The organism is Scandinavium sp. NPDC088450 (assembly GCF_044900545.1).
In the GTDB taxonomy this organism is placed as follows: Bacteria; Pseudomonadota; Gammaproteobacteria; order Enterobacterales; family Enterobacteriaceae; genus Scandinavium.
Map to the genome: position 1 here is coordinate 1 of NZ_JBJDNI010000033.1, position 48731 is coordinate 48731.

A 48731-nucleotide genomic window follows, 5' to 3' on the forward strand; every position below is an offset into this window, starting at 1 on the left:
TCTCTTCTGTTTTGTTAGCGCAACCAGTAGATCACACTTCATCGTGCTTTTCACTTTTGTGGGGATACCTCAGCCCACAGGGAGAGGGAGCAAACCGTAAAGGCCTTCTCTAAAGAAGGCCTTGTTGTTTATTACGCATCAATAAACACAATCTTCAGCACAAACAGCAGCGCTACAACAATCACGCAAGGGCTGAGATCGCGGAAACGACCGGTACCGATTTTCATCACGCAGTAAGAGATGAAGCCCAGCGCGATACCTTCGGTGATAGAGAAGCTGAACGGCATCATCACCGCGGTGATAAAGGCAGGTACTGCTTCTGTCAGGTCATCCCACTTCACGCGAGACAGGCTGGACGTCATCAGCACGCCAACGTAGATAAGCGCGCCAGCAGCGGCATACGGAGGCACCATGCCCGCCAGCGGCGACAGGAAAATCACCAGCAGGAACAGAATACCGACAACCACTGCCGTCAGGCCGGTACGGCCACCAACGGACACACCGGAAGAGGATTCGATGTACGCAGTAACGGAAGACGTACCGATGAAAGAACCGGCTACGGAAGAGATACTGTCGACATACAGTGCCTGCTTCATGCGCGGGAACTTGCCTTTCTCGTCGGTCAGGCCTGCTTTATCCGTTACGCCAATCAGGGTGCCGGAAGAGTCAAACAAGTTGACCAGCATGAAGGAGAAAATCACCCCTGCCAGGCCCAGATTGAAGGAACCCGCCAGATCAACATGACCAATGATGGAGGTGACATCCGGCGGCGTAGACACGATACCGGAATAGTGAACATCGCCCAGCATCCAGCCCAGCAGTGTGGTTACCACAATAGACACCAGCACCGCAGCGTGAATATTGCGAGAAGCCAGAATCGCAATGATAAAGAAGCCCAGCACACCCAGCAGCACGCTGTGGGAGGTCAGGTTACCGATAGCCACCAGCGTCTCTTTGTTGGCAACAATCACCCCGGCATTCTTCAGGCCCATCATGCCGATGAACAGCCCAATACCGCTGGTGATGCCGACGCGCAGGCTGACCGGAATGTTGGCAATCATCCAGTAACGCACACGGAAAATGGTCAGCAGCAGCAGACCCACGGCGCCCCAGAAAATCGCGCCCATGCCCACTTGCCATGGCAGACCCATCGCTTGCACAACCACGAACGCGAAGAAGGCGTTGAGGCCCATCGCAGGGGCCAGAGCAACCGGCAGGTTAGCAAACAGACCCATCATGATGCTGCCAAGAGCGGCAATCAGACAGGTGGTGACGAAGACGGCGCTGGTATCCATGCCAGCCACGCCCAGAATTTGCGGGTTCACAAAAACGATGTAAACCATCGTCAGGAAGGTGGTAAAACCGGCGATAACCTCGGTGCGTGCCGAAGTTCCATGCTCACGCAGTTTAAACACGCGCTCAAGCAGACCCTGACCCGACGTCTGGGTTGATTGTTGTTGGCTCATCTTCTGGTTCCAAACAAAGGAGGGGAAAATTCGTCGCTATCCTATACCAAAATGCGACAATAGGCAGGTGTAAGACACACTTTTTTTCATTGATTTTGCTTATACGGCAACGATTGCGTCGGGCAAAAATGATTACGTAAACGTTAAACTTGTTATGACAGGAAACGGCATGTCCAGTATTGAGGCGATTTTTTTCGACTGCGATGGCACCCTGGTCGACAGTGAAGTGATTTGTTCCCGGGCCTATGTTCACATGTTCCAGGAATTTGGCATCACCCTTGAGCTTGAGGAGATTTTCAAGCGCTTCAAAGGCGTGAAGCTGTACGAGATTATCGACACCATCAATGTGGAGTACGGTGTTGATTTGCCGAAAGAGAAGCTTGAGCCGGTCTATCGCGCAGAAGTGGCTCGTTTGTTTGATACCGAACTGGAAGTGATTGCAGGCGCGAATGCCCTGCTGGACTCAGTTACCGTACCGATGTGCGTGGTCTCAAACGGCCCGGTCAGTAAGATGCAGCATTCGCTCGGTAAAACCGGCATGTTGCACCACTTCCCGGAAAAGCTGTTCAGTGGCTACGATATCCAGCGCTGGAAACCCGATCCGGCACTGATGTATCACGCCGCAAAAGCGATGAATGTCGCCCCGGAAAACTGCGTGCTGGTGGATGATTCCAACGCTGGAGCCATGTCCGGCGTGGCGGCGGGAATGGAAGTCTTTTACTTCTGTGCCGATCCGCACAACCAGCCGATCGACCACCCAAAAGTGACAACCTTTACGTCATTGGATGAACTTCCAGCGCTGTGGAAAGCTCGCGGCTGGCAGGTCACACAATAACAAAACAGCCCGGTATTCAGCCGGGCTTTGTCACTTATACGATGGTGTAACCGCCATCAATTACCAGGTTTTCACCGGTAATCATCGCGGCCTTATCGCTGGCCAGATAAGCCACTGCCGCCGCAATTTCATCCGGCATAGCAAAGCGCCCGGCTGGAATTTTGGCTTTCATGTCAGTGGCCCTTTCCCCTTGCCAGTAGCGTTTACCCAACTCGGTTTCCACCACGGTCGGCGAAATGGTATTCACGGTGATGCCATGTTTTCCCCATTCTGCGGCCATCACTTTCGACGCAATCACCAGACCGGCTTTACTGGTGCAATACGCTGCATGGTTTTCCAGGGCAATCACGCTGGCCTGTGATGCGATGCTGATAATACGGCCACTGCCCTGAGCAATCATGTAGTGCCCTGCGGCCTGTGCCAGGAAGTACGGGGCGGTAAGATTGACCAGCAGTGTCGCATCCCAGCTTTCTTTCTTCACCTCTGAGGCCGCTTCCAGAATGCCAATCCCGGCGTTATTCACCAGCACATCGATGCGCCCGAAGCGATCCACAACCTGTTTGACTAACGACGGGATCGCATCGATATCAGCGAGATCGGCCGAAATACCGAACGTTTCCCCGGCCATCGCTTTTGCCTGCTCTACCACCTGCGGGTTTTTATCGACCATCACCACGGTTGCGCCGAATTCACGCATCAGTTCGGTAATGGCGAGCCCAATGCCTGCCGACGCACCCGTCACCATGACCACTTTCCCGTTAATGCCAAAGAATTCATTCATGTTCATTTTTCGTCCTTAAGAGAGCGTGCAGTGAGTTGAGGGTTACGAATAAACCAGGTGAGAACACCGCCGAGAAAATAAAGAGCGGAGTAACAAATCACCACGGTTTTGATGTCAAAAGAAGCGCTAAACAGCAGGGTCGCAATGGCTGGGCCGATGAAGTTGCCGATACCTCCGCCCAGGTTTTGCACGGAGATTGCCGCCCCTTTGTGGTCGGGTGCGAGCATCGGGAAAATGGCCCCCATCGGCACAAATGAGGTGATTGTAAAAGCCAGCAGCAAGGCAAAAAAGATAGCCATTCCCAGATTGGCCGGGAAATAGAGCGGCATAAAATAAAACAGCAGTGTGGTCACCGTACAGCCGAAGAACCCGACCCAGCGCATCTGGAATAGCCAGCCAATCCTGTCGCCAATAATGCCCCACAACACGTTAGTGACGGGCTGCACGAGGAAGAAGATTCCCCAGATTCGCATCCACTGTTCTGAGGTAAACCCCACCCCTGCCGAGGTGTAATGCAGCGGCATGAAAATTGGGAAACCAAACAACGCCAGGTTACAAAGAATACGAATGACTAACGCCAGGAACATGCTTCGGTCCTGAAAAATAAGCGTGACGCCACGGCTAATTTCCAGCAGCTTTTCGGCCATCGGAATGGCTGATTTATTTTTCGAAGGCAATTCTTTAAGCGTAAATAACGCCACAAGCCCACCAACAATAACCCACGCGAGCGACATCCAGAGTGTGGCAATAAATCCCATCAGCGGAATGGTGACGCTGGGTAAAAAGGAAGCCACAATCCCGTAGCCAATCGTGAACATCGACCAGATCCAGCCGGTGGCAGAAGCCAGACGATGCGAAGGGGTGCGCTGCACCACCAGCACATAAAACGCATAAAAGAACAGCGGATAAGCAAAACCACGCAGTGCGTAGAAAACGAGAATAAGCGGATAGTTTTTAGCCGCGAGGCCAAAGTGGATAAACAACACGTGGAAAACAGCCCACCAGACCACGCCCAATGCCATAATCTTCTTAGGACCGTAAATTTCACTGATCCCACCGGACAGCCAGCTAGCGATCGCCGCGGTGACGGCGTACACCGTGAAAATCATGGCGCTTTGAGAAACATCAAAACCGATATCAATGATGTATTTAGAGAGGAAAGCTAACTCGACACCATCACCTGTCATAAAAATGGCGATGGCAATATAACCCCAGAAAAGTTTAACCGGCATCCCAAAAACAACCTTTGAGAGCTCGGACGACGACTCCGTGACGATGGATGATTGTATTGTCATTTCCGTTGATTCCTGATCGTAAGAACGACTGAGAAGGAGTAACGCAAATGCAGTATAAAAAACAGACAGCGTAAAACCTTTAATTTACTGCCAATGAAGCGTAAAACCTGGCAGCTATAAAGTATTACTTAAGGGAGTGTTCACAGATTGACGATTTTCACTTTGTTACCTGTGACTTTTATAATTCACCTAACAAATAAAAAAATATAATTTAGATATAAAATGTATATTATCAAGCAGGCCAATACAATTGGCCTGCCTGCCTTCTTTTATTTAAATATCTTCTGCACAAAGCTGGCATAGGCTGGACGCCAGACATCCATTTCGTGATTAAGCCCCGGATATTCAACGTAATCAAACCGGATGTGTTTTTGCTCCAACTCAGCTTTCAGACCAGCAATATCTTTGCCAGTCACCTCATCCTTTTCGCCCACCACTACGGTGAAATTACGAAGCTGCTGGTTGATGGCCTGCGGATTGTTAAACTGTGCCGCCACCCCGTTATCCTGAACCGTGGTGGTCGTTACACCACTAAAGGTGGCTAACCAGCCGAAGCTCTCAAGATGATTCATCCCTGAAACCAGCGCCTGATAGCCGCCCTGTGACAGACCCGCTAACGCCCGCCCATCAGCATCTTTTCGCACAGTAAATTTTTTATTGATCAAAGGGATAATGTCATTCATCAATTCCCGATCCACCGCTTTAGCATTCAGCGCATAAAACGCTTTTCGACGGTCTTTCGGCACAAAATTTTCGGGGATTGCTTCCGGAATATCGGCCTCGGTATCAGGCACGACGACCAGCATCGGTTTGATTTTTCCTTCAGCCAGTAAGTTGTCCATTACTTGAGGGATACGCCCTTGATCGATAGCAGAGCGCCCGGTATCACCAAAGCCATGATAGAAATAGAGCACCGGCAAGGCTTCAGATTTCGAGGTATATCCCGGCGGTGTCCAGACGAATATCTGACGTTCAGAGGCCAATGCTTTTGAGTGGTACGTGAGGGTAATCAAATCACCATGAGGCACGGCGCGGGTATCAAGAATGCTTCCCGGCACCAGAACCATACTGGTGTTCACCTGGCGCTGCGGCTTGGTCATCGCCGTGCCGGTATCAATACTCCGCACGCCATCGACATTAAAATAGTATTCATAGAGATTGGGCTTCAAGACCGGACCACGCCAGCTCCAGACTCCAGATGCGTCTTTGGTCATTGTGTGAACGGCTTCAGGCACAGGAATGGAGCCCGTCACGACCGAAACGTTTTTGGCCTCGGGCGCAAAGAAACGGTAAGTCACGCTATTGTCTTCATTCACCCGTGAAACATACTGGCTCACAGGCACGGAGGGATCGGGGCTGGCGGGTAATGCCGCCGCCAACGCATTTTGCCCCATAAAAACACTGGCTATAAACAGAGACAGGTAAGCAGTTTTACGATTCATCGTTAAGTCCTTTTTAAAATTATCAGTGGGTTACCACCAGATCTCAGCTTGCGCACCAATCGCAAACTGATCGTCTTTTTCATCTTCAAAGGCAAACTGATCTAATTCATTTTCCAGCGCTTTAATGTAGGTGGCATAGAATCGAATTTCCGGGCGCGACGTCAACATACTGGTATTGACTTTAAAGGTGTGGAATAACGTCGTTTTAAATCCGGATTCGTTGTATTTATCCCCCTTCACATCTTTATTTTGTTGGGTAAAGTAGCCCAGTTCGACGCCCGTCTGGTTGTATTTATCCCAGATATAGGCCGGACGAACCACTGCACGAATAGATTCAAAGTCTGAATGCGAACCGGTTTCATAGCTGTAAATGTCGTTCCCAAAGGAATAAACCAGCGCGTTCGCCACGATAAAGTGGTCCCCAACATACGCTTCCCCCTGAGAGGTTAAGCGTACAGCCTTGCCATCAGTATGATCGCCATAATAACGCCCATTAAATGTCGTGAATGGGCTGGCACCGGCATATCGGCCAAAGTTACTGGCAATCGAGTTGTTGGCCATCAGGAAGGAAAACTCGTTGAATCCGCCCGCATCAAATTTCTGCGTCAGCGCGGTACCCACCATCCAGGTATCTTTCCATTGATAATAACCATTGTTATCCTGGTTATATTTTTCAGATGAACTTTCATTACCGGCGACATAACGCCCGGAGACCATCAGCGACGCGTTATCCCACAATGGGATATCTTTGTAGCGAACATCAAGGGTGTTGGTATTAATTTGCTGTTTGTTTTCCAGACTGCGGTCGTAGTCATCGATGTCTTCCCGCACCAGGGCGATATCAATTTTACCCGGCCCCACTTTCCAGTTTTCGATGCCCACGCCCGCCGCGGCATCGGTACGCTGCGTTTTCCAGTCCAGCATCTGGATTTCAATTTTTGGTGCACCATGTTTACCAACCCAGAAATCTGCATCGGGTGCGAAAGGTAAGAATCCCTTCGTGGTGACATAGAGATCAGAGAACTGCATGTAGTTCTCGTTATTCGCATTATCGCCAAACCACCCCGTGGAATACTGCTGCCCAACGTTACCATCCAGCATGACGACAGCATCAACACGTTTTTCGCCATCGTCATACACACGTTGTTTGAACTGTAAATCGAACCAGCCCGAATACTCATTCCCCATACGGCCAAGCGAACCGATGGCCCAGGATTTGGGCGCTCCATGAGAGGCTGTTCCCCAACCTGAGCGATAATAGCCGCTGTAGCTAAAGCCGATTTCATCTTTGATAAACTTGCTGATATCTTTCAGGGTCATTGAGGAATAGACCGCTTCATTACCGTTAGCACTTTTTTCTGTATTCTTTACGACAAGCGCTTCTGGTTTCTGTGAGGCTTTTGGTTGGCTGGCAGCCTCCATTGCGTTGGTTTTCGTTGAAACTTGTGCTGACGCATCGTGAACCCAGAGCGACCTTCTTTTACTCTCTTCTTCTTTATATTTTTTAAGTTCCAGTTGAGTTTGCCTGAGTTCTTTTTCCAGCAATTCAAATCGCTGCTCCACCGTCATGGGCTCAGCATTCACAGAAAAAGAAAACGGCACCATCAAAAACAGGGCAGAGGTTATGATATTTTTTCTGAACATAATATCCCTATAGCATTTAAAAGATAAAGGAAATCCGACCGCATAAATCAGCGCTTATGCGGTTTTGTAAAGTAATCAGGATTGGTTTTTATTATTTCAGTTGTTGTAGTGACAACCCCCTTGTGCGAATCACTTCGGCATACCAGTAAAAACTGTCTTTACGAATACGGGATAAAGAACCGTGGCCATCATCATCACGATCGACATAAATATAACCATAACGTTTAGACATTTGCGCGTGAGAGGCACTGACGAGATCAATGGGACCCCAGCTCGTATAGCCGAGAATATCAACGCCATCTTCAATCGCTTCACGGACTTGTACCAGATGATCGTTCAAATAGTGAATTCGATAATCGTCATGAATTTTGCCATTCGCATCAACACGGTCTTTTGCGCCCAATCCATTTTCCACAATGAACAGCGGTTTTTGATAACGATCCCATAGCTCATTAAGCAGGATTCGTAATCCCGTTGGATCAATTTGCCAGCCCCATTCAGAACTCTCCAGATGAGGATTTGGCAGCATATTGAGAATATTGCCCTGAATTTTATTATTGATGGTTTCATCATGCGAAACGCATCCCGTCAGGTAATAGCTAAAAGAAATAAAATCGACAGTGTGCGATAAATCCTTTTGGTCCTGATCGGTCATATCAATCTGAATATTATGCTCGCGGAAAAAACGCAGCATATAACCAGGATACGAACCACGCGCCTGAACATCACCAAAAAACAACCAGCTGCGATTTTCCTGCATAGCCTGCAATATATCGCCAGGATGGCAGCTCAGCGGGTAAACCAGGCCCCCTAACAACATATTGCCGATTCTGGCATCCGGGATTATCTCGTGACAGGCCGCAACCGCTCGCGCGCTTGCCACCAACTGGTGATGGATCGCCTGATAAATGTCAGCTTTTTCACTCTGTTCAGGCAGGCCGACGCCAGTATATGGGGCGTGCAGGGACATATTGATTTCGTTGAACGTCAGCCACAATTTGACCTTGTGCTGATAACGCGTAAACACCGTCTTCGCGTAATGCTCAAAGTGCTCAATAACCTTTCGGCTTCCCCATCCGCCGTAGCGTTTCACCAGGTCATAGGGCATTTCGTAGTGGGAGAGCGTCACCAGCGGCTGAATATTGGCTGCGGCCAGCTCATCAAACAACCGATCGTAAAACGCTAAACCCGATTCGTTTGCCTCGCGTTCATCACCCGAAGGAAAGATTCGTGTCCACGCAATCGAGACGCGCAGGCAGGTAAATCCCATTTCAGCAAACAGCGCTATGTCGTCGGGGTAGCGATGATAAAAATCAATCGCGGTATCTTTTAGATTTTCTTTGCCAGGAATACGCTCCTCCATTTTCCCCATAACACCGTTGGGCTGAACGTCAGAGGTTGAAATCCCCTTATTATCGCTCTGCCACCCCCCTTCAATTTGGTTAGCGGCGGTTGCTCCGCCCCATAGAAATGCTTCAGGAAATGCTTTCATCATGGTCTGCCTCATCTGATTTACGGGATAATGGTTAACACTCGGTCTGTGGCTTTTACGGGCTCGTAGCCCACCACCAACACATCCGTGAACTCGTCGCTGTTGCTGACCAACACGGGCGTCGTTAAATCAAAGCCTGCGGCGGTAATGGCTGGGATATCAAAAGTCAGCAGGAGAGCACCGACGTCGACCTGATCACCGACCTGGACATGTGCCTGAAAATATTGACCTTTGAGTTTGATCGTATCGATGCCCACATGGATGAGAACTTCAATACCTTCGTCTGACTGAATACCGATGGCATGCCGGGTTTCAAACAAAGACGCGATTCGGCCCTTTACAGGCGAAAGCACTTTTCCTTCGGTCGGTAAAATGGCAATCCCTTTGCCCAGTAAGCCACTGGCAAACGTCGCATCTGCTGTTTCTGATAAGGGTTTGAGGGTCCCGGTGATGGGGGCATATACCGAGATTTCTTTGAGCCCCTGGTTTCCAGCTAAAGAGATGGCCGGCGTGGCCGCAGCCTCAGGCTCTTTCTTGAAATAATGAAATGCCATCGTTCCTGTGAACGAGAAACCCACCGCAATGGCACATCCGATCACGCTGGCCCACACCGTAGAGTCGATCCCGGCGGGAGGAATGGTTTGCATAAATGTGAAAATACTCGGCATGCCAAAGGAGTACATTTTGGTCTGCGCTAGCCCGGTTAGGACGCCCCCCACAGCCCCACTCAGACAAGCGATGGCAAAAGGATATTTACGCGGCAAATTGACGCCATAAACGGCCGGTTCGGTAATGCCAAAAAGCCCTGTCAGTGCCGCGGAACCTGCCACCACTCTTTTCTGTGCATCGCGCTCACAGAGAAATACCCCCATTGCAGCACCCGCCTGCGCAAGTACGGCAGGCAGTAAGAGCGGCATCATGGTGTCGTAGCCCAATACACTGAAATTATTGATGATTAAAGGCACCAATCCCCAATGAAGGCCAAACATCACGAAAATCTGCCACATCCCTCCCATGACGCCGCCAGCAAGCCAGGGAGAAGCGCTGTACAGATATTGATAAGCCAGCGCCAGCAACTCGCTTAGCCCCATCGATAAAGGCCCAACCGCCAGAAAAGTGAGTGGAGTGATGATCACCAGGCAAAGTAAGGGCGTAAGGAAATTTTTAATCGCTGCGGGTAGCCAGGCGTTGAGTTTTTTCTCCAGGAAACAGCAGACCCAGGCAGAAAAAATGACAGGGATAACCGAGGAGGTGTAGTTGATGAAGGTTATCGGAATACCGAGAAAATGCAGCACCGCCGCATCCGGATTTTGTGCATGTTCAAAGGCACGTAAAACCAGCGGGTGTGTCAATGCACCGCCAATCACCATGGTGATGAAAGGATTACCGCCAAATTTTTTGCCCGCGGTATAGCCTAAAATGATCGGGAAAAAGTAAAACAGCGCATCGCTGGCGCTGAACAGCAGCAGATAGGTTCCACTGTTTTCTGTTGTCCACTGACACGTTAGCGCCAACGCCAGCATGCCCTTTAAGATCCCTGTAGCAGCCATCAGCCCGATAAAAGGGGTAAAGATCCCTGAGATGGTATCGATAAATTGATTAAAGAAGTTATCTTTCGTTTTTCCCTGTTGCGTCTCGCTTTGTCTTCCCCCGGTAATCGACTTCACCGCGGAGAAAACATCCGCCACATGGTTTCCAATCACCACCTGAAACTGACCACCACTTTCCACAACCATGATAATGCCAGCGGTGCTTTTTAACGTTTCCGCCTGCGCCTTGTCCTGATCCTTGAGTTTAAAACGCAGCCGCGTGGCACAGTGAACTAAGCTAATGATATTGTCCTGCCCACCCACACCAGCCACAATTTTTCTGGCTAATTCCTTCATACTTTTTCCTCAACCGTTCCACGGCTATGACCAAAAAAAAACCTGAAGGAAATTGCCTGGGTCTAAGACAATTTCCTTCAGGTTTTGCCCGCGTCATGCGGTAACAATCCTTTATGATGAATGCTTCACTAAACGACTAATATGGCTTAGCGATCCTTTCTGACACGTTCAATATTGATAGCCAGGAACATAATTTCTTCAGTAGTAACTTTTCGGTTGTGGTGCAAACCAATAAAAATAGCTACGCGCTCTGCACATTGCCATGCATCAAAATAGCGGCTTTTCACAGCCTGCTGCAAAATAACATCATCGTTGGCAATAGCATTAAACTCGAGAATGCGATAAGAAAAAAATTTAAGGTGTGTCACTAGCCGTTGATAGCTCAAACTGCTTTCATCATATTCAAGTTTAAAGTGAAATTTAATGAACTGTAATATATCGCGCATAAGCTGTGAGATCCCGGTAACAACGTCCATACTCCCGGACATTTGTGCACTCACAAAATGCATCGCAATAAAACCCACTTCATCTTTTGGCAGCCGAACACCTAATCGTCCTTCAATAATATCTAACGCCTCCTCCCCCAACTGAAACTCTTTAGGGTACAGCCGTTGGATATCCCAGATCAATGCATTGGACAGCGCGATATCCTTAGCATGGCGCTCAAGGGCAAACTGGCAGTGATCGGTAAGCGAGATATAGATGCTGTCCTGGAGTTTCCCCAGTCGGGTTTTCGCCAGTGAGATAATTTTGTCGCAGGTGGTTATTACGTCAAGAGGAATTCGACTAAGCAGTTCACCCAACTTCCCTGTCAGTTCATGGCTGCTTAACACATATTCTTTTTCAATTTTCCCGGAATCAATATAGCCGCCAGACTGTTTTTGAAAACCCAGACCTCGCCCCATCACGACTTTTTCACAGTGATTGTTATCCACAATCACCAGCACATTATTGTTTAATACCTTTGTGATTAACATCATGATGAGCAGGACCTCTTTTGAAAGCAAATAATCCGGTTGCGCCAGATACCGACTGACTCAACCAGGTTTTGCCTGCAAAAGCAGTAACAATCCGGTCATTAAACGGTGAGAGTAAAAGTAAACTATGGGGAGTGTATGCATACAGAAGGGGAAATCAATGAGGGAATTTAAGGAGTGTGATTATCTTCGCTTTTATGCTTTTTGGTGACTATTTTCAGAATAGTGCTGAAATATACATAACCCCAATGATTTATTAATTGGGGTTATGTTTTATCAATCACTCTTTCGGGTCTTTCCCGGCCAGCAGTTTGTCCAGCTCATCACCACCGACGTGACGGAAATCCTGCCCTTTCACGAAGTAGAAGATGTATTCGCAGATATTCTGGCAACGGTCGCCGATACGCTCGATAGAACGGGCGCAGAACAGCGCGGTCAGCACGCTTGGAATGGTGCGGGAGTCTTCCATCATGTAGGTCATCAGCTGACGGACGATGCCTTCATACTCCTGATCCACTTTCTTGTCTTCGCGGTAAATACGCACCGCTTCGTCAAGATCCATACGCGCAAACGCATCCAGTACGTCATGCAGCATCTGTACGGTGTGGCGGCCCAGCGATTCCAGGCTAACCAGTAACGGCTGGTGCTGCTGAGAGAATTTCTCCAGCGCGGTGCGGCAGATTTTGTCTGCGACGTCACCAATACGTTCCAGCTCAGCGATAGTTTTGATGATGGCCATTACCAGACGCAAATCGCTCGCGGTTGGCTGACGTTTTGCGATGATGCGCACACAGGCTTCATCAATCGCCACTTCCATCATGTTGACCTGCTTGTCACCGTCGATAACTCGCTTCGCCAGTTCCTGATCCTGGTTGTGCATAGCGGTGATCGCATCAGAAAGCTGCTGCTCCACCAGCCCGCCCATGGTCATCACCTGAGTGCGGATGTGCTCCAGCTCTGCGTTGAACTGGCCGGAAATGTGTTTGTTGAGGTTAAGATTATCCATGGTTAACTCCGATCAACCGTAGCGGCCAGTAATGTAGTCTTCAGTTTGTTTCTTCGCAGGCTTGGTGAACAGATCGTCCGTGCTGCTGAACTCGATAAGCTCACCGAGATACATAAACGCGGTATGGTCGGAGCAACGCGCCGCCTGCTGCATGTTGTGGGTCACGATAACCACGGTGTAATCCTGTTTCAGCTCAGTGATCAGCTCTTCAATGCGACCCGTGGAAATCGGGTCCAGCGCTGAACAGGGCTCATCCAGCAGCAACACTTCCGGGCGAATCGCAATTCCACGCGCGATGCACAGACGCTGCTGCTGACCGCCAGAGAGAGAATACCCGCTCTGATGCAGCTTATCTTTGGTTTCATTCCATAATGCGGCCTTGGTCAATGCCCACTGCACGCGCTCGTCCATGTCCGCACGGGACAGCTTTTCAAACAGACGCACGCCAAAAGCGATGTTGTCGTAAATCGACATCGGGAACGGCGTCGGCTTCTGGAACACCATCCCGACTTTGGCACGCAGCAGGGCGATATCCTGAGTGTTGGTCAGAATGTTATCGCCATCCAGCAGAATTTCACCTTCCGCACGCTGATCCGGGTACAGCTCAAACATTTTGTTGAACGTACGCAGCAGCGTGGATTTACCACACCCCGACGGACCGATAAACGCCGTCACCTGGTTCTTAGCGATATCCAGGTTGATGTTCTTCAGGGCATGGAACTTGCCGTAGTAGAAGTTCAAATCGCGAACTGAAAGCTTACCCGGGGTCGTCTCAACCATACTCATCTCAATCTCTTCCTCATTCAGCGCCGCATCCGCCACGCTGTAAAAATGAATCATTCATCATGCCTGATGGCGCTACGCTTATCAGGCCTACGGTGTTGCAGGCCGGATAAGGCAGTGATGCCGCCATCCGGCAGTTTTTAACCGTGTTTCTGCTTCGCGAAAATGACGCGTGCCAGAATGTTCAGCAACAATACGCACAGGGTAATGATCAGCACCCCGGCCCAGGCCAGCTGTTGCCATTCGGCAAACGGGCTCATGGCAAATTTGAAAATGGTCACCGGCAGGTTAGCAATCGGCTGCATCATGTCGGTGCTCCAGAACTGGTTGGAGAGCGCGGTAAACAGCAGCGGAGCCGTTTCACCGGCGATACGTGCCACGGCCAACAGCACACCGGTCATGATCCCGGAAATGGACGCTTTCAGCGTGATAGCGGAAATCATCTTCCACTTCGGAGTCCCCAGGGCATAGGCCGCTTCACGCAGATTGTCCGGCACCAGCTTCAGCATGTTCTCAGTGGTACGGATAACAATCGGCACTTGCAGCAGCGCCAGCGCAATCACGCCAGCCCAGCCGGAGAAGTGCTGCATCTGCGCAACAACAATGGTGTAAACGAACAGGCCAACCACAATGGACGGCGCAGAAAGCAGGATATCGTTGATGAAACGAATCACTTCCGCGACCCAGGATTTACGGCCGTATTCCGCCAGATAAATCCCTGCCATGATGCCCAGTGGGGTACCAAATACGGTGGACCACAGAATCAACAAGCCGCTACCGGCCAGGGCATTCGCCAGACCACCACCCGCAGTATTTGGCGGGGGAGTCATTTCGGTGAACAGGGCAATCGACATTCCATCAATGCCGCGAGTCACCGTCGAGAACAAAATCCACACCAGCCAGAACAGGCCAAACGCCATGGTCGCCATCGACAACGTCAGGGCGATACGGTTTTTGAAGCGGCGACGCGCCTGCATTTTGCGGCGGGATTCGATCAGCTCAGGAGTGGTTTGCATTTCAAGCGTAGCCATTAGCGTGCCCCCTCGTTTTTCGCGAGGCGTTTAATCATCAGCTTGGAGATAGCCAGAACGATAAAGGTGATCACGAACAGGATCAGACCCAGTTCCATCAGCGCCGCTACGTGCAGGCCCGACTCGGCTTCTGCAAACTCGTTCGCCAACGCGGAGGTGATGCTGTTGCCCGGCATATACAGCGAAGCGCTGTCGAGCTGGTAGGTGTTACCGATGATAAAGGTCACCGCCATGGTTTCACCCAGCGCACGACCCAGGCCCAGCATGACGCCGCCAATCACCCCATTTTTGGTGAATGGCAGAACGATACGCCAGATAACTTCCCAGGTGGTGCAGCCGATACCGTAGGCCGACTCTTTCATCATCACCGGGGTTTGTTCAAACACATCGCGCATAACCGCGGCGATGTAAGGAATAATCATGATAGCGAGGATAACGCCTGCCGCCAGCAGACCGATACCAAACGCCGGGCCGGAGAAAAGGGCTCCGACAAACGGAATAGCGGAGAGCACGTTGCCCACCGGTTCCTGGAAGTAAGTCGCAAATAACGGCGCGAAAATGAACAAACCCCACATCCCGTACACGATACTCGGGATAGCAGCCAGCAGTTCAATCGCAATACCCAGCGGACGCTTCAGCCAGTTCGGTGCCAGTTCCGTCAGGAACAGGGCAATACCAAAACTGACAGGAACCGCAATCAGCAGAGCAATAATGGAGGTGACGAGCGTGCCATAAATCGGGACAAGGGCACCGTAGATATCATTCGGCGCATCCCACTCTTTGGTCCAGAGGAAGGAAAAACCAAACTTCTGAATGCTCGGCCAGGAGGAAACAATCAGGGAAACGATGATGCCACCCAGCATCAATAGCACAATCAGCGCAGCCAGTTTTACCAGCGCGCCGAAAATGAGGTCACCCTTTTTACCCGGTGGGTTAAATGCAGGCTTGGTTGCAGCCATAAATTACTCTTCAGTTAAGTTACGAATTTGCCCGGTGGCGCTTCCGCTTACCGGGCCTACGGTGTTGGCCGTAGGGCGGGTAAGCGTAAGCGCCACCCGCCATCTTCGTTAAAAATATCCTGTTAGTACAGCGCTTTACCGCTGCTGTCTTTCACGCTGGTCTTCCATGCAGCACGAACCTGCTCAACCACGCTGTCTGGCAGCGAAGCGTAATCCAGTGCGTTCGCTTCTTTGGCACCGTTTTTATAGGCCCAGTCGAAGAACTTCAGCACTTCGGTACCCTGCTCAGGCTTAGCCTGCTCTTTGTGGACCAGGATGAAGGTGGTGGAAGTGATTGGCCACACGTCATCGCCTTTCTGGTTAGTCAGGTCCTGAGCGAAAGATTTGCTCCAGTCCGCACCTTTCGCCGCGTTAGCGAAGCTTTCTTCCGTTGGGCTAACGGCTTTGCCGTCGGCAGAAACCAGCCTGGTGTAAGCCAGATTGTTCTGCTTAGCGTAAGCGTATTCAACATAACCGATGGAACCCGGCAGACGCTGAACGAAGGCCGCGATGCCATCGTTACCTTTACCGCCCAGACCGGTCGGCCAGTTCACAGTAGAGCCCGCGCCGATTTTGGATTTCCACTCATCGTTGACTTTAGCCAGGTAGCTGGTGAACACGAAGGAAGTACCGGAACCATCAGCACGACGCACAACGGCGATGTTCTGAGAAGGCAGTTTCTTGCCTGGGTTCAGCTTAGCAATCGCTTCGTCGTCCCACTTTTTGATTTTGCCCAGATAGATGTCACCCAGGGTTTTACCGTCCAGCACCAGCTCACCGGATTTGAAGCCCGGCAGGTTAACCGCCAGTACGACACCGCCGATGACAGTTGGGAACTGGAACAGACCTTCCTGAACCAGCTTGTCGTCAGACAGCGGGGCATCAGAAGCGCCGAAATCCACAGTTTTAGCGGTAATCTGCTTAACACCGCCGGAAGAGCCGATACCCTGATAGTTGACCTTGTTACCGGTCTCTTTCTGGTAGGTATCTGCCCATTTGGCATACACCGGCGCAGGGAAGGTTGCACCAGCGCCAGTCAGGCTTGCTGCTGCGAATGCAGAGAAAGCGCTCATCGATAAGGTCGCGGCGACAACAGTTGCGACAGTGGTACGCATAACTTTCATAATGTCTCCTGCAGGATTTCGTAAATCGTTGTTTAAGTGGCTACGTTGAGCAAAATAGGACAAACAGGTGACAGTTAAATGTACGAATTATGACAGTTTTATGACATGGAAAGTTTGGGTTAAATAAAATCGAAATAACCAAGTGATATCATCACGTTACAAAACATTATGACGCTAAGTTTTCAGTTAAATTTTCTTTTTGTGACACTGCAAACGTTAGCTGAAAATGACAGTTTGTCATCTTTATGATGGTGAAAAAATCGGCTTTAGTTTCTGGTGAAACCTCCGATGTTGTTAGTAAAACCACAACATTTAAGGGAAGAAACTCGTGCTAAAAAACATTCGCGTCGTGACTGGGATCGTTATCGTGCTGACTCTGTTCTGCACACTGCAGCTCGTCACTGGCGGTCTTTTCTATTCTGCCGTTGATGATGACAGACAAAATTTCCAGAAATCTGACATCCTCAATTCACAGCTGGAAAACCTGAGCGACAGCGTAAGCACGCTGATTAAAACCCGTGTCACGGTCACGCGCGTCGCCATTCGTTTTCTGAAAGAACAGCGCGACCCTGATTCCCTGCGTGCTATTGATGAATTACTCAAAAGCGCATCCGCTTCTCTTACTACTGCTGACACCATGTTCAGCCGGTACAAAAGCCTGCCGCTGGTTGATGGACAAAAACAGCAGCTCGCCACCGAGATGGAAAAAACCTATCGTCAAATGGCCGAGCTGTTAAAACTCTCCATCACTTACCTGCAGCAAAATAACTATGCGGCTTATGGCAATCTGGATGCGCAGCAGGCGCAAGATGCCATTGAAGCGAGCTACCATCACTGGCGAACGGAAAACACCTCACTGCTGCATGCCGCCACAGAACTGAACCTCAAAGCCTTTAGCCAGATGCAGTGGACGCTGGCGGCAATTTTACTGACCGTGCTGGCGACGCTCGTCTTCGTCTGGGCAGGCTTACGAAATCTGCTGCTTGAACCGCTAAAAGCGGTGGTAGAACACATTCGTATCATCGCCAGCGGCGATCTCTCCCACCCAAACACCGCCCAGGGCTGCCTTGAGATTAATCATCTGGTGGAAAACCTGAATCATATGCAGCAATCACTGACCCAAACGGTCACCACTGTACGTAACGGTTCAGACACGATTTATATTGGCGCCAGCGAAATCGCTTCAGGTAATAACAACCTGTCATCCCGTACCGAAGAACAAGCCGCCTCGCTGGAACAGACTGCCGCCAGCATGGAGCAGCTCACCGCGACCGTAAAACAGAATACCGATAATGCTCGCCAGGCCGCTCAGCTTGCGGGAAATGCTTCAGAAACGGCTGCGCTTGGCGGGCAGGCAGTTGATAACGTCGTAGGCACCATGCAGAAAATTGCCGAAAGCTCTCAGCAAATCGCACATATCACCAGCGTTATCGACGGCATCGCCTTCCAGACCAATATTCTGGCGCTGAATGCTGCCGTTGAAGCTGCACGAGCGGGCGAACAAGGGCGTGGGTTTGCGGTTGTCGCGGGTGAAGTTCGTACGCTGGCAAGCCGCAGCGCACATGCCGCAAAAGAGATTAAGGGCTTGATTGAAACATCCGTCAGCCAGGTCAGCACGGGCTCACAACAAGTGTCTGATGCCGGCGAAACCATGAAAGAGATTGTCAGCGCCGTTTCGCGAGTCACGGACATCATGGGGGAAATTACGACGGCGTCTGAAGAACAAAGCCGCGGTATCGAACAGGTTAGCCTTGCGGTGACGCAGATGGAAAGCGTGACGCAGCAAAACGCCCAGCTGGTGGAACAGTCGGCGACAGCTTCGGCTTCTCTGGAGGAACAAGCGGAACAACTGCGGCTGGCAGTCGCTACATTCCGTATCTAAGAAGAGATCGGGCTCTGCATTATGCAGAGCCCGTGAGGATTACTCGACAGTCACCGATTTTGCCAGGTTGCGCGGCTGGTCTACGTCAGTGCCTTTAATCAGCGCGACGTGATAGGCCAGCAATTGCAGTGGCACGGTGTAGAAGATTGGGGCGATAACTTCTTCAACATGCGGCATCTCGATGATGTGCATGTTGTCGCTGCTGGTAAAACCGGCATCCTGATCAGCGAAGACATACAGCACGCCGCCACGGGCGCGGACTTCTTCAATGTTGGATTTCAGTTTTTCTAACAGCTCGTTATTTGGCGCCACCACAATCACCGGCATGTCGGCATCAATCAACGCCAGTGGACCGTGTTTGAGTTCACCTGCGGCATACGCTTCCGCGTGAATGTAGGAGATCTCTTTGAGCTTCAGCGCGCCTTCAAGGGCAATCGGGTACTGATCGCCACGGCCAAGGAACAGCGCGTGATGCTTGTCGGAGAAATCCTCCGCCAGCGCTTCAATGCGCTTATCCTGCGAGAGCATCTGCTCGATACGGCTTGGCAGGGCCTGCAGACCGTGAACGATGTCCTGCTCAATCGAGGCATCCTGACCTTTCAGATTGGCCAGTTTCGCCACCAGCATCAGCAACACGGTTAATTGTGTGGTGAACGCTTTGGTTGAGGCGACACCGATTTCAGTGCCTGCTTTGGTCATCAGCGCCAGATCGGATTCACGCACCAGCGAGGAGCCCGGCACGTTACAAATCGCCAGTGATCCAAGGTATCCGAGCTCTTTAGACAAACGCAGAGCCGCCAGCGTATCTGCCGTTTCGCCAGACTGCGAAAGGGTGATCATCAGGCTGTTGCGACGCACGGCAGATTTGCGGTAGCGGAATTCGGATGCGATTTCGACATCGCACGGCACGCCAGCCAAAGATTCGAACCAGTAACGGGAAACCATCCCTGAATTGTAGGACGTCCCGCAGGCAACAATCTGAATATGCTCAACTTTTGAAAGCATTTCATTGGCGTTCGCGCCAAGCTCGCTGAGATCGACCAGGCCGTGGCTGATACGCCCGCTCAGGGTGTTTTTGATCGCATTCGGCTGTTCGTAGATCTCTTTCTGCATGTAGTGACGGTAGATGCCTTTGTCGCCCGCGTCATACTGCAGATTCGATTCGATGTCCGGGCGTTTTACCTGTTCGCCGGATTTGGCAAACACGGTCACGCTGCGGCGAGTCACTTCAGCAATATCGCCTTCTTCCAGGAAGATAAAGCGACGAGTGACGGGCAACAATGCCAGCTGATCGGAAGCGATAAAGTTCTCACCCATCCCTAAACCAATCACCAGCGGGCTGCCTGAACGAGCGGCCAGCAGGGTATCCGGATGGCGGGTGTCCATCACCACGGTTCCGTAAGCGCCACGCAGTTGTGGGATCGCGCGCAGTACAGCTTCACGCAATGTTCCACCCTGCTCCAGCTCCCAGTGAACCAGGTGAGCAATCACTTCGGTGTCAGTTTCGGAGGCAAACACGTAGCCACGGGACTGCAGCAGTTCGCGCAGCGGTTCGTGGTTTTCGATGATGCCGTTATGCACCACAACAATGTGGTCGGAAACATGAGGATGGGCGTTGCCTTCAGACGGCTCGCCATGGGTTGCCCAGCGCGTGTGCGCAATACCGGTGCCGCCGTGGAGAGGCTGTTCCTCTGCCGCTGCGGACAGCATTTGTACTTTACCGAGGCGACGCAGACGGGTCATGTGCCCTTCGTTGTCGACCACTGCCAGACCGGCAGAGTCATAACCACGGTATTCCAGACGACGAAGCCCTTCGAGAAGGATTTCAGCAATATCACGCTGCGCGACTGCGCCAACAATTCCACACATAGTTAGATTTCCTGAATTGGCATAATGCCATGCGTTGTCGCTGACCTGTGTTTTCCGGTTTTTCCGGAGCCCCGAGCCTTGTAGAGAGTGGGGTTATTTTTATGGGTAGTGCTATTTGGGCGGAGGATTATGTTATCCCCTCACCCTGTTTGCCCGATGGCGGCTACGCCTTATCAGGCCTACAAATCTGTGGGGCGGGTCAGCGAAGCGCCACCCGCCACTTTTTTACTTCTTCTTCACCGGACGCTGCCAGCCCTGCTTATGAACCTGCGGCACACGGCTTAAAACCAGTTCATTATCCGCAACGTTGCGTGTCACCGTTGTGCCCGCAGCAATGGTTACGCCTTTACCGATGGTGACCGGAGCCACCAGCTGTGAATCCGAGCCAACAAACACATCATCGCCGATGATGGTTTTGAATTTGTTCGCGCCATCGTAGTTGCAGGTAATAGTGCCTGCGCCGATATTCACGTTATCGCCAATTTCCGCATCACCGAGATAGCTCAAATGGCCGGCTTTAGAGCCTTTGCCGAGACGCGCTTTTTTCATCTCAACGAAGTTGCCGACGTGCGCGCCTTCCAGCAGTTCAGCGCCAGGACGCAGACGAGCAAACGGTCCAATCGTACAGGCTGCTTCGAGATGAGCATCTTCCACCACGGAATACGGGCTGATTTCGCAGTCATCGCCAATCACGCTGTTTTTAATCACACAGCCAGTACCAATTTTCACGCGGTGACCGAGTGTGACGTTACCTTCAACGATAACGTTAGTATCAATTTCGACGTCACGCCCGTGTGTCAGGCTGCCACGCAAATCAAAACGCGCCGGGTCGCGCAGCATTACGCCCGCCAACAGCAGTTTGTCTGCTTGCTCGCTCTGATACACACGCTCCAGACGGGAAAGTTGAAGACGGTTGTTCACACCTTCAACTTCACTCAGACGATCCGGATGAACGGCGGCAATTTCACGCCCTTCCTGGTACGCCATCGCGATGATGTCTGTAATATAGAATTCGCCCTGCGCGTTGTTGTTATCGAGCTTGCCGAGCCAGCGCTTCAGGTCTGCTCCACCTGCAATCAGGATACCGGTGTTGATTTCCTGAATCTGGCGCTGTTCGTCAGTCGCATCTTTATGCTCAACGATGCCCGTCACTTTGCCGTTTTCACGGGTGATGCGGCCATATCCGCTAGGATCATCCAGTTTGACCGTTAGCAAACCGATGCCGCCCTGCGGCCTGGCTGCACGCAGACGTTCGAGCGTTTCAACGGAGATCAGCGGTACGTCGCCGTACAGCATCATGATGTCTTCATCGTCGGCGAAGAACGGAGCTGCTTGCTGCATTGCATGGCCCGTACCGAGCTGTTCAGCCTGAAGGACCCAATTCAGGTTGCCTTCTGTCAGGGTCTGCTTCAGTAAATCGCCGCCGTGACCATAAACCAGGTGAACCTGCGAAGCGCCTAAATCATCAGCTGCATCAATAACATGTTGCACCATCGGCTTGCCTGCCAACGTGTGCAGCACTTTTGGGAGATCGGAATACATGCGAGTACCTTTGCCAGCGGCAAGGATTACTACGCTCATCGCACTGTTTGACATACGCATCCTGACAGTAGTTTGAGTGGGAAGTTAAAACCTTTCGCATTGAAATTTCTACATATTTTTCATCATGAAACGGAATGCAGAGAAAACCGTCAATACGAAAGTGAAACACGGATTTATTGCGCTATTTTCGATGATCGTAGCGCCCTTTGTCTCGAAAAAAAGACCCATAATCCGAAGTTTAGCCGCTATGTCTCTGCTTTCGTTGTTCTTTCGAAGCCTGAATCAAGCTGGCGGATGGGAGCCAAAAAACAAAAAGGCCGCCTTTCGGCGACCTTCTCTTATTCATTTTGTCGAGCAATACAGAGACTTAGAAGCTCAGGTTGCTGAACAGCGCGATGATTTTATGAAAGCGTTTCATTATTATTCCTGCATAGCACAATTGATTTGTGATTTAGCTCACAAAAAAGAGTCTACGCCGGGTTTTCGTACAGATCAACATCTATGTGACATAACTCACACTTAATGGTTACATCCAATAAAAAAGCCAGCCTGGAAACCAGACTGGCCTTTGTGCTTTCAAGCCGGTGTTACATCGCTTTTTTGGTCAACTCGATAACGCGCAGTTTGGCGATCGCTTTGGCCAGTTCCGCGGACGCCTGAGCGTAATCCACGTCGCCGTGTGAGCTCTTGATGTGCTCTTCCGCTTTACGTTTCGCTTCCAGGGCTCGCGCTTCGTCGAGATCCTGACCGCGAATCGCGGTATCAGCCAGTACGGTGACCGTACCTGGCTGCACTTCAAGAACGCCGCCGGACAGGTAGATAAACTCTTCGTGTCCGTGCTGCTTCACGATGCGAATCATACCAGGCTTAATGGCGGTGAGCAGCGGGGCGTGACCCGGGTAAATCCCCAGTTCACCTTCGCTACCCGTTACCTGAATTTTCTCGACCAGACCAGAGAACATTTGTTGCTCTGCGCTGACGACATCCAGGTGGTAAGTCATTGCCATATCACCCTCCGATTAAGGCGTTAAAGTTTTTTGGCTTTCTCAACAGCTTCGTCGATGGTGCCAACCATATAGAACGCCTGCTCCGGCAGGTGGTCGTATTCGCCGTCCATGATGCCTTTAAAGCCACGGATGGTGTCTTTCAGCGAAACGAATTTACCTGGGGAACCGGTAAAGACTTCTGCTACGAAGAATGGCTGGGACAGGAAGCGCTGAATTTTACGCGCACGTGCTACCACCAGTTTGTCTTCTTCGGACAGTTCGTCCATACCCAGGATCGCGATGATGTCTTTTAGTTCCTGGTAACGCTGCAGGATGGACTGAACGCCACGCGCAGTGTCGTAGTGTTCCTGACCAACCACCAGTGGATCCAGCTGACGGCTGGTGGAATCCAGCGGGTCAACGGCCGGGTAGATACCCAGAGACGCGATCTGACGGCTCAGTACCACGGTTGCATCTAAGTGAGCAAAGGTGGTGGCTGGGGATGGGTCAGTCAAGTCATCCGCTGGTACGTATACCGCCTGAACGGAGGTGATAGAACCGGTTTTGGTGGAGGTGATACGTTCCTGCAGAACACCCATCTCTTCCGCCAGGGTCGGCTGATAACCTACCGCTGAAGGCATACGGCCCAGCAGTGCGGAGACTTCAGTACCGGCCAGGGTATAACGGTAGATGTTGTCGACGAACAGCAGTACGTCACGACCTTCATCACGGAATTTCTCAGCCATGGTCAGGCCGGTCAGCGCTACGCGCAGACGGTTTCCTGGTGGCTCGTTCATCTGGCCATAAACCAGGGATACTTTATCCAGAACGTTGGAGTCGGTCATTTCGTGGTAGAAGTCGTTACCCTCACGAGTACGTTCACCCACGCCCGCAAACACAGAGTAACCGGAGTGCTCGATCGCGATGTTACGGATAAGCTCCATCATGTTTACGGTTTTACCTACACCCGCACCACCGAACAGACCGACTTTACCACCCTTAGCGAACGGGCAAATCAGGTCCATTACTTTGATACCGGTTTCCAGCAGTTCCTGAGAGCTTGAAAGCTCTTCGTAGGAAGGTGCCGCGCGGTGGATAGCCCAACGCTCTTCTTCACCGATGTCGCCTTTCATGTCGATAGGCTGGCCCAGGACGTTCATGATACGACCGAGCGTTGCTTTACCTACCGGGACTTCGATCGGGTGAGCGAGGTCTTTCACTTCCAGACCACGACGCAGACCGTCGGAAGAACCCATTGCGATGGTACGAACGATACCACCACCGAGCTGCTGCTGAACTTCCAGCACCAGGCTCTCGTTACCATTTTGTACCTCAAGCGCATCATATACGCGTGGTACAGCGTCCTGAGGGAACTCGACGTCCACCACGGCGCCGATTACCTGGACAATCTTTCCAGTAGCCATCTTGAATCCTCTACGTAATTCGTAAACCTGGTTAAACCGCGGCGGCCCCCGAGACGATCTCGGTGAGTTCCTGAGTAATGCTGGCCTGACGAGCTTTGTTGTATACCAACTGCAGCTCTTTAATCAGGCTGCCGCCATTATCGGTCGCGGCTTTCATCGCCACCATACGTGCGGCCTGCTCGCTGGCCAGGTTTTCTACAACGCCCTGATAAACCTGAGATTCGACATAACGACGCAGCAGGGTGTCGAGCAGCGCCTTCGGATCAGGTTCGTACAGGTAGTCCCAGGATTTACGCTTCAGTTCCTCGTCTTCTGATGCCGGCAGCGGCAGCAGCTGAGTGATGGTCGGAACCTGAGACATGGTGTTAATAAATTTGTTGCTGACAACGTAAAGCTTGTCCAGACGGCCTTCATCATAGGCCTGCAACATCACTTTTACCGGGCCGATCAGTTCGGACAGGGAAGGGTTATCCCCCATGCCTGTGACCTGAGCAACCACGTTACCGCCAACGGAATTAAAGAAAGACACGCCCTTGGAGCCGATCATCGCGAGTTCGCTCTGAACGCCTTTATCGGACCATGCTTTCATATCTGCCAGCACTTTTTTGAACAGGTTAATGTTCAAACCGCCGCACAGACCACGGTCAGTGGACACCACCAGGTAGCCCACGCGCTTAACGTCGCGTTCTTCCAGGTATGGGTGCTTATATTCCAGATTACCGGTGGCAAGGTGACCAATCACTTTGCGCATGGTATCAGCATAAGGACGGCTGGCTGCCATGCGTTCCTGCGATTTACGCATTTTGGACGCGGCGACCATTTCCATCGCTTTAGTGATCTTCTGCGTGTTCTGGACGCTTGCGATCTTACTACGTATCTCTTTTGCGCCGGCCATGAGCTTCTCCTCAATGCCTTGCGGCCTGCCCTAAGACAAGCCGCCAGACGTTACCAGGACTGGGTTGCTTTGAAGGAATCGAGGATGCCTTTCAGCTTGCCTTCGATTTCGTCGTTATAGTTACCAGTCTGGTTGATTTCTTGCATCAGCGGAGCATGGTCACGGTCGACGTAAGCCAGCAGAGCGGCTTCGAAGCTACCGATTTTCGCCAGTTCCACATCTTCGAGGTAACCGCGTTCAGCCGCGAACAGAACCAGACCCTGCTGTGCTACAGACATAGGAGCATACTGTTTCTGCTTCAGAAGCTCGGTCACTTTCTGACCGTGGCTCAGCTGTTTACGGGTTGCTTCGTCCAGATCGGATGCAAACTGAGAGAATGCCGCCAGTTCACGATACTGTGCCAGCGCGGTACGAATACCACCGGACAGTTTCTTGATGATTTTGGTCTGAGCAGCACCACCCACACGGGATACGGAGATACCCGGGTTAACCGCCGGACGAATACCGGAGTTGAACAGGTTGGTTTCCAGGAAGATCTGACCATCGGTAATGGAAATTACGTTGGTCGGAACGAACGCGGAAACGTCGCCTGCCTGCGTTTCGATAATCGGCAGCGCAGTCAGGGAGCCGGTTTTACCTTTCACTTCACCTTTGGTGAAGTTCTCAACGTATTCCGCGTTAACGCGGGATGCGCGCTCCAGCAGACGGGAGTGGAGGTAGAACACGTCGCCCGGGAATGCTTCACGTCCTGGTGGACGACGGAGCAGCAGGGAAACCTGACGGTAAGCAACAGCCTGTTTGGACAGGTCATCGTAAACGATCAGCGCATCTTCACCGCGGTCACGGAAGTATTCACCCATTGCACAACCGGCATATGGCGCCAGGTATTGCAGTGCAGCAGATTCAGAAGCGGTTGCCACAACAACGATGGTGTTAGCCAGGGCGTTGTGCTCTTCCAGTTTACGAACCACGTTGGAAATGGTGGACGCTTTCTGGCCGATAGCCACGTACACACATTTGATGCCGGAGTCGCGCTGGTTGATGATCGCATCGATTGCCATCGCGGTTTTACCGGTCTGACGGTCACCGATGATCAGCTCACGCTGGCCACGGCCAATTGGGATCATGGCATCAACAGACTTATAACCGGTCTGAACAGGCTGGTCTACGGACTGACGATCGATTACGCCCGGTGCAATCACTTCGATTGGCGAGAAGCCATCGTGTTCAACCGGACCTTTACCGTCGATTGGCGCACCCAGGGTGTTCACCACGCGGCCCAGCAGGCCACGGCCAACTGGCACTTCAAGAATACGACCAGTACACTTAACTTTCATGCCTTCGGCAAGGTCAGCGTACGGGCCCATCACAACAGCACCTACGGAGTCGCGCTCCAGGTTCAGTGCGATAGCGTAACGGTTACCCGGAAGGGAAATCATTTCACCCTGCATACAGTCGGCCAGGCCGTGGATGCGGATAACACCGTCACTTACAGAAACAATAGTACCTTCGTTGTGAGCTTCACTCACAACATTGAACTGAGCAATGCGCTGCTTGATCAGTTCGCTGATTTCGGTGGAATTCAGTTGCATGCTCCAGTCCCCTTAAGACTGCAAGACGTCTGCAAGGCGATCAAGACGGCCGCGTACGCTACCATCAATCACTGTATCACCCGAACGGATGATGACACCTGCCATTACAGACTTATCGATTTTGCAATTCAGCTTAACTTTGCGTGACAGACGTTTTTCCATCGCGGCAGTGATTTTCGCAAGCTGTTCGTCACTGAGGGCGGAGGCAGAAGTCACTTCGACTTCCGCGGTAGCTTCACTCAGCGCGCGTAAATGCGCGAACTGCTCAAGAACATCAGGGAGCGCTTTCAGACGACCGTTTTCCGCCATCACCCGAATCAGGTTCTGGCCGTTAGCGTCGAGCTGCTCACCGCAAATTGCGATAAACGCATCTGCGAGCGTTTCCGGCGCCAGAGCGCCAGAAAGTAACTCCGCGATTTGGTCGTTTTTCGTGACCTCGGCGGCAAACCCCAGCATATTCTGCCAGCTGTCTACGCTTTGGTTTTCGACCGCAAAGTCAAAAGCTGCTTTGGCGTAGGGGCGAGCTACCGTTACAAATTCAGACATCAGCCCCTCCCTCCTTACAGTTCAGCGACAAGTTTATCCACGATGTCGCTGTTAGCAGCTTCATCCACGGAACGTTCGATGATCTTCTCGGCACCAGCAACAGCCAGAATCGCGACCTGCTTGCGAAGTTCTTCGCGAGCACGTTTGCGCTCGGCGTCGATCTCAGCCTGCGCCTGGGCAACGATTTTGCTACGTTCCTGTTCTGCTTCAGCTTTCGCTTCGTCCATGATCTGAGAACGGCGTTTGTTAGCCTGTTCAATAATCACCTGGGCTTCTGCTTTCGCTTTTTTCAGCTGGTCGGTCGCGTTGGCCTGTGCAAGGTCCAAATCTTTCTTAGCGCGTTCTGCGGAAGCCAGACCGTCGGAAATTTCTTTCTGACGTTTTTCGATGGCTGCCATTAATGGCGGCCATACGTACTTCATGCAGAACCAGACAAAGAGAATAAACGCGATGGCCTGGCCGAGGATTGTTGCGTTCATGTTCACAGCACAATACCTCTTAAAAAATTAACGGCGACTTACTACGCGACAGCAAACATCACGTACAGACCCAGACCTACCGCGATCATTGGGATAGCATCCACCAGACCCATAACGATAAAGAACTGAGTACGCAGCAGAGGAATCAGATCCGGCTGACGCGCTGCGCCTTCCAGGAATTTACCCCCGAGGATGCCGATACCGATCGCAGCACCGATTGCCGCCAGACCCATCATCACAGCGGCAGCCATGTACAGCAGATCCATATTCAGGTTTTCCATGACAGTCTCCAGTTTGTTTCAGTTAAAACGTAGTAGTGTTGGTAAAAAATCAGTGCTCTTCAGATGCCATCGACAGATAGACGATCGTCAGAACCATGAAGATAAAGGCTTGCAGCGTGATAATCAGGATGTGGAAAATGGCCCAAGGCACATTAAGAAGCCACTGTGACCACCACGGCAGAAGGCCCGCGATCAGAATGAAAATCAGCTCACCTGCGTACATGTTGCCGAACAGTCGCAGACCAAGAGAAACCGGTTTGGACAGCAGGCTGACGCCTTCCAGGATCAGGTTGACCGGAATGAACGCCCAGTGATTGAACGGCTGCAGGGTAAGCTCTTTAACAAAGCCGCCAACGCCTTTCATTTTGATGCTGTAGAAAATAATCAGGATAAATACGCCCAGCGCCATAGAGAGGGTGATGTTCACGTCCGCAGACGGCACCACGCGCAGAGCAGGCAAGCCAAAGATATGTTCGCCGATGTACGGAATCAGGTCGATTGGCAGCAAGTCCATCAGGTTCATCAGGAAGACCCAGACGAAGACGGTCAGTGCCAGTGGTGCAATCAGCTTGCTCTTGCCATGGTACATGTCCTTGACACTGCCATGGACGAATCCGATGACCATTTCGATAGCCGTCTGGAATTTCCCTGGTACGCCGCTGGTCGCTTTTTTCGCAACGCTGCGGAACATGGCAAGGAACAACAGACCCAGCACCACCGAGAAGAACATGGAGTCAATGTTGATCGTCCAGAAGGTGGCCGGGGGGTTATGCGGATCCACCAGCGAGAAAGTACGCAGGTCCAGCTGAAGGTTATTCAGATGGTGACCTATGTATTCCTGCGGCGTCATATTTTCTGAAGCCATGATGCCTTTTACCCTTTGTTGTTGATTACAGCTGGAGCCAGAATTTGTACCACCAGCACCAAAACCCACGTCACTATCAGCGGCAAAAATACCACCTTAAAGACCGCCAGCGCCACCACCAGGAGGGCAAAGGTCAGCAACACCTTGAACACTTCGCCGAAGGCGAAAGACCAGGCCACGCGGCCTTTGGCAGGTGTATGCGCCTGATGACGCCAGGCAAAAATCATAAACAATGCGTTTGGCACGACAACCGCCAAACCTCCGCATACGGCGGAGATGCCCCAGAAGGGGTCTTTGAGGCTAAACAGCAATCCACTTGCCATTACTGCCAGAAGCTGAATGAACAGAAGCTTACGAGCAACGTTTCTACTCAAGAGCGACACAGACATCACGTTTTTACTCCTGCTCCCTTCGAGGTATGCCGCGTGTCGTATAAAACGTCCTTTGAGGCTCTGAGTCAAGCTTCAAAAAGCGGACAAATTATACGGTGACGCCCCGTGAATTCAAACAATAAGTAGCGAAAAGGTGAATAAATGTTTAAATTTTTTTCGACGCGGCTATTTTTCAATTTTTCATTAAACGGTGAACAATCGATTAAAACTGCAAATGACGCGAAAAACCTCACATCAAAGCGTGCATTCGATCACAAAAAAAACATTTTCACCGTTATAGAAAATGCGCACAGAAAAAATTCCTGGAAGTCATCTTTCTGAAATACATAACAAATTATTCTGACTCTTTTTAAAACAGCCCTATACAGACCGAAAACCTTTCATTGACATTCATAATAAAAATTTAACATGAGCCAACGATTCAGTTCCCCGACTTTTAGCAGCCTGATATTTTCGGGGTTGACTATTTTTAGGGTTAACCAAACACTCCACGGTTAACAGAAAGCAAAAAAGCAGTGACCGACTCGTTAAATGTAACTGAACGTATCACTGCTTTCCCCGTACAAATTTAACACTTACCTGTACGATTAAAGTTCACATTTTTTGATAAAAATTAAATTTTAGTTGGCTTAATCGTAACCAAATGACGTTCGCCATCAAGCTGTGGAACCTGAAGTTTTACTATATCTTCTACCGTAAAACCTGCCGGCAACTGACCGATTTCGTCATCAGGCACCAACCCTTTCAACGCATAAAAACGACCTTGCTCACCCGGTAAGTGATGACACCAGCTCACCATATCATTCAGCGAAGCAAACGCGCGGCTGATCACCCCGTCAAACGGCGGCTCAGCCGGAAATTCTTCAACGCGACTCTGCACTGGCTCGACGTTATCGAGTTTCAGCTCATGCTGAACCTGACGCAGGAAACGTACGCGCTTACCAAGGCTGTCCAGCAGCGTGAAATGCGCCTCCGGCAGAACGATGGCCAGCGGAATACCTGGCAGGCCTGGGCCTGTGCCCACATCAATAAAGCGACTGCCCTTCAGATGAGGAGCAACGATGATACTGTCGAGAATATGACGCACCAACATCTCGTTCGGATCGCGTACAGAAGTCAGGTTGTACGCTTTGTTCCATTTGTGGAGCAGTTCGACGTAGGCCACCAGCTGTTGCTGCTGGTTTGCGGACAACGAAATGCCTGCTTCAGCGAGCAGACGAGAAAGTTTGTTAAGCACTGAGAGATCCCTGTTGAGCGACTTGTGGCGGGTGGCGCTTCGCTGACCCGCCCTACGGGTATGTAGGCCCGGCAAGCATCGCACCGCCGGGCAGTATTCAAAAATTAAGCGCTGCGACGCAGCATGCCCTGCTTCTTCAGCCAGACCAACAGAATGGAGATGGCAGCAGGCGTGACGCCAGAAATACGTGATGCCTGACCAATGGAAGACGGTTTATGGTCGTTGAGCTTGGCGATCACCTCATTCGACAGGCCAGAAACCTGACGGTAATCCAGCGTGGCCGGCAGAAGTGTATTCTCATTGCGCTGGTGACGATCAATCTCATCCTGCTGACGCGCGATGTAACCTTCGTACTTCACCTGGATCTCCACTTGCTCAGCAGCCTGTGGATCTTCAAGACCCGGGGCAAATGGCGTCAACTGAACCAGTTGCTCGTAGGTTACGCCCGGACGACGCAGTAAATCTTCCCCACTGGCTTCGCGAGAAAGTGGCGCGCTCAATTGGGCGTTCACTTCAGCCGCGGCTTCAGAGGTTGGCGTCACCCAGGTGGATTTCAGGCGCTGACGCTCACGTTCGATGCTTTCCAGTTTCTCGTTGAAACGCGCCCAACGTTCATCATCAACCAGACCCAATTCGCGGCCTTGTTCTGTCAGACGTAAATCGGCGTTGTCTTCACGCAACATCAAGCGATATTCCGCGCGAGAGGTAAACATGCGGTACGGTTCTTTGGTGCCCAGTGTGCACAGGTCGTCGACCAGCACGCCAAGGTAAGCCTGATCGCGGCGTGGCGCCCAGCCTTCTTTGTCAGCAGAGAAACGAGCGGCATTAAGACCCGCCAGCAAGCCTTGTGCAGCGGCTTCTTCATAACCGGTGGTACCGTTAATCTGTCCGGCAAAGAACAGACCCTGGATGAATTTGCTCTCCAGCGTCGGTTTCAGATCGCGTGGATCGAAGAAGTCGTACTCAATAGCGTAGCCTGGACGGACGATCTTCGCGTTTTCCATGCCTTCCATTGAACGAACGATCTGCATCTGCACGTCAAACGGCAGGCTGGTGGAAATCCCGTTCGGGTAGATTTCGTTAGACGTCAGGCCTTCTGGCTCAAGGAAAATCTGGTGCTGGTTACGATCGGCAAAACGCATCACCTTGTCTTCAATCGACGGGCAGTAACGCGGGCCAATCCCTTCAATCACACCAGCATACATCGGGCTGCGATCGAGGTTATTGCGAATAACGTCGTGCGTTTTCTCGTTGGTATGCGTGATATAGCACGGTACCTGGCGAGGATGTTGCGCGACATTGCCCATGAACGAGAACACCGGCATCGGGTTATCGCCATGCTGTTGGGCCAACACACTGAAATCGATAGTGCGCGCATCAATTCGCGGCGGCGTCCCTGTTTTTAAGCGACTGACGCGCAGCGGCAGTTCACGCAAACGGCGAGACAGTGGAATGGAAGGCGGATCGCCAGCACGGCCACCGCTGTAGTTATCCAGTCCAATATGAATTTTTCCGTCAAGGAAAGTGCCGACAGTCAGCACCACGGCTTTCGCACGGAACTTCAGACCCATCTGGGTCACGGCACCAACAACCTGATCGTTTTCCACAATCAGATCTTCGACGGCCTGCTGGAAGATCATCAGGTTAGGCTGGTTTTCCAGCGCAGTGCGTACCGCCTGACGATATAACACGCGATCGGCCTGAGCACGGGTGGCACGAACGGCCGGGCCTTTGCTGGCGTTTAGTATCCTAAACTGGATACCGGCCTGATCGATTGCCGTGGCCATTAAGCCGCCAAGCGCATCCACTTCTTTTACCAGGTGTCCTTTCCCAATGCCGCCAATAGCCGGGTTGCAGCTCATCTGCCCCAGCGTGTCGATATTGTGTGTCAACAGCAGGGTTTGCTGACCCATACGTGCTGCGGCCATCGCGGCCTCAGTACCTGCATGACCCCCGCCAATGATGATGACGTCAAAAGGATCCTGATAAAACATGGTGTTCTGCCTCGCATGAAAGCGGTTTGAAAAGTGATTGAAGCCCGGGCCGTGGATTCTACTCAACTTTGCCTGTTGGAGAAAGCACCCGGGATCCTGGGTAATTAAAAGAAGATCTTTTTATTTAGAGATCTGTTTTACTATGATCTCTTATTAGGATCGCCACCGTCTGTGGATAAGGCGGATCCAGCTTTTTAGATCAAACGCTTAAGAAGGATCTCTGGCTGTGAATGATCGGTGATCCTGGTCCGTATAAGCTGGGATCAAAATGAAGGGTTATGCACAGGGCGAAAACTAGCCAAACCTTATACTTTGGATAACTACCGGTTGATCAGTGCTTTTAACCAGAGTTATCCACACAAAAAAACGCGATCTTTACAATTCTCCGATCACATTCTTCCATTCATCGAGCCAAATCTCGGCCGGATCTTCCGGAATGTCATGATCAAGGATGTTGATCTTCAGTGTTTCACCCTTTTGCTTCGCGCCACAGGCGATCAAAGCGGCATCAATTTTATCGATCGCCCCACAAAAGGTGTCGTACTCACGGCTGCCGATACCGACAGAACCAAAACGTACGGCTGAGAGATCCGGTTTCTGTTCCTGCAATGCTTCATATAAAGGAAGAAGGTTATCGGGAATATCTCCCGCACCGTGCGTGGAGCTCACCACCAGCCAGACACCCTTTGCATTCAGCTCCTCTAGCAGAGGGCCGTGCAGTGTTTCAGTGGAGAAACCGGCGTCTTCCAGCTTTTCAGCCAGATGTTCCGCAACGTATTCGGCACCGCCGAGCGTACTGCCACTGATAAGTGTAATGTCTGCCATGAAAGTCCACCCATTATTCCTGAGTGGCACATTGTACGCTGTGTGTGAGCTGGGATCTACCTGTGGAAAGATGTGGGATTAAAAAGCCCGATCACGGGCGGATGGTACGCATGATCGGGTTCTGCAGGGAGATAAGCGTCTCGGTGGACTGAATTTCATCGATTGTTTGGATCTTGTTGATAAGTACCTGCTGAAGGGCGTCGATCGAGCGACACATCACTTTAATAAAGATGCTGTAGTGACCGGTGGTGTAATACGCCTCCGTGACTTCATCCAGGCTTTCGAGTCGTGCGAGGGCTGATGGGTAGTCCTTGGCGCTTTTGAGGATGATGCCAATAAAGCAGCAAACGTCGTAACCGAGCTGTTTTGGGTTTACGTCAATACGCGCCCCGGTAATGATGCCCGCCTGCTTCATTTTCTCTACCCGAACGTGAATGGTGCCCGGGCTTACGCCAAATTGCTTGGCGAGTTCTGCATAGGCTGTGCGCGCATTGGCCATCAGGGCTTCAAGGATGCCGCGATCCAGATTGTCGATCTGATAATTTTCCATAGGATATTCTTATGATAATTGATGATTCCTTCTATTTTAGCGCCTGATTTTATCGAATCAAAATCGAAGGTGGCTTTTTGATTGATGATTATTGAATTACACCTGCTTTCTGTTGCTTAATCAAAGGCACAGGACGCAGGAGAGTATAAAAATGAAAACCGCTTACATCGCAAAACAACGCCAGATCAGTTTCGTTAAGTCCCATTTTTCACGTGAGCTCGAAGACAGACTTGGACTCATTGAAGTTCAGGCACCGATCTTAAGTCGGGTGGGAGATGGTACCCAGGACAACCTGTCTGGTTGCGAGAAAGCGGTACAGGTAAAAGTGAAAACCTTGCCTGACGCCCAGTTCGAGGTGGTGCATTCCCTCGCGAAATGGAAACGTCAGACGCTCGGCCAACACGACTTCAGCGCGGGCGAAGGGCTCTACACGCACATGAAAGCCCTTCGCCCCGATGAAGACCGTCTTACCCCAATCCATTCAGTCTATGTTGACCAGTGGGACTGGGAACGCGTAATGGGTGACGGTGAACGTCATACCGGCACGCTGAAAGCAACAGTAGAAGCGATTTACGCTGGGATCAAAGCGACGGAAGCCGCGGTGAGTAAAGAGTTTGGTCTGGCACCGTTCCTGCCAGAGCAGATCCACTTTGTGCACAGCCAGGAATTACTGAGCCGTTATCCGGGTCTGGATGCCAAAGGGCGTGAACGCGCCATTGCGAAAGAGCTAGGGGCCGTTTTCCTGATTGGCATCGGCGGCAAACTGTCTGACGGTCAGCGTCACGACGTTCGCGCCCCGGATTATGATGACTGGAGCACCCAAGGTGAAACCGGTTTGGCTGGTCTGAACGGCGACATTCTGGTGTGGAACCCGGTACTGGAAGATGCGTTTGAGCTTTCCTCGATGGGGATTCGTGTGGATGCCGAAGCGCTGAAACGTCAGTTAGCACTTACTGGGGATGACGATCGCTTGCAGTTAGAGTGGCACCAGGCACTGCTTCGCGGCGAGATGCCGCAGACCGTCGGCGGTGGGATTGGACAGTCACGTTTGACCATGCTGTTGTTGCAACTGCCGCACATCGGCCAGGTACAGTGTGGCGTGTGGCCACAGCAGGTTCGTGAAAGCGTGGGTTCTCTTCTTTAATTAGCGTTGCCAGCGCCGCAGCAAGCGGCTCCGTAACCCGGTATCAAAGCGCCAGATGTGATCAAAGATGCGCATGATGCCGGGTTTTCCATGTTGAGACATCGCCACCGCATGAAAGCGATGTTGATGCACACGCTGCAATTCGCTCACCTTATTCACCACGTCGTCCGGTAATCGCTGGGCGATAAAGTCTGAAATCACCACCGCATCGGCATCCGTCCATTCCGGGCCCTGCATCCGTTCGATAATCGCGCGGAAGCAGCTGGCGATATCCGTGCCGCCGCGAAAGCGTTGGCTTAGAAAGCGAATCGCCTGTTCCAGCCCCTGCGGCCCGGTCAGTTCGTAGCGCACCACTTCACTGGAAAACAGCATAATGTAGCAGCGGCGATTGTCCGCCAGCGCCACGCGCATCAAGGCCAGACAGAAGGCTTTTGCACATTGTTCGTTGAAGCCTCCCATTGAACCTGAGGTATCCACGCAGACAATAAACGGCCCGCGCGGCTGCTCATCAAAGTCCTGATGAACAACAGGACGCTCGCTGATTTTCTCCCGCCAGGCGTCACCGTGCAGACGGTAAGTGAGCAGTTGCTTCTCCACCAGCCGCCGGTAAAACTCATATTCCAGTTCAGTTATTCCGAGCGTCGCCAGTTCGGGTGGAAGCAGGCGCAGGATATCGTCGCTCTGCTGCAAGCCATCAACCTGTTCCGGCACCGTGGCTGGTTCACGCACGAGTGTACGGAACGTTTCCATCGGCGCATCTTTGCGTGGCACGGATTTGGCTTCGCGCGAACGGCCCAGTTGTTCGGCCAGGCGCATCAGTTCCGGCTGTTCCGTCAGAAAATCACCGTATCGGACAATCAGCTGCCAGTCGCCGCGCTTCAGTTGCCCTTCGCTCATGTCCCACAGGCGGCCTGCGGCGGCATCATTTTCAACCAGAATCGGCTCAAGCTGCCCGCTGAGGGTCATCTTTTCCTGCACTTCGCTGAGCAGTTGTTCACGCTCATCTTCCAGCAGTTGCTGATTGAGCGTGGTTGCCTGAACGACCAGGCTGAGCCGCCAGCGCTGCAAAAACAGAGTGTGTAGCGCGGGGGTAAATGTGGCGTTGTTATCCACCAGTTGCTGGGCCTGAGCGGCAAACGGCGACTGGAGCTTGTGTAAAAGGGCGAGGATTTGCGGGAGCTGCACAATAAATTGCGCCGTAGAAAGCGTCTGGCTTTGCTGATAGCACATCACCTCGTCACTCAACTCCTGAGGAACGTGTGTTTCCTTTAGTCGGCTTTTGAGTGACTCTCGCCAGCGAGGGATGTCTTCAGTGAGGGCATTTTTCAGCCGAGGAAACTTTTCAAAGAAGATCGCCAACTGAGGAGATGCCAGCAAGGCGATGATCATCTCTTCGATCATGCCTTCTTCGCTGACGGCCAGCATCACGTTCAGTGTGTCGAGGGTGAGCATTACTGGCGAGCCTGTTTGATCTGATCGCCGACATCCTGAAGGCTGGCCTCAATTCTGCCCAGCCAGTCGCCGTGAACGAACAGGCATTTTTGCTGTTCGCTAAAGCGGGTGTGCTGCTGATGCCATTCGTCGTCCAGAGCATCCAGCTGCTGTTTGATTTCACCCGGCATGTTTTCTGGCGTGCTGTTGCCAGGGAGCGCAAGCCGTGAACCTTGCAGACTGACGTCACGCAGCAGCAGATGCAGGCTGGTGTCGACTTCCATATTCAGCACCTGGGCGAAGCCGATGCCGTTGAGTTTGCCGCGGATCTCCCCGCCTTTTTCCAGCCAATGAGCCAGTGCCTGACGCTCGACAGTGATGTGCACCACGTTCATATCGTGCAGTTTCAGCGGCTGCTGAAGTAACAGCGTGAGCGTTACGTCCTGCAAATCCTCTGGCAGTTCGTAGTGCGGTTTGCGGCTGAACATGCCGCCCAGACGAGTGACTTTCAGCGCTGTTTTGTCACTCTGCTGTTGCTGGATTTGCAAACGACGTTGGGTAATTGCCCCGAGTTTGAGCAGCATGGCCTGCTGCTGCCAGGCGTGCCCGGTCATCAAATTATCCAGTTGCTGTTTCATGAGCTGGCGGCTTTCCGCATCGTGCCACAGGCAATCTTTCAGCAGGATCAAATCAATCGGCGCGATCGCTTCGCGACCACTGAAAAAGGCACAGGCTTGCAGCAGGCGGATCGCTTTTTTCCAGCGTCTGTCAGAAACGTAAGGCGCGTTTGGCAGAGTATCCAGTTGCTGGCGCAGGTGATAGACCAGTTCAAAAACGGCATCGGGCAGCTTGACGTTGCCGATGTCTTTTTGCCACTGCATGAACTCCTCGTCTGTGACCTGGAGGCTTTCAGGCACAGGGTTGGTGTTCTCATCCTGCTGGTTTATCAGCAGCGAGCGGAAGTTGCCTTTGTCCTGCACTTTGTCCAGCCACAGGCGAATCAGCATGCGGTCATAAAGCGCTTCCAGGCTGCTGTCTGCTTCGGGCAATTCGTTGGAGGCCGCCACCAACAGACGCATTGGGATTTTTTCTTCGCTGGCGCCGTTTCGGAAATGACGTTCGTTAATGGCAGTGAGCAGGGTGTTCAGGATTGCCGGACCCGCTTTCCAGATCTCATCCAGAAACACGATTTCGGCTTCCGGCAGATAGCCTGTGGTTAAGCGCTCGTAGCGGCCTTCATCCTTCAGCGCCTGAATGGATAAGGGGCCAAACACCTCTTCGGGGGTGGAGAAACGGGTCATCAGGTATTCAAAAGCGCGGGCGTGCTGGAAGGCAAATTTAAGGCGGCGGGCGATCAGGCTTTTGGCTATGCCGGGCGGCCCAAGCAGAAAGACACTTTCGCCGCTCAGTGCAGCTAACAGGCACAACCGGATGGCATGACTGCGCTCAAAAAGCCCTTTTTCGAGGGCTCCACTGAGGCGGGAAATTCTTTCTGCTAATAAGTGTGATTGCGCCATAATAGAGGGGTATCCTTCCGCTAATTATCCAGCTATCAGGCGATTATAGCGGGTTGCGGGCAATGGGTCATCGTGGGAAAAACCGCAGTTTTTTCTTTGAGCAGGGATAACGTGGGGTCAATTTGGAGTACGATTTTGTGATTAATCGTGCATACTGTGCGCCTTTTGTGAGCCAGGGATCAGGGTACACATTTGTCTTATAAACGAAAGACGAGTCTATGAGCACTGATAATAAGCATTCATTGCCGGCCATCACGCTTGCGGCAATCGGCGTGGTCTACGGTGATATCGGTACCAGCCCTCTTTATACACTGAGAGAATGTCTCTCAGGTCAGTTTGGATTTGGTGTAGAACGTGATGCCGTGTTCGGCTTCCTGTCGCTAATTTTCTGGCTGCTGATCTTTACGGTCTCCCTGAAATACATCACCTTCGTGATGCGCGCAGATAACGCCGGCGAAGGCGGTATTTTGACGTTGATGTCATTGGCGGGGCGAAATACCTCGGCAAGAATGACGTCTGTGCTGGTTATCCTCGGCCTGATTGGCGGCAGCTTCTTCTATGGTGAGGTGGTGATAACCCCGGCCATCTCGGTGATGTCGGCTATTGAAGGGCTTGAAATCATCGCCCCTCAGCTTGATAGCTGGATAGTGCCGATTTCAATTGGTGTCCTGACGCTGCTGTTTGCTATTCAGAAGCATGGTACCGCGCTGGTGGGGAAACTGTTCGCGCCGATCATGCTTATCTGGTTCCTGCTGCTGGCTGTGCTGGGTGCACGCAGCATCATTGCGAACCCTGAAGTGTTGCAGGCTCTGAATCCTTACTGGGCCGTCCATTTCTTCCTTGAATACAAAACCGTGTCGTTTGTGGCGCTCGGCGCAGTGGTCCTCTCCATCACTGGCGTGGAAGCGCTGTATGCCGATATGGGTCACTTCGGCAAACTGCCGATTCGTATCGCCTGGTTTAGCGTGGTGCTGCCCTCGCTGGTGCTGAACTATTTCGGCCAGGGCGCACTGCTGCTGAAGCATCCGGAAGCGATTAAAAACCCGTTCTTCCTGTTGGCTCCTGAATGGGCGCTGATCCCGATGCTGATTATCGCCGCTCTGGCGACAGTCATTGCCTCTCAGGCGGTGATTTCCGGCGTGTTCTCACTGACTCGTCAGGCTGTTCGTCTCGGCTATTTGTCACCGATGCGCATCGTTCACACCTCCGAAATGGAGTCCGGGCAGATTTATATTCCGTTCGTCAACTGGCTGCTGTATGTCTCGGTGGTGCTGGTTATCGTGAGCTTCGAGCACTCCAGCAACCTGGCGGCGGCATACGGTATTGCCGTCACCGGTACCATGGTGCTGACATCGATTCTCTCCACGACCGTGGCTTACCGAAACTGGCACTGGAACAAGTACTTCGTTGGCCTGATTCTGATTGCGTTCCTGTGTATTGACGTGCCGCTGTTCTCAGCGAACCTCGACAAACTGATGTCCGGTGGTTGGCTGCCGCTGACCCTCGGCCTGGTGATGTTCATGGTGATGACAACCTGGAAGAGCGAGCGCTTCCGCCTGCTGCGTCGGATGCATGAACATGGCAACTCTCTGGAAGCGATGATTGCTTCCCTTGAGAAATCGCCACCCGTTCGTGTGCCTGGCACTGCGGTGTATATGTCTCGCGCCCTGAACGTTATCCCTTTTGCGATGCTGCATAACCTCAAGCACAACAAAGTGCTGCATGAGCGTGTGATCCTGCTGACGCTGCGAACTGAAGATGCGCCATACGTTCATAACGTTCGCCGTGTACAGATTGAGCAGCTGTCGCCGTCATTCTGGCGAGTGGTCGCAAGCTACGGCTGGCGTGAAACGCCGAACGTGGAGGAAGTGTTCCATCGCTGTGGTCTGGAAGGTCTGAGTTGCCGGATGATGGAAACCTCGTTCTTCATGTCGCATGAGTCGCTGATTATTGGCAACGATCGTCCGTGGTATCTGCGCCTGCGTGGCAAGCTCTACCTGCTGCTGCAACGCAATGCCCTGCGCGCGCCTGATCAGTTTGAGATCCCGCCAAACCGTGTGATTGAGCTTGGGACCCAGGTCGAGATTTAACATCCGCAATACCTTCGCCCGGCGGCGCTGCGCTTGCACGGGCCTACGAAAACTGTAGGCCGGGTAAGCGCAGCGCCACCCGGCAAAATATCTCCTCACATACCCCGCCATTTCACTTAGCGAAACGTTTCGACGTTGATCACAATTTTGTTACGTCATGATAGTTTTCTGAACACCGGTAAGTGTAAACTTACTCCAGCGAAACGTTTCGCTAGTGGAGCAAAACATGAAGAAAGGTACTGTACTCAACGCTGATATCTCCTCGGTCATTTCTCGCCTTGGGCATACTGATACGCTGGTGGTGTGTGATGCGGGTCTGCCGATCCCTCACAGCACGCAGCGCATTGATATGGCTTTAACCCAGGGGGTGCCTGGTTTTATGCAGGTGCTGGAGGTGGTGACATCAGAGATGCAGGTTGAGACGGCAATTCTCGCCGCGGAAATCAAAACCCATAATCCGCAGCTCCACGAAACGTTGCTCCGTCACCTGGAGCAGCTGCAGCAACACCAGGGAAACACCATTGATATTCGTTACACCACACACGAGCAGTTCAAACGACAAACCGCAGAAAGCCAGGCGGTGATTCGCAGCGGGGAGTGTTCCCCGTATGCGAATATCATTCTCTGTGCTGGCGTCACCTTCTGAGGCCATCATGGACGCATTACTGCAACTCAAAGGGATCGACAAATCCTTCCCGGGCGTAAAAGCTCTCTCCGGCGCTTCACTGAATGTGTACGCTGGCCGCGTGATGGCGCTGGTCGGTGAGAACGGCGCTGGCAAATCCACGATGATGAAAGTGTTAACCGGGATCTACAGCAAAGATGCCGGTTCACTGTGGTGGCTGGGAAAGGAAACCACCTTTACCGGGCCGAAGTCATCGCAGGAAGCCGGAATTGGCATCATTCATCAGGAACTGAACCTGATCCCACAGCTTTCCATCGCTGAGAACATTTTCTTAGGCCGTGAGTTCGTTAACCGCTTCGGCAAAATCGACTGGAAAACCATGTACGCCGAAGCCGACAAGCTGCTGGCGAAACTCAACCTGCGCTTTAAGAGCGACAGGCTGGTGGGTGAACTGTCGATTGGCGATCAGCAGATGGTCGAAATCGCCAAAGTCCTGAGCTTCGAGTCGAAGGTCATCATCATGGATGAACCAACGGATGCGCTCACCGACACTGAAACCGAATCCTTATTCCGCGTCATTCGTGAGCTGAAATCGCAAGGGCGCGGCATTGTCTATATTTCCCATCGCATGAAAGAGATCTTCGAAATTTGCGATGACGTGACAGTTTTCCGCGACGGGCAGTTTATCGCCGAGCGTGAAGTGTCCAGTCTCACCGAAGATACGCTGATTGAGATGATGGTCGGGCGCAAGCTTGAAGATCAGTATCCGCGTCTCGATAAAGCGCCGGGCGACGTTCTCCTTAAAGTGGATAACCTTTGCGGGCCGGGTGTAGAAAACGTCAGCTTTACTTTGCGTAAAGGCGAGATCCTCGGCGTGGCCGGGTTGATGGGCGCCGGACGTACCGAGCTGATGAAAGTGCTTTACGGCGCGCTGCCGCGTAGCAGCGGGTATGTCACTCTCGATGGTCATGAAGTGGTGACCAAATCCCCACAGGATGGTCTGGCTAACGGCATCGTTTATATCTCTGAAGACCGTAAACGCGATGGCTTAGTGCTGGGGATGTCAGTTAAAGAGAACATGTCGCTGACCGCGTTGCGCTATTTCAGCCACAGCGGCGGCAGCCTGAAACACAAAGATGAACAGCAGGCGGTGAGCGATTTTATCCGTCTGTTTAACGTCAAAACCCCGTCAATGGAACAGGCTATTGGTCTGCTTTCCGGCGGCAATCAGCAAAAGGTCGCCATTGCCCGTGGGCTGATGACGCGCCCGAAAGTGCTGATCCTCGATGAGCCAACGCGCGGCGTCGATGTTGGGGCGAAAAAAGAGATCTACCAGCTTATCAACCAGTTTAAAGCCGATGGCCTGAGCATCATCCTTGTCTCCTCTGAGATGCCGGAAGTGCTGGGCATGAGCGATCGCATCATGGTGATGCATGAAGGGCATCTCGGCGGTGAATTCACGCGCGAGCAGGCCACTCAGGAAGTATTGATGGCTGCCGCTGTGGGCAAGCTTAATCGTGTGAATCAGGAGTAAAAAAGATGACTACCCAGGCTGTTTCTGGTCGCCGCTATTTCACCAAAGCGTGGCTGCTGGAGCAAAAATCGCTGATCGCGCTGTTGGTGCTGATAGCGATTGTCTCCACCCTGAGCCCGAACTTTTTTACCGTTAATAACCTGTTCAATATCCTGCAACAGACTTCCGTGAACGCCATTATGGCTGTCGGGATGACGCTGGTTATCCTCACCTCCGGTATCGATTTGTCTGTGGGATCGCTGCTGGCGCTGACCGGTGCGGTGGCCGCCTCGATTGTGGGTATCGAAGTGAATGCGCTGGTGGCCGTTGCGGCGGCACTTGCCTTAGGTGCGGCGATTGGCGCGGTGACTGGCGTGATTGTGGCAAAGGGCCGAGTGCAGGCGTTTATCGCCACGCTGGTGATGATGCTTCTGCTTCGCGGTGTGACGATGGTTTACACCAACGGCAGCCCGGTAAATACCGGCTTTACTGACAACGCGGATGTGTTCGGCTGGTTTGGTATTGGCCGCCCGCTGGGTATTCCAACGCCTGTGTGGATCATGGCGATTGTGTTTATCGCGGCCTGGTACATGCTGCATCACACTCGTCTGGGCCGCTATATCTATGCGCTTGGCGGTAACGAAGCTGCGACTCGCCTGTCGGGCATCAGCGTCAACAAAGTCAAAATTATCGTCTATTCACTGTGCGGTCTGCTGGCTTCTCTCGCAGGCATTATCGAAGTGGCGCGCCTCTCTTCTGCGCAGCCTACTGCGGGAACAGGCTACGAGCTGGATGCGATTGCGGCCGTCGTGCTTGGCGGCACCAGTCTTGCGGGCGGCAAAGGTCGCATAGTTGGGACGCTGATCGGCGCATTAATCCTCGGTTTCCTCAATAATGGTTTGAATTTGTTAGGTGTTTCCTCCTATTACCAGATGATCGTCAAAGCGGTGGTGATATTGCTGGCGGTGCTGGTAGACAACAAAAAGCAGTAATAACTGACATAACAGGACCTCTCAGATATGAACATGAAAAAACTGGCTACCCTCGTTTCCGCCGTGGCACTGAGCGCTACCGTCAGTGCTAACGCGATGGCGAAAGACACCATTGCGTTGGTTATCTCTACCCTGAACAACCCGTTCTTCGTTTCCCTGAAAGAAGGTGCGCAGAAAGAAGCGGACAAACTGGGCTACAACCTGGTGGTGCTGGATTCCCAGAACAACCCGGCGAAAGAGCTGGCGAACGTACAGGACCTGACAGTACGCGGCACCAAAATCCTGCTGATCAACCCAACCGACTCTGACGCCGTAGGCAATGCCGTGAAGATGGCAAACCAGGCGAAAATCCCTGTTATCACGCTTGATCGCCAGGCGGCCAAAGGTGAAGTGGTCAGCCATATTGCTTCTGATAACGTGCTTGGCGGCAAAATCGCGGGTGATTACATCGCTAAGAAAGCAGGTGAAGGCGCGAAGGTTATCGAACTGCAAGGTATTGCCGGGACTTCCGCTGCGCGTGAACGTGGTGAAGGCTTCCAGCAGGCTGTTGCTGCTCACAAATTTAACGTGCTGGCGAGCCAGCCGGCAGACTTCGACCGCACCAAAGGTCTGAACGTCATGCAGAACCTGCTGACCGCGCACCCTGACGTGAAAGCAGTCTTCGCTCAGAACGATGAAATGGCACTTGGCGCACTGCGTGCATTGCAGACAGCCGGTAAGTCAGATGTGATGGTCGTCGGTTTTGACGGTACTCCGGATGGCGAAAAGGCAGTAAATGATGGCAAACTGGCAGCGACAATTGCACAGTTGCCGGAGCAAATTGGCGCCCAGGGCGTGGAAGTTGCTGATAAGGTACTGAAAGGTGAGAAGGTTCAGGCCAAGTATCCTGTTGACCTGAAGCTGGTCATCAAGCAATAAGTCATACCGATTCAGGCCACCAAGAGCCTGAGGGGACAACGTAAAAAGAAAAGCGTGGCATGCGCCACCGGGGTCCCGGTGGCGCTCTTTACCGGACACTCATGATTATGAACAACGCAGGAAATCTCGTCGTCCTTGGCAGTATCAATGCCGATCACATTCTTAACCTTGATGCTTTTCCCCGTCCTGGCGAAACCCTCACGGGTACGCACTATCAGGTGGCGTTTGGTGGCAAAGGCGCAAACCAGGCCGTAGCCGCAGGGCGTAGCGGAGCCAATATTTCTTTTATCGCTTGTACGGGCGATGATGATATTGGTGAACGTATTCGCAAGCAGCTCGTCAGCGACAACATTGACGTTGCGCCAGTGAGCGCGATTGCCGGGGAGTCCACCGGCGTAGCGCTGATTTTCGTTAATGGCGAAGGTGAGAATGTCATCGGTATTCATGCGGGCGCGAACGCGGCATTGTCTACAGATTTAGTGGCAGCGCAGGAAAAACGGATTGCCGATGCAGATGCGCTGCTGATGCAGCTGGAATCCCCGCTGGAAAGCGTTTTGGCTGCGGCAAAGATTGCCCGGCAACACGGCACGAAAGTCGTGCTCAATCCTGCCCCTGCACGTGAGCTTTCCGACGAGCTGCTGGCGCTGGTGGATATCATCACTCCGAACGAAACCGAAGCTGAAAAGCTGACCGGGGTGAAAGTGGAAACCGATGAAGACGCAGCGATTGCGGCTCAGGCGCTGCACGATAAAGGTATTGAGACGGTTATCATCACGCTCGGCAGCCGTGGCGTGTGGGCCAGTGAACAAGGTAAAGGCCAGCGCGTGCCGGGATTTAAAGTTCAGGCCATCGACACCATCGCCGCAGGTGACACGTTCAACGGGGCGCTGATGACAGCGTTGTTGGAAGGTGAGGCACTGCCAAAAGCGTTACGTTTCGCGCACGCCGCTGCTGCGATTGCGGTGACTCGCAAAGGCGCGCAACCGTCTGTGCCGTGGCGTAAAGAGATCGACGAATTCCTCAGTCAGCAGGGGTAACGCTTGGCTACCATGAAGGACGTTGCCCGCCTGGCGGGCGTTTCCACCTCAACGGTCTCTCACGTCATTAATAAAGACCGCTTTGTCAGTGAAGCCATCACCGAAAAAGTGCTGGCGGCGATCAAAAGTCTTAACTATGCGCCGTCTGCGCTGGCGCGCAGCCTCAAGCTCAATCAGACCCACACCATTGGCATGTTGATCACCGCCAGTACCAATCCTTTCTATTCTGAGCTGGTCCGCGGCGTGGAACGCAGTTGCTTTGAGCGCGGCTACAGCCTGGTGCTGTGTAACACCGAGGGCGATGAGCAAAGGATGAACAGCAATCTCGAAACGCTAATGCAAAAGCGTGTCGATGGTTTGCTGTTGCTCTGCACCGAAACTCACCAGCCTTCGCAAGAAATCATGCAGCGTTACCCTTCTATCCCGACAGTGATGATGGACTGGGCACCGTTCGACGGTGACAGCGATCTGATTCAGGATAACTCGCTGCTCGGTGGTGACATGGCCACACAGTATCTGATCGACAAAGGCTACACGCGTATTGCCTGCATTGCCGGTCCGCTGGATAAAACGCCGGCTCGCTTGCGTCTGGAAGGGTATCAGGCTGCGATGCAGCGCTGTGGGCTGGTAATAGAAGAAGGTTACATCATTACCAGTGATTTTGAGTTTGGCGGCGGATTGAGTGCGATGCAGTCGCTGCTCGCTTTACCTGTTCCACCGCAGGCTGTCTTTGTGGGTAACGATGCGATGGCGGTGGGCGTGTATCAGGCGTTGTATCAGGCGGGCTTGTCTGTTCCGCAGCAGATGGCGGTCGTGGGATATGATGATATTGAACTGGCTGCCTACATGACGCCACCACTGACGACTATCCATCAGCCGAAAGATGAGTTGGGTGAACTGGCCATTGATGTGCTTATCCATCGTATGGCCCAGCCCGGACAGAAGCAGCAGCGAGTGCAACTCACGCCCGAGCTGGTGGTGCGCGGCTCAGCTTAAGCCTTCTTCTTGTGCCGCTCCTTAATCAGGTTGCGGCCATCTTTCGGTTTCAGCAGCATAAACACCAACGCCGAGACCACGGTTATTGCACCCATAGTAATAAAGGTGTAGTGGAACTGCTCGACGGTATTGGTGCTGTCGAACCCTTCATAAAAGCGCAGAACGGCTGCGCTGACCGCAACCCCCAGACTGATTGAAAGCTGCTGAGTGACGGCCAGTACACTGTTGCCGCCGCTGGCGTTTTCATCGGTTAAGTCAGCGAGTGTAATGGTATTCATCGACGTGAATTGCGTCGACATCGCCATGCCCAGCACGAACAACGGCAGGATCAGCATCCAGACCGGCATCGAAGGAGATTGCAGCGAGAACTGGGCGATCATCAGGCCGATAAAGACGGTTATTCCCACCAGAGTTTTGCGATACCCCAGCCAGCGCAGTACCTGAGTGACCGTGGATTTCGCCAGGATGGAGCCCATTGCTGTGGGGGCCATCATGCAGCCCGCAATCAGCGCCGGGTAACCAAACCCAACCTGCAACATCAGCGGCATCAGGAACGGGACGCAGCCTGTGCCCAAGCGTGTCGCCAGATTTCCGGCAATTCCCACGGAAAAAGTACGCGTCCTGAACATCGGCAAAGTAATAAGGGGCGTAGGATGGCGACGAGCATGCTTTATATAGGCATAGAGCAGTAGCATGCTCACCAGCACGATTGCCAGTGCAATCCAGGTCGCTACAATCTTCTCGCCAAACAGTTCCATCCCGCTGGAAAATAGCACCAGGCTCAGGCCAAACAACAGAAAGCCAGTCATATCAAAGCTGCGGCGCGGGGTAGTAAAGTTCGGCATATACTTGCGGGCATATAGCAGCCCAGCGATACCAATCGGGATATTAATCAGGAAGATCCAGTGCCAGCTCGCCCAGGTCACCAACACCCCGCCCAATACCGGACCAAGGATGGGGCCGACTAAACCTGGCATAGTGACAAAATTAAGCACCGGCAACAGCTCGCTGCGCGGATAGGCGCGTAACAGAGCGAGGCGAGCGACGGGCATCATCATGGCGCCGCCAATCCCCTGAATCACGCGGAAGATAACCAATTGCAGCAACGAGCCTGAGAGCGCACAGGCAAGCGATCCCAGGGTGAAGAGGCTCACTGCGAGCATAAAGACTCGTCGTGTCCCAAAGCGGTCGGCCAGCCAGCCGCTCACCGGGATCAGCATTGCTACCGTCAGGGTGTAGCTGATGATGGCAGACTGCATTGCCAACGGAGAGCGGTTAAGGCTGTGGGCTATGGCAGGAAGTGCCGTGTTAAGGATGGTGGCATCCAGCGCCTGCATAAAGAAGGCCATTGCCGCAATCCACGGCAACCCTGCCATACTGCGTGATTTCTTTTCTGTCATCTATTTATGCGCCTGCGCGGTGGGAGCAATTAACAGAGCCTGACAGGCCTGAAACGCTCGAGGGCCATCGCTCTCCTGGATAGCATCGACAATGGCCTGGTGGAGATCGAGCTTCACCACTTCGTCCTGAGTGATAGCGGCAAAGTAGGTGTGATAAACCGAATGAAATAAAGAAGCGAACGACGTCAGGAAAGGATTCGAACTCATGGCATAGATTTGCTCATGCCAGGCCATGTCCACAGCAATCCAACGCTCGCGGTTAAAATGGCGCTTCAGATGCGTCATCTCTTCCATCAAGGTGTTCAATTGCGCTTTCTGTTCCGCGCTACCCAGCATTGCCGCCAGCATGCAGGCCTGAGGTTCAAGGCTACTGCGCATGACCAGGAAGTGTTCTACCACTTCGGGGAAGTTATTCTCGGTGAGCCACCAGGAGAGCAACTCTTTGTCCAGAAAGTTCCAGTCGCTTCTTGGCATAACCCGGGTACCAATACGGGGACGAGGTAACACCATTCCTTTTGCGGATAACGTCTTCACCGCTTCACGAACGGCTGTCCGGCTAACACCGAATTGTTCACCTAGCTCCATTTCACCTGGGAGGATGCTTTCCGGGGGATACTCACCGGTTAAAATCTTCTGCGCCAATTTCTCGGCAAGAACCCATGATATGTTCTTTTGTGCCGCCAGCTGCTGTGCGCTTAAGGACATAAATGTCATTCCTTCTGTCTAAACTCTTTTTTAGTATGCCACTCAGTGACAAAATTCGGCGGTAAAATCAGCAGATAGCGCAATTAATGGTGCTTTTATGGCTGTTTTGGTGAAAAAAAATGCGAACAGTAAAATAATTCAAATTTCCTCTTGTCACCCCGGAATAACTCCCTATAATGCGCCTCCACTGACACGGAACAACGGCAAGCAAGCCGCCGGGTCAGCAGGGTTTCTCCGGAAATTC

43 protein-coding genes are annotated in these 48731 nt (G+C 52.3%); 11 read left to right on the forward strand and 32 right to left on the reverse strand.

Annotated elements, in window-relative coordinates; genetic code table 11:
* Positions 1–131 precede the first annotated feature (131 nt).
* Positions 132–1466: an NCS2 family permease gene (locus ACI2I2_RS21825; RefSeq protein ID WP_404659868.1), complete on the reverse strand. Its 1335-nt coding sequence runs from the start codon at positions 1464–1466 to the stop codon at positions 132–134.
* A 169-nt stretch (positions 1467–1635) separates the two neighbouring features.
* Here ACI2I2_RS21825 and yieH point away from each other — a divergent pair, with 169 nt between their 5' ends.
* Positions 1636–2301 (forward strand): 6-phosphogluconate phosphatase, encoded by a 666-nt coding sequence (gene yieH / locus ACI2I2_RS21830; protein ID WP_404659869.1) that lies wholly within the window; start codon positions 1636–1638, stop codon positions 2299–2301.
* A gap of 34 nt (positions 2302–2335) precedes the next feature.
* Here yieH and ACI2I2_RS21835 read toward each other — a convergent pair whose 3' ends face one another.
* The 12 genes from ACI2I2_RS21835 to pstS all read right to left on the reverse strand — a co-directional run bounded on the left by ACI2I2_RS21835 (position 2336) and on the right by pstS (position 16760).
* The gene (locus ACI2I2_RS21835; RefSeq protein ID WP_404659870.1) at positions 2336–3088 is read right to left on the reverse strand and encodes a GolD/DthD family dehydrogenase; all 753 of its coding nucleotides are present in this window, start codon (positions 3086–3088) and stop codon (positions 2336–2338) included.
* Positions 3085–4377, reverse strand: a complete 1293-nt coding sequence (locus ACI2I2_RS21840; RefSeq protein WP_404659871.1) for an MFS transporter — start codon at positions 4375–4377, stop codon at positions 3085–3087. The genes ACI2I2_RS21835 and ACI2I2_RS21840 overlap by 4 nt, the downstream gene beginning before the upstream one ends.
* A gap of 269 nt (positions 4378–4646) precedes the next feature.
* On the reverse strand, positions 4647–5819 hold the full coding sequence (locus ACI2I2_RS21845) for an alpha/beta hydrolase-fold protein (protein WP_404659872.1): 1173 nt from the start codon (positions 5817–5819) through the stop codon (positions 4647–4649).
* Positions 5820–5849: 30 nt separating this feature from the next.
* A complete protein-coding gene (locus ACI2I2_RS21850; protein ID WP_404659873.1) occupies positions 5850–7463 on the reverse strand; it encodes a carbohydrate porin in 1614 nt (537 codons plus the stop codon).
* 91 nt (positions 7464–7554) lie between these two features.
* The gene (locus ACI2I2_RS21855; protein WP_404659899.1) at positions 7555–8955 is read right to left on the reverse strand and encodes a glycoside hydrolase family 1 protein; all 1401 of its coding nucleotides are present in this window, start codon (positions 8953–8955) and stop codon (positions 7555–7557) included.
* 20 nt (positions 8956–8975) lie between these two features.
* Positions 8976–10841 (reverse strand): PTS beta-glucoside transporter subunit IIABC, encoded by a 1866-nt coding sequence (gene bglF / locus ACI2I2_RS21860; RefSeq protein ID WP_404659874.1) that lies wholly within the window; start codon positions 10839–10841, stop codon positions 8976–8978.
* A gap of 146 nt (positions 10842–10987) precedes the next feature.
* Positions 10988–11824 carry a transcriptional antiterminator BglG gene (gene bglG, locus ACI2I2_RS21865; RefSeq protein ID WP_404659900.1) on the reverse strand — a complete coding sequence of 279 codons (837 nt, stop codon included), beginning with the start codon at positions 11822–11824 and terminating at the stop codon, positions 10988–10990.
* Between the two features lie 274 nt (positions 11825–12098).
* On the reverse strand, positions 12099–12824 hold the full coding sequence (gene phoU / locus ACI2I2_RS21870; RefSeq protein WP_097162475.1) for a phosphate signaling complex protein PhoU: 726 nt from the start codon (positions 12822–12824) through the stop codon (positions 12099–12101).
* A 12-nt stretch (positions 12825–12836) separates the two neighbouring features.
* Complete coding sequence (pstB, locus tag ACI2I2_RS21875) at positions 12837–13610, reverse strand: phosphate ABC transporter ATP-binding protein PstB (protein ID WP_404659901.1); 774 nt, start codon at positions 13608–13610, stop codon at positions 12837–12839.
* A gap of 137 nt (positions 13611–13747) precedes the next feature.
* Positions 13748–14638 (reverse strand): phosphate ABC transporter permease PstA, encoded by an 891-nt coding sequence (pstA, locus tag ACI2I2_RS21880; protein ID WP_404659875.1) that lies wholly within the window; start codon positions 14636–14638, stop codon positions 13748–13750.
* On the reverse strand, positions 14638–15597 hold the full coding sequence (pstC, locus tag ACI2I2_RS21885) for a phosphate ABC transporter permease PstC (protein WP_404659876.1): 960 nt from the start codon (positions 15595–15597) through the stop codon (positions 14638–14640). Before pstC ends, pstA begins: the two co-directional genes overlap by 1 nt.
* A 122-nt stretch (positions 15598–15719) precedes the next feature.
* Complete coding sequence (pstS, locus tag ACI2I2_RS21890; RefSeq protein WP_404659877.1) at positions 15720–16760, reverse strand: phosphate ABC transporter substrate-binding protein PstS; 1041 nt, start codon at positions 16758–16760, stop codon at positions 15720–15722.
* A 328-nt stretch (positions 16761–17088) separates the two neighbouring features.
* Here pstS and ACI2I2_RS21895 point away from each other — a divergent pair, with 328 nt between their 5' ends.
* The gene (locus ACI2I2_RS21895; RefSeq protein WP_404659878.1) at positions 17089–18642 is read left to right on the forward strand and encodes a methyl-accepting chemotaxis protein; all 1554 of its coding nucleotides are present in this window, start codon (positions 17089–17091) and stop codon (positions 18640–18642) included.
* Positions 18643–18681: 39 nt separating this feature from the next.
* Here ACI2I2_RS21895 and glmS read toward each other — a convergent pair whose 3' ends face one another.
* Together glmS and glmU are read right to left on the reverse strand one after the other, a co-directional pair.
* Positions 18682–20511, reverse strand: a complete 1830-nt coding sequence (glmS, locus tag ACI2I2_RS21900; protein ID WP_404659879.1) for a glutamine--fructose-6-phosphate transaminase (isomerizing) — start codon at positions 20509–20511, stop codon at positions 18682–18684.
* Positions 20512–20736: 225 nt separating this feature from the next.
* Positions 20737–22107: a bifunctional UDP-N-acetylglucosamine diphosphorylase/glucosamine-1-phosphate N-acetyltransferase GlmU gene (glmU, locus tag ACI2I2_RS21905; protein ID WP_404659880.1), complete on the reverse strand. Its 1371-nt coding sequence runs from the start codon at positions 22105–22107 to the stop codon at positions 20737–20739.
* A 70-nt stretch (positions 22108–22177) separates the two neighbouring features.
* Between glmU and ACI2I2_RS21910 the strand changes: the two genes are divergently transcribed.
* A complete protein-coding gene (locus ACI2I2_RS21910) occupies positions 22178–22576 on the forward strand; it encodes a hypothetical protein (protein ID WP_404659881.1) in 399 nt (132 codons plus the stop codon).
* A 64-nt stretch (positions 22577–22640) separates the two neighbouring features.
* On the opposite strand, the gene ACI2I2_RS21915 is transcribed toward ACI2I2_RS21910, so the two are convergent.
* The 13 genes from ACI2I2_RS21915 to asnC all read right to left on the reverse strand — a co-directional run bounded on the left by ACI2I2_RS21915 (position 22641) and on the right by asnC (position 34119).
* Positions 22641–23060: a F0F1 ATP synthase subunit epsilon gene (locus ACI2I2_RS21915; RefSeq protein WP_404659882.1), complete on the reverse strand. Its 420-nt coding sequence runs from the start codon at positions 23058–23060 to the stop codon at positions 22641–22643.
* Positions 23061–23080: 20 nt separating this feature from the next.
* On the reverse strand, positions 23081–24463 hold the full coding sequence (gene atpD / locus ACI2I2_RS21920; protein WP_330985552.1) for a F0F1 ATP synthase subunit beta: 1383 nt from the start codon (positions 24461–24463) through the stop codon (positions 23081–23083).
* A gap of 31 nt (positions 24464–24494) precedes the next feature.
* A complete protein-coding gene (atpG, locus tag ACI2I2_RS21925; RefSeq protein ID WP_404659883.1) occupies positions 24495–25358 on the reverse strand; it encodes a F0F1 ATP synthase subunit gamma in 864 nt (287 codons plus the stop codon).
* 50 nt (positions 25359–25408) lie between these two features.
* Entirely contained in the window at positions 25409–26950 is a 1542-nt protein-coding gene (gene atpA, locus ACI2I2_RS21930) for a F0F1 ATP synthase subunit alpha (protein WP_404659884.1), read from the reverse strand.
* Positions 26951–26962: 12 nt separating this feature from the next.
* A complete protein-coding gene (gene atpH, locus ACI2I2_RS21935) occupies positions 26963–27496 on the reverse strand; it encodes a F0F1 ATP synthase subunit delta (RefSeq protein ID WP_330985555.1) in 534 nt (177 codons plus the stop codon).
* Positions 27497–27510: 14 nt separating this feature from the next.
* The gene (atpF, locus tag ACI2I2_RS21940; protein WP_330985556.1) at positions 27511–27981 is read right to left on the reverse strand and encodes a F0F1 ATP synthase subunit B; all 471 of its coding nucleotides are present in this window, start codon (positions 27979–27981) and stop codon (positions 27511–27513) included.
* Positions 27982–28016: 35 nt separating this feature from the next.
* Complete coding sequence (gene atpE, locus ACI2I2_RS21945) at positions 28017–28256, reverse strand: F0F1 ATP synthase subunit C (RefSeq protein WP_000429386.1); 240 nt, start codon at positions 28254–28256, stop codon at positions 28017–28019.
* Positions 28257–28305: 49 nt separating this feature from the next.
* Positions 28306–29121 carry a F0F1 ATP synthase subunit A gene (atpB, locus tag ACI2I2_RS21950; protein ID WP_404659885.1) on the reverse strand — a complete coding sequence of 272 codons (816 nt, stop codon included), beginning with the start codon at positions 29119–29121 and terminating at the stop codon, positions 28306–28308.
* A gap of 8 nt (positions 29122–29129) precedes the next feature.
* Positions 29130–29510: a F0F1 ATP synthase subunit I gene (gene atpI / locus ACI2I2_RS21955; protein WP_404659886.1), complete on the reverse strand. Its 381-nt coding sequence runs from the start codon at positions 29508–29510 to the stop codon at positions 29130–29132.
* A 616-nt stretch (positions 29511–30126) separates the two neighbouring features.
* Positions 30127–30750 (reverse strand): 16S rRNA (guanine(527)-N(7))-methyltransferase RsmG, encoded by a 624-nt coding sequence (rsmG, locus tag ACI2I2_RS21960; RefSeq protein WP_404659887.1) that lies wholly within the window; start codon positions 30748–30750, stop codon positions 30127–30129.
* 104 nt (positions 30751–30854) lie between these two features.
* Positions 30855–32744 (reverse strand): tRNA uridine-5-carboxymethylaminomethyl(34) synthesis enzyme MnmG, encoded by a 1890-nt coding sequence (gene mnmG / locus ACI2I2_RS21965; protein ID WP_404659888.1) that lies wholly within the window; start codon positions 32742–32744, stop codon positions 30855–30857.
* A 375-nt stretch (positions 32745–33119) separates the two neighbouring features.
* Positions 33120–33569 (reverse strand): FMN-binding protein MioC, encoded by a 450-nt coding sequence (gene mioC, locus ACI2I2_RS21970; RefSeq protein WP_404659889.1) that lies wholly within the window; start codon positions 33567–33569, stop codon positions 33120–33122.
* Between the two features lie 91 nt (positions 33570–33660).
* Positions 33661–34119, reverse strand: coding sequence for a transcriptional regulator AsnC (gene asnC, locus ACI2I2_RS21975; RefSeq protein WP_045853727.1), 459 nt, complete (start codon positions 34117–34119; stop codon positions 33661–33663).
* 151 nt (positions 34120–34270) lie between these two features.
* On the opposite strand from asnC, the gene asnA reads away from it, so the two are divergent.
* Positions 34271–35263, forward strand: coding sequence for an aspartate--ammonia ligase (gene asnA / locus ACI2I2_RS21980; RefSeq protein WP_404659890.1), 993 nt, complete (start codon positions 34271–34273; stop codon positions 35261–35263).
* Here asnA and viaA read toward each other — a convergent pair whose 3' ends face one another.
* Together viaA and ravA are read right to left on the reverse strand one after the other, a co-directional pair.
* Positions 35264–36715, reverse strand: a complete 1452-nt coding sequence (gene viaA, locus ACI2I2_RS21985) for an ATPase RavA stimulator ViaA (RefSeq protein ID WP_404659891.1) — start codon at positions 36713–36715, stop codon at positions 35264–35266.
* A complete protein-coding gene (ravA, locus tag ACI2I2_RS21990) occupies positions 36715–38211 on the reverse strand; it encodes an ATPase RavA (protein ID WP_404659892.1) in 1497 nt (498 codons plus the stop codon). The genes viaA and ravA overlap by 1 nt, the downstream gene beginning before the upstream one ends.
* Before the next feature lie 218 nt (positions 38212–38429).
* Between ravA and kup the strand changes: the two genes are divergently transcribed.
* The 7 genes from kup to rbsR all read left to right on the forward strand — a co-directional run bounded on the left by kup (position 38430) and on the right by rbsR (position 46382).
* Positions 38430–40301: a low affinity potassium transporter Kup gene (gene kup, locus ACI2I2_RS21995; RefSeq protein ID WP_404659893.1), complete on the forward strand. Its 1872-nt coding sequence runs from the start codon at positions 38430–38432 to the stop codon at positions 40299–40301.
* Positions 40302–40527: 226 nt separating this feature from the next.
* Complete coding sequence (gene rbsD / locus ACI2I2_RS22000) at positions 40528–40947, forward strand: D-ribose pyranase (RefSeq protein ID WP_404659894.1); 420 nt, start codon at positions 40528–40530, stop codon at positions 40945–40947.
* Positions 40948–40954: 7 nt separating this feature from the next.
* Positions 40955–42460, forward strand: coding sequence for a ribose ABC transporter ATP-binding protein RbsA (gene rbsA / locus ACI2I2_RS22005; protein ID WP_404659902.1), 1506 nt, complete (start codon positions 40955–40957; stop codon positions 42458–42460).
* 5 nt (positions 42461–42465) lie between these two features.
* Entirely contained in the window at positions 42466–43431 is a 966-nt protein-coding gene (rbsC, locus tag ACI2I2_RS22010) for a ribose ABC transporter permease (protein WP_330985568.1), read from the forward strand.
* 27 nt (positions 43432–43458) lie between these two features.
* Positions 43459–44349 (forward strand): ribose ABC transporter substrate-binding protein RbsB, encoded by an 891-nt coding sequence (gene rbsB / locus ACI2I2_RS22015; protein WP_404659895.1) that lies wholly within the window; start codon positions 43459–43461, stop codon positions 44347–44349.
* Positions 44350–44456: 107 nt separating this feature from the next.
* The gene (rbsK, locus tag ACI2I2_RS22020) at positions 44457–45386 is read left to right on the forward strand and encodes a ribokinase (protein WP_404659903.1); all 930 of its coding nucleotides are present in this window, start codon (positions 44457–44459) and stop codon (positions 45384–45386) included.
* Positions 45387–45389: 3 nt separating this feature from the next.
* Positions 45390–46382: a ribose operon transcriptional repressor RbsR gene (gene rbsR, locus ACI2I2_RS22025; protein WP_404659896.1), complete on the forward strand. Its 993-nt coding sequence runs from the start codon at positions 45390–45392 to the stop codon at positions 46380–46382.
* Here the strand turns inward: rbsR and mdtD are convergent.
* Positions 46379–47782 (reverse strand): multidrug transporter subunit MdtD, encoded by a 1404-nt coding sequence (gene mdtD, locus ACI2I2_RS22030; RefSeq protein ID WP_404659897.1) that lies wholly within the window; start codon positions 47780–47782, stop codon positions 46379–46381. The two genes, rbsR and mdtD, sit on opposite strands and share 4 nt — an antisense overlap.
* Positions 47783–48487 carry a FadR/GntR family transcriptional regulator gene (locus ACI2I2_RS22035; protein WP_404659898.1) on the reverse strand — a complete coding sequence of 235 codons (705 nt, stop codon included), beginning with the start codon at positions 48485–48487 and terminating at the stop codon, positions 47783–47785.
* Between the last annotated feature and the right edge of the window lie 244 nt (positions 48488–48731).

Bases quoted from the DNA above. Each gene is read 5' to 3' on its own strand.
- ACI2I2_RS21825 (WP_404659868.1), bottom strand. From the start codon at position 1,466: ATGAGCCAACAACAATCAACCCAGACGTCGGGTCAGGGTCTGCTTGAG.
- yieH (WP_404659869.1), top strand. From the start codon at position 1,636: ATGTCCAGTATTGAGGCGATTTTTTTCGACTGCGATGGCACCCTGGTC.
- ACI2I2_RS21835 (WP_404659870.1), bottom strand. From the start codon at position 3,088: ATGAACATGAATGAATTCTTTGGCATTAACGGGAAAGTGGTCATGGTG.
- ACI2I2_RS21840 (WP_404659871.1), bottom strand. From the start codon at position 4,377: ATGACAATACAATCATCCATCGTCACGGAGTCGTCGTCCGAGCTCTCA.
- ACI2I2_RS21845 (WP_404659872.1), bottom strand. From the start codon at position 5,819: ATGAATCGTAAAACTGCTTACCTGTCTCTGTTTATAGCCAGTGTTTTT.
- ACI2I2_RS21850 (WP_404659873.1), bottom strand. From the start codon at position 7,463: ATGTTCAGAAAAAATATCATAACCTCTGCCCTGTTTTTGATGGTGCCG.
- ACI2I2_RS21855 (WP_404659899.1), bottom strand. From the start codon at position 8,955: ATGAAAGCATTTCCTGAAGCATTTCTATGGGGCGGAGCAACCGCCGCT.
- bglF (WP_404659874.1), bottom strand. From the start codon at position 10,841: ATGAAGGAATTAGCCAGAAAAATTGTGGCTGGTGTGGGTGGGCAGGAC.
- phoU (WP_097162475.1), bottom strand. From the start codon at position 12,824: ATGGATAATCTTAACCTCAACAAACACATTTCCGGCCAGTTCAACGCA.
- pstB (WP_404659901.1), bottom strand. From the start codon at position 13,610: ATGAGTATGGTTGAGACGACCCCGGGTAAGCTTTCAGTTCGCGATTTG.
- pstA (WP_404659875.1), bottom strand. From the start codon at position 14,638: ATGGCTACGCTTGAAATGCAAACCACTCCTGAGCTGATCGAATCCCGC.
- pstC (WP_404659876.1), bottom strand. From the start codon at position 15,597: ATGGCTGCAACCAAGCCTGCATTTAACCCACCGGGTAAAAAGGGTGAC.
- pstS (WP_404659877.1), bottom strand. From the start codon at position 16,760: ATGAAAGTTATGCGTACCACTGTCGCAACTGTTGTCGCCGCGACCTTA.
- glmS (WP_404659879.1), bottom strand. From the start codon at position 20,511: ATGTGTGGAATTGTTGGCGCAGTCGCGCAGCGTGATATTGCTGAAATC.
- glmU (WP_404659880.1), bottom strand. From the start codon at position 22,107: ATGTCAAACAGTGCGATGAGCGTAGTAATCCTTGCCGCTGGCAAAGGT.
- ACI2I2_RS21910 (WP_404659881.1), top strand. From the start codon at position 22,178: ATGAAACGGAATGCAGAGAAAACCGTCAATACGAAAGTGAAACACGGA.
- ACI2I2_RS21915 (WP_404659882.1), bottom strand. From the start codon at position 23,060: ATGGCAATGACTTACCACCTGGATGTCGTCAGCGCAGAGCAACAAATG.
- atpD (WP_330985552.1), bottom strand. From the start codon at position 24,463: ATGGCTACTGGAAAGATTGTCCAGGTAATCGGCGCCGTGGTGGACGTC.
- atpG (WP_404659883.1), bottom strand. From the start codon at position 25,358: ATGGCCGGCGCAAAAGAGATACGTAGTAAGATCGCAAGCGTCCAGAAC.
- atpA (WP_404659884.1), bottom strand. From the start codon at position 26,950: ATGCAACTGAATTCCACCGAAATCAGCGAACTGATCAAGCAGCGCATT.
- atpH (WP_330985555.1), bottom strand. From the start codon at position 27,496: ATGTCTGAATTTGTAACGGTAGCTCGCCCCTACGCCAAAGCAGCTTTT.
- atpE (WP_000429386.1), bottom strand. From the start codon at position 28,256: ATGGAAAACCTGAATATGGATCTGCTGTACATGGCTGCCGCTGTGATG.
- atpB (WP_404659885.1), bottom strand. From the start codon at position 29,121: ATGGCTTCAGAAAATATGACGCCGCAGGAATACATAGGTCACCATCTG.
- atpI (WP_404659886.1), bottom strand. From the start codon at position 29,510: ATGTCTGTGTCGCTCTTGAGTAGAAACGTTGCTCGTAAGCTTCTGTTC.
- mnmG (WP_404659888.1), bottom strand. From the start codon at position 32,744: ATGTTTTATCAGGATCCTTTTGACGTCATCATCATTGGCGGGGGTCAT.
- mioC (WP_404659889.1), bottom strand. From the start codon at position 33,569: ATGGCAGACATTACACTTATCAGTGGCAGTACGCTCGGCGGTGCCGAA.
- asnC (WP_045853727.1), bottom strand. From the start codon at position 34,119: ATGGAAAATTATCAGATCGACAATCTGGATCGCGGCATCCTTGAAGCC.
- asnA (WP_404659890.1), top strand. From the start codon at position 34,271: ATGAAAACCGCTTACATCGCAAAACAACGCCAGATCAGTTTCGTTAAG.
- viaA (WP_404659891.1), bottom strand. From the start codon at position 36,715: ATGCTCACCCTCGACACACTGAACGTGATGCTGGCCGTCAGCGAAGAA.
- ravA (WP_404659892.1), bottom strand. From the start codon at position 38,211: ATGGCGCAATCACACTTATTAGCAGAAAGAATTTCCCGCCTCAGTGGA.
- kup (WP_404659893.1), top strand. From the start codon at position 38,430: ATGAGCACTGATAATAAGCATTCATTGCCGGCCATCACGCTTGCGGCA.
- rbsD (WP_404659894.1), top strand. From the start codon at position 40,528: ATGAAGAAAGGTACTGTACTCAACGCTGATATCTCCTCGGTCATTTCT.
- rbsA (WP_404659902.1), top strand. From the start codon at position 40,955: ATGGACGCATTACTGCAACTCAAAGGGATCGACAAATCCTTCCCGGGC.
- rbsC (WP_330985568.1), top strand. From the start codon at position 42,466: ATGACTACCCAGGCTGTTTCTGGTCGCCGCTATTTCACCAAAGCGTGG.
- rbsB (WP_404659895.1), top strand. From the start codon at position 43,459: ATGAACATGAAAAAACTGGCTACCCTCGTTTCCGCCGTGGCACTGAGC.
- rbsK (WP_404659903.1), top strand. From the start codon at position 44,457: ATGAACAACGCAGGAAATCTCGTCGTCCTTGGCAGTATCAATGCCGAT.
- mdtD (WP_404659897.1), bottom strand. From the start codon at position 47,782: ATGACAGAAAAGAAATCACGCAGTATGGCAGGGTTGCCGTGGATTGCG.
- ACI2I2_RS22035 (WP_404659898.1), bottom strand. From the start codon at position 48,487: ATGTCCTTAAGCGCACAGCAGCTGGCGGCACAAAAGAACATATCATGG.